53 protein-coding genes (1 of these 53 running past the window's edge) are annotated in these 56,675 nt (G+C 53.8%); 30 read left to right on the plus strand and 23 right to left on the minus strand.

Going from position 1 to position 56,675, the window contains the following annotated elements; all coding sequences use genetic code 11:
• Nucleotides 1–190: 190 nt before the first annotated feature.
• From iolB to ACPGUT_RS07000, 9 genes are all read right to left on the minus strand, one after another.
• On the minus strand, nucleotides 191–1,015 hold the full coding sequence (gene iolB / locus ACPGUT_RS06960) for a 5-deoxy-glucuronate isomerase (protein ID WP_423989756.1): 825 nt from the start codon (nucleotides 1,013–1,015) through the stop codon (nucleotides 191–193).
• A complete protein-coding gene (gene iolE, locus ACPGUT_RS06965; RefSeq protein ID WP_423989758.1) occupies nucleotides 1,012–1,911 on the minus strand; it encodes a myo-inosose-2 dehydratase in 900 nt (299 codons plus the stop codon). The genes iolB and iolE overlap by 4 nt, the downstream gene beginning before the upstream one ends.
• Nucleotides 1,911–3,725 carry a 3D-(3,5/4)-trihydroxycyclohexane-1,2-dione acylhydrolase (decyclizing) gene (gene iolD / locus ACPGUT_RS06970; RefSeq protein WP_423989760.1) on the minus strand — a complete coding sequence of 605 codons (1,815 nt, stop codon included), beginning with the start codon at nucleotides 3,723–3,725 and terminating at the stop codon, nucleotides 1,911–1,913. Before iolD ends, iolE begins: the two co-directional genes overlap by 1 nt.
• Complete coding sequence (locus tag ACPGUT_RS06975) at nucleotides 3,722–5,632, minus strand: bifunctional 5-dehydro-2-deoxygluconokinase/5-dehydro-2-deoxyphosphogluconate aldolase (protein WP_423989762.1); 1,911 nt, start codon at nucleotides 5,630–5,632, stop codon at nucleotides 3,722–3,724. The genes iolD and ACPGUT_RS06975 overlap by 4 nt, the downstream gene beginning before the upstream one ends.
• 3 nt (nucleotides 5,633–5,635) lie before the next feature.
• Nucleotides 5,636–6,415: an ATP-binding cassette domain-containing protein gene (locus ACPGUT_RS06980; RefSeq protein WP_423989764.1), complete on the minus strand. Its 780-nt coding sequence runs from the start codon at nucleotides 6,413–6,415 to the stop codon at nucleotides 5,636–5,638.
• Between the two features lies 1 nt (nucleotide 6,416).
• The gene (locus ACPGUT_RS06985) at nucleotides 6,417–7,520 is read right to left on the minus strand and encodes an ABC transporter permease (RefSeq protein ID WP_423989766.1); all 1,104 of its coding nucleotides are present in this window, start codon (nucleotides 7,518–7,520) and stop codon (nucleotides 6,417–6,419) included.
• 60 nt (nucleotides 7,521–7,580) lie between these two features.
• The gene (locus ACPGUT_RS06990; RefSeq protein WP_107496584.1) at nucleotides 7,581–8,507 is read right to left on the minus strand and encodes a sugar ABC transporter substrate-binding protein; all 927 of its coding nucleotides are present in this window, start codon (nucleotides 8,505–8,507) and stop codon (nucleotides 7,581–7,583) included.
• Nucleotides 8,508–8,555: 48 nt separating this feature from the next.
• Entirely contained in the window at nucleotides 8,556–9,356 is an 801-nt protein-coding gene (locus tag ACPGUT_RS06995) for a sugar phosphate isomerase/epimerase family protein (protein WP_423989768.1), read from the minus strand.
• Nucleotides 9,357–9,454: 98 nt separating this feature from the next.
• Nucleotides 9,455–10,294 (minus strand): MurR/RpiR family transcriptional regulator, encoded by an 840-nt coding sequence (locus tag ACPGUT_RS07000; protein WP_423989770.1) that lies wholly within the window; start codon nucleotides 10,292–10,294, stop codon nucleotides 9,455–9,457.
• Nucleotides 10,295–10,377: 83 nt separating this feature from the next.
• Here ACPGUT_RS07000 and ACPGUT_RS07005 point away from each other — a divergent pair, with 83 nt between their 5' ends.
• The 3 genes from ACPGUT_RS07005 to ACPGUT_RS07015 all read left to right on the plus strand — a co-directional run bounded on the left by ACPGUT_RS07005 (nucleotide 10,378) and on the right by ACPGUT_RS07015 (nucleotide 12,881).
• On the plus strand, nucleotides 10,378–11,496 hold the full coding sequence (locus ACPGUT_RS07005; protein WP_423989772.1) for a Gfo/Idh/MocA family protein: 1,119 nt from the start codon (nucleotides 10,378–10,380) through the stop codon (nucleotides 11,494–11,496).
• 10 nt (nucleotides 11,497–11,506) lie between these two features.
• Complete coding sequence (iolG, locus tag ACPGUT_RS07010; protein WP_423989774.1) at nucleotides 11,507–12,511, plus strand: inositol 2-dehydrogenase; 1,005 nt, start codon at nucleotides 11,507–11,509, stop codon at nucleotides 12,509–12,511.
• A 175-nt stretch (nucleotides 12,512–12,686) separates the two neighbouring features.
• Nucleotides 12,687–12,881, plus strand: a complete 195-nt coding sequence (locus ACPGUT_RS07015) for a hypothetical protein (RefSeq protein ID WP_423989776.1) — start codon at nucleotides 12,687–12,689, stop codon at nucleotides 12,879–12,881.
• Nucleotides 12,882–12,949: 68 nt separating this feature from the next.
• On the opposite strand, the gene ACPGUT_RS07020 is transcribed toward ACPGUT_RS07015, so the two are convergent.
• Entirely contained in the window at nucleotides 12,950–13,651 is a 702-nt protein-coding gene (locus tag ACPGUT_RS07020; protein ID WP_423989778.1) for a GntR family transcriptional regulator, read from the minus strand.
• A 76-nt stretch (nucleotides 13,652–13,727) separates the two neighbouring features.
• On the opposite strand from ACPGUT_RS07020, the gene ACPGUT_RS07025 reads away from it, so the two are divergent.
• Complete coding sequence (locus tag ACPGUT_RS07025) at nucleotides 13,728–14,267, plus strand: HutD family protein (RefSeq protein ID WP_423989780.1); 540 nt, start codon at nucleotides 13,728–13,730, stop codon at nucleotides 14,265–14,267.
• Here the strand turns inward: ACPGUT_RS07025 and ACPGUT_RS07030 are convergent.
• Nucleotides 14,259–15,626, minus strand: a complete 1,368-nt coding sequence (locus ACPGUT_RS07030; protein WP_423989782.1) for a formimidoylglutamate deiminase — start codon at nucleotides 15,624–15,626, stop codon at nucleotides 14,259–14,261. The genes ACPGUT_RS07025 and ACPGUT_RS07030 overlap by 9 nt on opposite strands.
• A 74-nt stretch (nucleotides 15,627–15,700) precedes the next feature.
• Between ACPGUT_RS07030 and hutI the strand changes: the two genes are divergently transcribed.
• From hutI to ACPGUT_RS07070, 8 genes are all read left to right on the plus strand, one after another.
• The gene (gene hutI, locus ACPGUT_RS07035; RefSeq protein WP_423989784.1) at nucleotides 15,701–16,915 is read left to right on the plus strand and encodes an imidazolonepropionase; all 1,215 of its coding nucleotides are present in this window, start codon (nucleotides 15,701–15,703) and stop codon (nucleotides 16,913–16,915) included.
• Nucleotides 16,912–18,435 (plus strand): histidine ammonia-lyase, encoded by a 1,524-nt coding sequence (hutH, locus tag ACPGUT_RS07040; RefSeq protein WP_423989786.1) that lies wholly within the window; start codon nucleotides 16,912–16,914, stop codon nucleotides 18,433–18,435. The genes hutI and hutH overlap by 4 nt, the downstream gene beginning before the upstream one ends.
• Entirely contained in the window at nucleotides 18,432–19,214 is a 783-nt protein-coding gene (gene hutG / locus ACPGUT_RS07045; RefSeq protein ID WP_423989788.1) for an N-formylglutamate deformylase, read from the plus strand. Before hutH ends, hutG begins: the two co-directional genes overlap by 4 nt.
• A complete protein-coding gene (locus ACPGUT_RS07050; protein ID WP_423989790.1) occupies nucleotides 19,211–19,555 on the plus strand; it encodes a hypothetical protein in 345 nt (114 codons plus the stop codon). Before hutG ends, ACPGUT_RS07050 begins: the two co-directional genes overlap by 4 nt.
• Before the next feature lie 13 nt (nucleotides 19,556–19,568).
• Nucleotides 19,569–21,248 (plus strand): urocanate hydratase, encoded by a 1,680-nt coding sequence (hutU, locus tag ACPGUT_RS07055; RefSeq protein ID WP_423989792.1) that lies wholly within the window; start codon nucleotides 19,569–19,571, stop codon nucleotides 21,246–21,248.
• Between the two features lie 151 nt (nucleotides 21,249–21,399).
• Nucleotides 21,400–21,918, plus strand: coding sequence for a YHS domain-containing (seleno)protein (locus ACPGUT_RS07060; protein WP_423989794.1), 519 nt, complete (start codon nucleotides 21,400–21,402; stop codon nucleotides 21,916–21,918).
• A 9-nt stretch (nucleotides 21,919–21,927) separates the two neighbouring features.
• The gene (locus ACPGUT_RS07065) at nucleotides 21,928–22,380 is read left to right on the plus strand and encodes a rhodanese-like domain-containing protein (RefSeq protein ID WP_423989796.1); all 453 of its coding nucleotides are present in this window, start codon (nucleotides 21,928–21,930) and stop codon (nucleotides 22,378–22,380) included.
• A gap of 4 nt (nucleotides 22,381–22,384) precedes the next feature.
• Nucleotides 22,385–23,197, plus strand: coding sequence for an alpha/beta hydrolase family esterase (locus tag ACPGUT_RS07070; RefSeq protein WP_423989798.1), 813 nt, complete (start codon nucleotides 22,385–22,387; stop codon nucleotides 23,195–23,197).
• A gap of 2 nt (nucleotides 23,198–23,199) precedes the next feature.
• Here ACPGUT_RS07070 and mdoH read toward each other — a convergent pair whose 3' ends face one another.
• The 5 genes from mdoH to ACPGUT_RS07095 form a co-directional block, all read right to left on the minus strand.
• Nucleotides 23,200–25,095, minus strand: coding sequence for a glucans biosynthesis glucosyltransferase MdoH (gene mdoH / locus ACPGUT_RS07075; RefSeq protein ID WP_423989800.1), 1,896 nt, complete (start codon nucleotides 25,093–25,095; stop codon nucleotides 23,200–23,202).
• A complete protein-coding gene (locus ACPGUT_RS07080) occupies nucleotides 25,071–26,579 on the minus strand; it encodes a glucan biosynthesis protein (RefSeq protein WP_423989802.1) in 1,509 nt (502 codons plus the stop codon). Before ACPGUT_RS07080 ends, mdoH begins: the two co-directional genes overlap by 25 nt.
• Nucleotides 26,579–27,745: an OpgC family protein gene (locus ACPGUT_RS07085; protein WP_423989804.1), complete on the minus strand. Its 1,167-nt coding sequence runs from the start codon at nucleotides 27,743–27,745 to the stop codon at nucleotides 26,579–26,581. The genes ACPGUT_RS07080 and ACPGUT_RS07085 overlap by 1 nt, the downstream gene beginning before the upstream one ends.
• 33 nt (nucleotides 27,746–27,778) lie before the next feature.
• A complete protein-coding gene (locus ACPGUT_RS07090) occupies nucleotides 27,779–29,134 on the minus strand; it encodes a tetratricopeptide repeat protein (RefSeq protein WP_423989806.1) in 1,356 nt (451 codons plus the stop codon).
• 179 nt (nucleotides 29,135–29,313) lie between these two features.
• On the minus strand, nucleotides 29,314–30,171 hold the full coding sequence (locus ACPGUT_RS07095) for an SDR family oxidoreductase (protein ID WP_423989808.1): 858 nt from the start codon (nucleotides 30,169–30,171) through the stop codon (nucleotides 29,314–29,316).
• Nucleotides 30,172–30,305: 134 nt separating this feature from the next.
• On the opposite strand from ACPGUT_RS07095, the gene ACPGUT_RS07100 reads away from it, so the two are divergent.
• The 3 genes from ACPGUT_RS07100 (at nucleotide 30,306) to ACPGUT_RS07110 (ending at nucleotide 33,548) form a co-directional block, all read left to right on the plus strand.
• Nucleotides 30,306–31,076: an ion transporter gene (locus ACPGUT_RS07100; protein ID WP_423989810.1), complete on the plus strand. Its 771-nt coding sequence runs from the start codon at nucleotides 30,306–30,308 to the stop codon at nucleotides 31,074–31,076.
• A gap of 108 nt (nucleotides 31,077–31,184) precedes the next feature.
• Nucleotides 31,185–32,672, plus strand: a complete 1,488-nt coding sequence (locus ACPGUT_RS07105) for a SulP family inorganic anion transporter (protein ID WP_423989860.1) — start codon at nucleotides 31,185–31,187, stop codon at nucleotides 32,670–32,672.
• 12 nt (nucleotides 32,673–32,684) lie between these two features.
• Complete coding sequence (locus ACPGUT_RS07110) at nucleotides 32,685–33,548, plus strand: universal stress protein (RefSeq protein WP_423989812.1); 864 nt, start codon at nucleotides 32,685–32,687, stop codon at nucleotides 33,546–33,548.
• Between the two features lie 56 nt (nucleotides 33,549–33,604).
• Here the strand turns inward: ACPGUT_RS07110 and ACPGUT_RS07115 are convergent, their stop codons facing one another.
• The 3 genes from ACPGUT_RS07115 to ACPGUT_RS07125 are packed head-to-tail and all read right to left on the minus strand — an operon-like array spanning nucleotide 33,605 to nucleotide 38,124.
• Entirely contained in the window at nucleotides 33,605–34,930 is a 1,326-nt protein-coding gene (locus ACPGUT_RS07115; protein ID WP_423989814.1) for an aspartate aminotransferase family protein, read from the minus strand.
• Nucleotide 34,931: 1 nt separating this feature from the next.
• On the minus strand, nucleotides 34,932–35,726 hold the full coding sequence (locus ACPGUT_RS07120) for a 3-keto-5-aminohexanoate cleavage protein (protein ID WP_423989816.1): 795 nt from the start codon (nucleotides 35,724–35,726) through the stop codon (nucleotides 34,932–34,934).
• A gap of 1 nt (nucleotide 35,727) precedes the next feature.
• Nucleotides 35,728–38,124: a GcvT family protein gene (locus ACPGUT_RS07125; RefSeq protein WP_423989818.1), complete on the minus strand. Its 2,397-nt coding sequence runs from the start codon at nucleotides 38,122–38,124 to the stop codon at nucleotides 35,728–35,730.
• 124 nt (nucleotides 38,125–38,248) lie between these two features.
• Here ACPGUT_RS07125 and ACPGUT_RS07130 point away from each other — a divergent pair, with 124 nt between their 5' ends.
• The 4 genes from ACPGUT_RS07130 to ACPGUT_RS07145 all read left to right on the plus strand — a co-directional run bounded on the left by ACPGUT_RS07130 (nucleotide 38,249) and on the right by ACPGUT_RS07145 (nucleotide 43,612).
• Nucleotides 38,249–39,136: a MurR/RpiR family transcriptional regulator gene (locus tag ACPGUT_RS07130; RefSeq protein ID WP_423989820.1), complete on the plus strand. Its 888-nt coding sequence runs from the start codon at nucleotides 38,249–38,251 to the stop codon at nucleotides 39,134–39,136.
• Nucleotides 39,137–39,235: 99 nt separating this feature from the next.
• Nucleotides 39,236–40,207 carry a TAXI family TRAP transporter solute-binding subunit gene (locus ACPGUT_RS07135; protein ID WP_423989822.1) on the plus strand — a complete coding sequence of 324 codons (972 nt, stop codon included), beginning with the start codon at nucleotides 39,236–39,238 and terminating at the stop codon, nucleotides 40,205–40,207.
• 157 nt (nucleotides 40,208–40,364) lie between these two features.
• Nucleotides 40,365–43,181, plus strand: a complete 2,817-nt coding sequence (locus ACPGUT_RS07140; RefSeq protein ID WP_423989824.1) for a TRAP transporter permease — start codon at nucleotides 40,365–40,367, stop codon at nucleotides 43,179–43,181.
• Entirely contained in the window at nucleotides 43,178–43,612 is a 435-nt protein-coding gene (locus ACPGUT_RS07145) for a universal stress protein (protein ID WP_423989826.1), read from the plus strand. The genes ACPGUT_RS07140 and ACPGUT_RS07145 overlap by 4 nt, the downstream gene beginning before the upstream one ends.
• Nucleotides 43,613–43,677: 65 nt before the next feature.
• On the opposite strand, the gene ACPGUT_RS07150 is transcribed toward ACPGUT_RS07145, so the two are convergent.
• Both ACPGUT_RS07150 and ACPGUT_RS07155 read right to left on the minus strand, forming a co-directional pair.
• Nucleotides 43,678–44,004, minus strand: coding sequence for a hypothetical protein (locus ACPGUT_RS07150; RefSeq protein WP_423989828.1), 327 nt, complete (start codon nucleotides 44,002–44,004; stop codon nucleotides 43,678–43,680).
• Nucleotides 43,994–44,305, minus strand: coding sequence for a rod-binding protein (locus tag ACPGUT_RS07155; protein WP_423989830.1), 312 nt, complete (start codon nucleotides 44,303–44,305; stop codon nucleotides 43,994–43,996). Before ACPGUT_RS07155 ends, ACPGUT_RS07150 begins: the two co-directional genes overlap by 11 nt.
• 176 nt (nucleotides 44,306–44,481) lie before the next feature.
• On the opposite strand from ACPGUT_RS07155, the gene ACPGUT_RS07160 reads away from it, so the two are divergent.
• Entirely contained in the window at nucleotides 44,482–46,125 is a 1,644-nt protein-coding gene (locus ACPGUT_RS07160) for a flagellar hook-length control protein FliK (protein WP_423989832.1), read from the plus strand.
• Between the two features lie 12 nt (nucleotides 46,126–46,137).
• Nucleotides 46,138–46,806: a flagellar hook capping FlgD N-terminal domain-containing protein gene (locus tag ACPGUT_RS07165; protein WP_423989834.1), complete on the plus strand. Its 669-nt coding sequence runs from the start codon at nucleotides 46,138–46,140 to the stop codon at nucleotides 46,804–46,806.
• Here the strand turns inward: ACPGUT_RS07165 and ubiB are convergent.
• Both ubiB and ubiE read right to left on the minus strand, forming a co-directional pair.
• Nucleotides 46,803–48,335 carry a 2-polyprenylphenol 6-hydroxylase gene (ubiB, locus tag ACPGUT_RS07170; RefSeq protein ID WP_423989836.1) on the minus strand — a complete coding sequence of 511 codons (1,533 nt, stop codon included), beginning with the start codon at nucleotides 48,333–48,335 and terminating at the stop codon, nucleotides 46,803–46,805. The two genes, ACPGUT_RS07165 and ubiB, sit on opposite strands and share 4 nt — an antisense overlap.
• Nucleotides 48,336–49,079: a bifunctional demethylmenaquinone methyltransferase/2-methoxy-6-polyprenyl-1,4-benzoquinol methylase UbiE gene (ubiE, locus tag ACPGUT_RS07175; protein WP_423989838.1), complete on the minus strand. Its 744-nt coding sequence runs from the start codon at nucleotides 49,077–49,079 to the stop codon at nucleotides 48,336–48,338.
• Nucleotides 49,080–49,172: 93 nt separating this feature from the next.
• Between ubiE and mutM the strand changes: the two genes are divergently transcribed.
• The 9 genes from mutM to ACPGUT_RS07220 form a co-directional block, all read left to right on the plus strand.
• Complete coding sequence (gene mutM / locus ACPGUT_RS07180) at nucleotides 49,173–50,024, plus strand: bifunctional DNA-formamidopyrimidine glycosylase/DNA-(apurinic or apyrimidinic site) lyase (protein ID WP_423989840.1); 852 nt, start codon at nucleotides 49,173–49,175, stop codon at nucleotides 50,022–50,024.
• Nucleotides 50,025–50,087: 63 nt separating this feature from the next.
• Nucleotides 50,088–50,864 carry an enoyl-CoA hydratase gene (locus tag ACPGUT_RS07185; RefSeq protein WP_423989842.1) on the plus strand — a complete coding sequence of 259 codons (777 nt, stop codon included), beginning with the start codon at nucleotides 50,088–50,090 and terminating at the stop codon, nucleotides 50,862–50,864.
• 203 nt (nucleotides 50,865–51,067) lie between these two features.
• Complete coding sequence (gene rpsT / locus ACPGUT_RS07190; RefSeq protein WP_423989844.1) at nucleotides 51,068–51,331, plus strand: 30S ribosomal protein S20; 264 nt, start codon at nucleotides 51,068–51,070, stop codon at nucleotides 51,329–51,331.
• A 227-nt stretch (nucleotides 51,332–51,558) separates the two neighbouring features.
• Complete coding sequence (locus ACPGUT_RS07195; RefSeq protein WP_423989846.1) at nucleotides 51,559–52,008, plus strand: rhodanese-like domain-containing protein; 450 nt, start codon at nucleotides 51,559–51,561, stop codon at nucleotides 52,006–52,008.
• Nucleotides 52,009–52,039: 31 nt separating this feature from the next.
• The gene (dnaA, locus tag ACPGUT_RS07200; protein WP_423989848.1) at nucleotides 52,040–53,419 is read left to right on the plus strand and encodes a chromosomal replication initiator protein DnaA; all 1,380 of its coding nucleotides are present in this window, start codon (nucleotides 52,040–52,042) and stop codon (nucleotides 53,417–53,419) included.
• 150 nt (nucleotides 53,420–53,569) lie between these two features.
• The gene (gene dnaN / locus ACPGUT_RS07205) at nucleotides 53,570–54,688 is read left to right on the plus strand and encodes a DNA polymerase III subunit beta (protein WP_423989850.1); all 1,119 of its coding nucleotides are present in this window, start codon (nucleotides 53,570–53,572) and stop codon (nucleotides 54,686–54,688) included.
• Complete coding sequence (recF, locus tag ACPGUT_RS07210) at nucleotides 54,685–55,791, plus strand: DNA replication/repair protein RecF (RefSeq protein WP_423989852.1); 1,107 nt, start codon at nucleotides 54,685–54,687, stop codon at nucleotides 55,789–55,791. The genes dnaN and recF overlap by 4 nt, the downstream gene beginning before the upstream one ends.
• The gene (locus ACPGUT_RS07215) at nucleotides 55,763–56,593 is read left to right on the plus strand and encodes a nucleotidyltransferase domain-containing protein (RefSeq protein ID WP_423989854.1); all 831 of its coding nucleotides are present in this window, start codon (nucleotides 55,763–55,765) and stop codon (nucleotides 56,591–56,593) included. Before recF ends, ACPGUT_RS07215 begins: the two co-directional genes overlap by 29 nt.
• Nucleotides 56,590–56,675, plus strand: the 5' end (the start) of a protein-coding gene (locus ACPGUT_RS07220; RefSeq protein ID WP_423989856.1) for a LysE family translocator. Its footprint extends 535 nt past the window's final position; the window shows 86 of its 621 coding nt (coding positions 1–86); its start codon is at nucleotides 56,590–56,592; the stop codon falls past the right edge of the window. The genes ACPGUT_RS07215 and ACPGUT_RS07220 overlap by 4 nt, the downstream gene beginning before the upstream one ends.

Raw genomic sequence — 56,675 nt, forward strand, 5'->3', positions numbered from 1 at the left:
GTCCGCAATTGCGCTCGCAGCTACCGTGCTGTTTTGGGTATGAGGCCTGAGCCTAATCAGCCCGTTACCAACTCTTGAGCATAACTCGCTCCCGGCTACAAAACTGTGCCTCACAGTAGTGGAAAAAAGAGGGGAGGCGTTGAACGATCAGCGCCCCCGTCAAATTTTCGTTCGACCTATTCCCACAGGTTCACGCATCGCGCTGTGCGATCCAGTCATGGTCTGGATCATTCTTAAACCGCCACTTGCGCAGCGGCCCTGCCATCACGTTCAAATAGTACATTTCGTAGCCATAGGGGGCCCCGCAGGGATGGTGCCCGCGTGGCACCAGAACCACGTCGCCATCTTTCACGGCCATGGTCTCATCCAAGGTGCCATCTTCAGTATAAACCCGCTGAATGCCAAAGCCCTGACCCGGATTAAGGCGATGGTAATATGTCTCTTCCAAATATGTCATATCCGGAAAGTTGTCCTCATCGTGTCGGTGCGAGGGGTAGCTGGACCAGTTGCCATCAGGGGTGAACACCTCGGTCACCAGCAGGCTGTCAGCAACGTCACGGCTTTCCATGGCGATATTGTTGATGTAGCGGGTGTTTTGCCCCGTGCCACGTGGGGTTAGTTCAATCCCGTCAGGGCCCAGACGTTGGGCCTTATGGCCGCCTTTGCCAGGTGCTGTGCAGACCGCCAATACGCATCTTGTGGTGGCGGCAGCTTTCCAGTCGCTGTCGTTTGGCACGTACAGACAATGCGGCGGTGTTTTCTCAAACACGTTCATCCGGTCGCCCATTTCTCCGAATTCTTCGCCAGACGCGGTGATCTCTGCTTTGCCTTCCACCAGCACCAGGATCACTTCGCGATCATTGGTGACCTCAGACACTTCATCGCCTTCTTCAAGGTGATATAGACCAAATCCAACATAGGCCCAATCCGGGCTTTGCGGGCCGCGGGCGTTTTCCGAGGTGATGTTATGCACCTTGCCAGTGGCGCCCAGCGGTTTGCGCAGAAGAGTTGTCATGACAGGCCCACTTCTTTGGCTGTGTCGCGCAGGGTTTTTAGGCCCAGAGACTGATACTTAAACGGGTTGCGCATGTCCGGGTCTTGTTCTGCTTCGATCACGATCCAGCCGTCATAGGAATGATCTTTCAGGATCTGCAGCAGCGGTTTGAAATCAACGCCGCCCTCATTATCGCCAGGCACGGTAAAGACACCGCCGCGCACGCCATCCATGAAAGACATGCCTTTTTCGCGTATATCCTTCATGACCGCAGGGCGCACATTTTTCGCGTGGAAATGGCCGACGCGATCGATGTATTTCGCAAGAATAGGTGCAGGATCCTGGCCGTTTGCACCAAAGTAACAATGGCCGGCATCAAACAGCAGCTTTGTGGCCGGGCCGGTCGCCGTCATAAAGGCGTCAATCTCTGTGGGGGTTTCCACAACGGTGCCCATGTGATGGTGATAGACCAGCGTAATGCCCTGATCGGCGCAATATTGTGCGATCTCTTCCACATCTGCGGCGAAGGCTTTCATGCCAGCATCATCAAGTACAGGCGCATCATTCACCGGCTGATCCACGCCCTGCACAGAGTTTGAGGTTTCACAAACTATGCAAACCTTACAACCGTTGTGTTTCAGCTTATCAAGATGCGGCTGAATGGCGGCTTTCTCATCTGCAACGGAATGCGCCAGAAGGTTCAGCGAATGCCAGCCAGAGATAAACTTCAGATCATAGCTGCCCAGAAGCTGTTTCAGTGCTTCTGGATCATCCTGAGGCCAGCGGTGGCCGTTTTCAATGCCATCAAAGCCAATATCACGAGCTTCCGTCAGGATCTGTTCTGTCGGGATATGTGCGCCAAGGGTCTGGTCGTCGTCATTCGCCCAAGCGATGGGATTTGTGCCATACTGGATCATCAGTTGCGTTCCTTCAGGGCCGCTTCGTAGCGGCTTCTTGCTTCGTTAACTTCATCTCGGTTTGATGCTTCGGGCACGGCCACATCCCACCAGTATCCACCGGCTTCTGTGCTTGGGTAAGGGTCTGTGTCGATCACGATGACCTTCACGCCTTTCTCGCCGCGCGAAGCCAATTCAGTCTCTAATCCAGCGATATCAGATACTTTCACAGCCTGTGCGCCCATGCTTTCCGCGTGTTTGACAAAATCAATTGCGCTGGGCACTTCGTGCTGGCTGTGGTCGAGGAGATTGTTAAACTCGGCTCCACCTGTGCCCATCTGAAGGCGATTGATGCAGCCGTAACCGCGGTTATCCGTGACAACAATTGTGAAATCCACGCCCATCATCACGGCGGCGGCCAATTCAGAATTCGCCATCATATAGGTGCCGTCGCCGGTGAAGCAGATCACGTCGCGATGGGGTTCCGCCATCTTGATGCCCATGGCACCTGCGATTTCATAGCCCATGCAGGAAAAACCGTATTCCATATGATAGGCGCCGGGGTTGTAGCTTTTCCAAAGCTTGTGCAATTCACCCGGCATGGTGCCTGCGGCAGACATCACAACCGTGTTGTCATTTGCCGCGCGCTGCACTGCGCCAATAACTTGCATATCCGTGGCAAGGGTGTTTCCCGCAGGCGCGTCAGTTACGGCGTCAACGGCCGCGTACCAATCGCTGCGCAGGGTTTGATCGGCGCCCGCGCCTTGGTAATCACCTAGATGCTCGGCCAAGGCTGCAAGACCTTCTGCGGCATCCGCAACCAGACTTTGTGCGCCATGCTTATGACTGTCCCAAGGTTGGATGTTCAGCGAGATCAGTTTTTGTGCTTTGCTGAACAAGGCCCAAGATCCAGTCGTGAAATCCTGGAAACGTGTCCCGATCCCAAGCACTAGATCTGCATCTTCACAGACCCTATTCGCTGAGTTAGAGCCTGTTACGCCGACAGGACCAAAGGCCATTTCATCATCCCAAGGCAAGGCAGATTTGCCTGCTTGGGTTTCCACAACGGGCATGTTGAACCGATGTGCAAAGGCTTTCAGTGCGTCACAGGCATCGGCGTAATGTACGCCACCACCTGCAACAATAACTGGATTGTTGGCGGATCTGATTGCTTCAATTGCGCGGGCCAACTCGCCGGCTTCCGGGGCTGGGCGACGGATGTACCAAATGCGTGGCTCAAAGAAGGTTAAAGGGTAATCATAGGCTTCGGCCTGGGTGTCTTGGCAAAAGGCCAGAACCGCTGGGCCACAATTGGCCGGATCTGTCAGGGTTTGAAACGCGCGGGGCAGGGCGGTGAGGACATGTTCCGGGCGCGAAATCCGGTCGAAATACCGACTGACGGGTTTGAACGTGTCATTCGCAGAAACCGTACCATCACCGAAATCTTCAATCTGTTGCAGCACCGGGTCCGGGCCACGATTTGCAAAGACATCACCAGGGATCATCAGAACCGGCAGTCGATTCACATGGGCAAGGGCCGCGGCGGTGACCATATTGGTGGCGCCTGGCCCGATGGAGGTCGTGACCGCCATGGCGCGCTTACGTTTTGACTGTTTCGCGTAGGCAATCGCAGCGTGGGCCATCGTCTGTTCATTATGGCCGCGATATGTGGGTAGGCGGTCTTTGGCATCATGCAAAGCCTCGCCAATCCCCGCGACATTACCGTGCCCGAAGATCGCCCAGACGCCTTCGATGATGCGCTGTCCATCCTCGTTGAACTGGTTTTCGATGTAGCGCACCATTGCCTGTGCGGCGGTCAAACGGATCGTATTCATCCCTGACGTTCCTGTGCTGTTTTGCGCGCCTGATCCCAGGTGTTGCAAAGGTTCTGATATTTCGCAGCCATTTCATCAATGGCGGCCTGTGGATCAACCTCGCCTTTCATATAGGCGCGGGCTGTATCTCCGAAAATTGTGCGACCAACGGCAAAACCTTTTACAAGGTCATAACCAGCGGCCAGTTCAAAACTTGCACGCAACTCATCCGCAGGCGCATCAAGACCGAGAACCACAATACCACGTGTATGCGCATCATTGCGATTGATTGCGTCCACAGCGTTTTGCCAGGCTTTGTCGGTTTTGAAGGGTTCAAGTTTCCACCAGTCGGGATAGACGCCGATGTCGTAGAAACGCTGGATCAGTGCGGGGGTGGTGTCGTCATTCACAGGGCCAACTTTGGACGGGATAACCTCAAGCAGGAATTCCAGACGATTGCGACGGGCGCTTTCAAACACACGCTTTACAACGTCTTCCTGCTGTAGGCGCATTGCGTCCTCATCGTCGGGATGACAAAAGACCAAACATTTCACCACATGTTCCAGCGGCCATTCATTCAGACCACCAAAATCAGACCCTATTTCAGGCTCAAGCGTTAATGGACGTGACCCTGGCCATTCCACCGGATGCCCGATCCAAAGGCCCTGACCGGCGGCTTTGTATAGCGCGTCACGCCCAAGGCGGCTGTCACACAGCAGGCCATAACCAAGCTTACCATCCGCCACGCGAGAGGCCGCATCAAGACAAAGGGTTTTAAAAGCATTGATCTTGTCGTTGGTCGCGCCTTCCATTTCTTCAAACTGCAGGCGATGGTCAAAGGCAAAAACCCGCATGTCGGGCCAATCACCACGCCGGTTGGTGGACCAGTGGATTTGCTCCAGCTCAGCGTCATTGCGCAAATCGGGCTGTTTCACACCGCGCTTAAGGAAGAATTGCAACTCTTCCCAGCTTGGGTAGGCAGGTGTGCAGCCATGACGGCTGACCGCAAAAGCACCACAGGCATTGGCATAACCAAGGGTGACCTCCCAGGTCTCGCCATCAAGCCAACCTTTGAGCAGGCCAGACATGAAACCATCACCTGCGCCCAGGACGTTATAGACTTCGATCGGGAAGCCGGGGCCAGTTTGTCCGTCATCCAGACTGTCAGGAATATCGCCTTCAAACGCAGAGGCCCCCATCGGGCCACGTTTGCAGATCAGGGTCGCGTTAGACACGTTCCGAACGGCTCTGAGTGCCGCAATAGTGTCTGTTGTGCCGCCCGCGATGTGAAATTCTTCCTCTGTTCCTACGATCAGATCGAACAGGTGCAGGGTGGATTGTAGCTTGTCCGTCACCTTTTGGCTTTCGACAAAACGGCTTTCGCCATCCCCATGCCCAGCCACGCCCCAAAGGTTCGGGCGGTAATCAATATCAAGCGCGGTTTTGGCACCGTTTTCACGGGCCAACTTCAGTGCCTTCAGGGTAGCGGCTTCCACTTGAGGGTGGCTTAAATGCGTGCCGGTGGCGCAGACACAGCGGGCGCTGTTGATGAAATCAGGATCGATATCATCTTCAGACAGGGCCATGTCTGCGCAGTTTTCACGGTAAAAAATCAGAGGAAACTGTTCCTGATCCCGGATGCCCAGCAGCACAAGCGCCGTCAGGCGTTCCGGATCAGTTTTCACACCTGTCACATCGACGCCCTCAAGCGCCAGTTGTTCTCGCACAAAGCGCCCCATATGTTCGTCGCCCACACGGGTGATCAAGGCTGATTTCAGCCCCAGACGTGCGGTGCCAGCGGCGATATTGGTGGGGGAACCACCGATATATTTGTTGAAAGACGCCATGTCTTCCAGCCGCCCGCCCGCCTGCGCGCCATAAAGATCAACCGAGGAACGGCCGATTGTGATCAGGTCCAGTTTCTTCATATTTTATACGGTCCCTCCTAGAGACCCTTCGAGCTGGGCCATTTCCTGCCCGCCTGCCATCATGTCTTGCAGCTCTTCTGGTGACACATGCCCGCGTTCCGCTGTGCCCAGGGTCTGACCCCGGTTCAGAACGGTAAACCGATCACCAACCGCCATCGCGTGACGCACGTTATGGGTAATGAAGACAACGCCGATGCCCTGTTTGCGCACGCGGTCAATCGTGGCCAGAACATTCGCTGTTTGGCGCACACCAAGGGCGGATGTCGGTTCATCCAGAATCAGAACTTTCGCCCCGAAATAAACCGCCCGTGCAATCGCCACTGTCTGACGTTCACCGCCGGACAACGTGCCCACGGCTTGATCAGCTTCGCGCAGGTTGATGCCCATTTTGCGCATCTCTTCCATGGTGGTTTTTCCGGCTGCTTCCGCGTCATACCGTTTGAACAGACCCTTCCCCTTCACGGGTTCACGGCCCATGAAGAAATTGCGGGCAACAGACATCAGAGGGATCATCGCGAGATCCTGATACACCGTTGCAATCCCAGCATTCATGGCTTCGCGGGGGCTGGCGAAAGTCACATCTTCACCATCGACAACCATGGTGCCTTTGGTGGGCTGATGCACGCCAGACATGGTTTTGATGAAGGTCGATTTCCCTGCACCATTGTCCCCTAAAAGACAGTGGCATTCTCCAGGGCGTACATCAAAGCTGACCCCGGCAAGAGCGATCACATTGCCGAAATGCTTTTGGATTTCTCTCATTTCTAGAATCGGTTGGGTCATATCAACGTTCCCCCGTCACGCGCTTGCGGATCATGTTGTTGAACAACACGGCGATCAAAAGCATCCCACCAAGGAACACCAGATACCAATCTTGATCGATTCCGGTATAGGTCAGGCCGATCAGCACCATGCCGAAGATAATGGAACCAAAGAAAGCCCCAATCGCGGATCCATAGCCACCTGTCAGAAGACAGCCACCGATTACGGCCGCGATGATCGCTTCGAATTCTTTCTGGAAACCGCGACGCGCGTCAGTAGAACCCGCATCCAGCACTTGAATGATCGCCAGAAGGGCTGCGCAGCAGGCGGTTAAAATGAACAGGGTCATCTTCACGCGGCGTACGGGGACACCCGAGTTTGACGCAGCATTGCTGTCGCCGCCAACGGCGAAAATCCAGTTGCCGAAAGGCGTGCGCAGCAGAACCCAGGTTGCGACTGCGGTAAGGGCTACAAACCACAGGATTTCCACTGGAATGCCCTGCACCTTTGGGGTGCCGTTTTTGAACGTGGCGATCATGCCCCAATCCGCCAATTTAGTGAATAGACCGGGAAACGCTTCGCCGGAAAAGAACGGTGCAAGCCAGTCGTTTTCCACAGCTTCACGAATGCCGCGCATCTGGGTTGAACCGCCGGTTGCCCATTTCAAGCCAACAAGGGACATGCCACGCAGGATAAACAGGAAGGCAAGCGTCACAATGAAGGATGGCAAGCCGGTGCGGATCACGATCTGGCCATTCATGCCACCCATCAGGCCTGCGAAAATCAGGGTTACGGGGATCGCCAGGATCAGAGGCAGACCAAACACTGTCAGGGCTGCGCCAAAGATCAGACCGGCAAAGGCCACCATGGACCCAAGGGAAAGATCAAATTCGCCACCAATCATCAGCAGCGCCGCCCCAATCGCCAGAATGCCCAATTGGGCGGCAGGGGCCATAAAGTTCATCACGCCAGCCAAGGTAAACATGGCGCTGTCGGCGGTGAACAGGAAGAAGATAGTAACAAGAATAACCCCGGCAATCGCGCCAAGCTCGGGCCGGGTCATGAGGCGGGTCATCAGAGGAACGCTTTTGATGCGCTCGTCACTCTGGGCGGTTTGGTCCGTCATCGGGGTCTCTCCGGAATCGTAAAAGCCGGGAAGGGCGGGAACCCTTCCCGGCAGAGTGTTTTAGCGAATGCCTTGAGCAGACAGTTCAACAACCTGGCCAGCTTTGTCAGCAGTGATCAGATTCGGGCCAGACGGCACGTTGCCACCAGGCATCAGGCCGTAATCAGCATGCAGCGCCAGGAAAGACACCGGCAGGTAACCCTGCAGGAACTGCTGTTGGTCAATTGCGAATGCGGCGTCGCCGGCAACAACTGATTCAAGGAAACCCGCAGACATGTCGAATGTTGCGATGTGTACTTCGCCCGCACGACCAACGGCTTTCACAGCAGCCACAGACGGTTCACCCACAAGGGATGCACCCAGACCCATGATGGTATCGATGCTTTCATCAGAATCAAGGGCCGCTTTGATCTTGGCTTCTACTTCCGCCGGATCGTTACCGGTTGGGATTACTGTGGATGTGCCACCAAAACCAGCCGCGAAACCTTCACAGCGTAGATCAAGGGCAACGTTGCCGACTTCTTGGTTCACACAGATGCCGTTGGTGCCGCCCATGGCTGCCAGACGTTCACCCGCTGCTTTACCAGCATCATATTCGTCCTGACCCACGTGCAGAAGCGCACCAAGGGATTTGGACACATCAGAACCAGAGTTCATAGAAATCACAGGGATGCCCGCAGCCACGGCTTTTTCAATTGATGGGCCAAGCGCATCGGCATCGGGGATAGACACAACAATGCCATCTGGTTCTTGGTTCACAGCCGCGTCGATCAGCTGGCTCATGGCTACCATGTCAAAGGTTTCAGGTGCACGGTAAGATACGTTCGCACCGGTGTGTTCCGCCGCCATATCAACGCCGTTCTTCACAACAGACCAAAATGGGTCGTTCGCCTGACCGTGGCTGACAACGATAATGTCAGCTGCCAGTGCAGGTGTCGCAACTGCGAATGCCGCCGCTGCGATGGTAGATTTCAGAAAGTGTTTCATTGTTTTCCTCCCAATTACACTTTTGTTATGCCGCTGAAGCGGCGGTTCTTAACCCTGGTTGAAGATGCGTCTTGAGCGCGCCAATTCTTCAACCACGATGTCGCGAAATCCTTCACCCTTGTCGGGCGTAAACGGGTTCGGGCCGGGGGCATTGACCTCGAAAATCACAGGGCCCTGATAGTTGATGTCATCCAGCGCACGGATCTGCGCGGCGAAATCTGTGTTGCCTGCGCCAATGCCCATGCGGTTTGAATCGGCTGCGTGGTACAGACCAATTGCATCACCACCTGCGCGCAGGGCACCTGCCGGATCAGCCTCTTCAATGTTCATATGATAAGCGTCGGGCAGCAGCTTTAGATTGTCTGCCCCCACCGCTTTCATCAGGGCAAGCCCTTCGGCAACGGTGTGGACCTGATGGGTTTCATAGCGGTTCAGAATTTCGAAAACGACAGTCTGCCCTTTTGCGATCTCACAGATCTGCGCAACAGAATCCTGTAACAGGGCATCTTCTTCTGCCTGGCTGGCAATGGGCGCGATCCGTCCGACTTGTCCGTGACAAGAAATCAGCGGATTTCCCAACTCGGCCGCGAAATCGGACAGCGCTTTGTAATACTCTATCGCTTTTGCACGGATGTCCGCATTGGGATGGGAAATATCGGCGTCACCTGGCGTCAGGGAAAAGATTTCCAGCCCGTGACCATTCAGGATTTTTGCAGCTTCCTTCGGGTCGATGCCTTCAGTGTCGCCAAACAGCTCCACGCCATTTAGGCCTGCTTTCGCAACCCGCGCAGCCGTGTCCGCCAGTGCGTTGTCACCAAAAATCCATGTGCAGCAACCAGTTCTACGCATTTCGTCTCCCTGAAAATCCAATATCTCCCCTTCATGGGGACTCGGCTTTCTCAAAATGAAATATTTATTCTAAAAATTAGAATAGCAAGAAAAATCTTTTAGATGTCTTGGATGTTTTTGCGTTCACCCACACAAATCGCCAGAGTTGTGGCCAGTGTCAGGGATGCAGATAGGCTGCGGAAATCACCAATATCAGCCTCTTGCACGATCAGATGCAGGTCGTCTGGGCCGGTTGTTCCATGTTCAGGAATAATATCTGTCATCATGATCACAAGTGCCCCAATTCGGCGGGCATATTCTATGATCCCCGCAGTTTTTTTGGAATAGGGCGCGAAAGTAACAGCCAGAACAATGTCACCTTCTCGAATGGCAAGCGACTGGTCAATTCCACCAACGCCGGAATGCTGCATTGTGGGAACATCCATCTTTTCCAGCATGTAAGTCAGGTAGCTGACCACTGGAAATGCGCGGCGAAATCCAACAGTGTGGATCATTTTTGCATTTGAAAGCAATGTGATCGCCTGTTCCATGTCGGCAGAGTCAACCGTGTCAAATAGCCCGGCAAGTGATGTACGGCCAGCTTCAACGAAATCGGCCAAAAGCGCGTCGGGTGACATGGGGCCAGCTTCGCGCATCTGTTCAAAACGGGTTGAATAATCCGGACGGCTTGCAGCATGTTCGTCACGATACAGGCGTTGCAGTTCTGAAAAACCGGAAAACCCGCAAAACTTACAAAACCGTATGATTGCAGAGGGCTGAAGGCCAGATTCAGCCGCGATGTCTGCAACCGTCAGGACGGCGATTCTATTGCGGTTTTCAAGGATAAAACCTGTACACTGGCGCAGACGCTTGGACATCTTCAGATCATCCTGGCGCAGGAATGCGGTCAGGTCATCCACAGTGGAAAACTTTGATTGGCTTTCAGTGACTGCGGTCAAACCTGTATTCCCTTGACATAACCTGGCGAGCTGCGCATTAAAATGGAATATACGTTCCAAAATGCTTTCTGGGAAGCCCGAAGATGAAGAAACTGCGCCTTGGCCTGATTGGCACCGGCTTTATGGGTAAGACACATGCGCTTGCATTTCGCAACGTAAAAGCTGTGATGGGGGATGTTCCTGAGGTGGAATTATCCTGTTTGTGTGAACTGCCCCTCAGTCGCGCGCAAGAGATCGCGGATCAGTTCGGCTTTGCGCAGGCAACTGATGACTGGCGTGCGATGGTGAATGATCCGGATATCGATATTGTTTCGATTACCGCGCCCAATGGATTACATCATGAGATGGCTTTGGAAGCGATTGCCGCCGGAAAGCATGTCTATTGTGAAAAACCACTGGCGATTACGCTGGAACAGGCAACTGAAATGGCCGCCGCCGCCCAGGCCGCCGGTGTGAAAACTATGGTTGGGTATAACTATATCAAGAATCCGGCTTTCACCCACGCAATTGAGTTGATTGAAAGCGGTGCTATCGGCACGCCGGTGCATTTTCGCGGTTGGGTAGATGAGGATTATCAGGCGGACCCCAATCTGCCCTGGACCTGGCGCGCGAAAAAATCCGAGGCAGGTCTAGGTACACTCGGCGATCTGGGGTGTCACCTGGTGTCTATGGCTCAGGGGGTGATGGGGACGGTGGACAGTCTGATCGCGGATACGCAGATCATCCATAAAACTCGCCCACTACCGGACGGGTCTGGTGTGGGCACTGTCGAGAATGAAGATACTGCCAGCGCGATTGTCCGGTTCGCATCCGGTGCACAGGGCACGCTTTGCACATCACGATCGGCCTGGGGGCGCAAGAATAAGCTCGACTGGGAAGTGCATGGCACGAAGGGCATGATTACCTTCTCCCAGGAGCGCCTGAACGAATTGCAGCTGTATCAGAACGACGGCGCGCAAGCGCAGCAGGGGTTCAAGACCATCCTGACCGGCCCTGCACATGAACCCTATGGGGCGTTTTGTCCGGCCCCTGGCCATCAGCTGGGGTTTAACGATCTGAAAATTATTGAAGCTGCGGCTTTCTTACGTGCGATCGACGGCGGTCCCGCCTGCCATCCCGATTTCAATGATGCCCTGGTGTTTGAGCAGGTCATCCACGCCATCGACCGCGCTGCCGAAACCGGTACGCGTATCACTCTCTGAAGGAATGATCATGACACTTCGCTTTGCACTTCTCGGCGCTGGCCGTATCGGTAAAACCCACGCCCAGGCAATTCATAACAATCCGGATGCGACCCTTGCGGTTGTCACCGATGCGATGCCCGCCGCGGCGGAAGCAATTGCTGTCCAATATGGTGCAGAGATCCGTGATATGGAAGCCATCGCAGCCGCTGATGACATTGACGCGGTGGTGATCTGCACACCAACCAACACCCACGCCGATCTGATCGAACTGTTCGCCCGTGCCGGCAAAGCGATCTTCTGTGAAAAGCCGATTGATCTAAGCCTTGATCGCGTGAAAGCTTGCCTGGCTGTAGTGGACGAAACCAACGCCACTCTGATGATCGGCTTCAATCGCCGTTTTGATCCACATTTCATGGGCGCACGTGCTGCGATTGATGACGGCCAGATTGGTGATGTGGAACAGGTTGTGATCTCTTCTCGTGATCCTGGCCTGCCACCCTATGAATATGTTACAGTGTCTGGTGGTATCTTCCGTGACATGACCATCCATGATTTTGACATGGCGCGTTTCATGCTGGGTGAAGAAATCGAAACAGTACAGGCGGCAGCGTCTGTTCTGGTTGACCCGAAGATGGGTGAGCTGGGCGATTACGACACTGTCAGTGTGATTCTGACCACGGCAACTGGCAAACAGGCGATGATTAACAACTCTCGCCGTGCGACCTATGGCTATGATCAACGGGTTGAAGTACATGGATCCAAAGGCGCTGTCACCGCGATGAACGAACATCCGGTGCAAGTCGAAGTTGCCTCTGCCGATGGTTATAATCGAGCACCTTTACATGACTTTTTCATGACCCGCTATGTCGCGGCTTATGCGGCCGAGATTGCGGCTTTTGTTGCATCTGTCAAAGATGGTCAGGCGACACACCCGGCCGGCCGCGACGGAATGATTGCACTTGCTTTGGCGGATGCTGCGAATATTTCTGTCGATGAAAGCCGTGTGGTGAACATGTCTGAAATTTTGACCTGACTTGGCATAATTCACAATCGGGGCGATTTTTTAGCCAGAATTTCGCCCTGAGGGCGTGTATTTGTAGCGTGCATGCAACGCTTTTCACGTATTCCCCTATATTTCATAGCCGTTATTGGACAAAACGCACCGATGAGGGCTAACAGCCACAACAGAAACACATGTGAGGTAAATCATGAAAAATATCGTACTTTCCGCCGCTTTCGCACTGACCGCAACTGGCGCTGTAGCTGGTGGCCTGAATCAGCCTGTTGTTGAAGCAGAAATCATGCCAATCGAAACAGTTGAAGCTGGTTCTTCTTCTTCTTCTTCCGGCATCCTGGTTCCACTGTTCGCACTGATCCTGTTCGGTGCTGCTGTTGCAAAATAAGCTTTGCTTCAAGTGAATTTAGAAAACCCCGCATACATCATGCGGGGTTTTTTGTTGCCTTCAGATGATCAGTAACGCGTGCTCATTTGATATCCAGCGTGAAATGTCATGCGAACAAATGTGACGGGTGTTCCCTGCAGCCAGGTTGTGCGTTCCATCTGAAACAATGGCGTGCCCTCTGGCGTGGCCAAAAACCCTGATAGCTTTTCATCGGCAGAGACGGCGGTGAACATGATCTCGGCGTTTGAAAACGGTATTTCTGCCAGCAGCCATTCGTTTGGTCCGATAACTGACAGGTCTGCATCCACGACCGTGGGGACGGCTTGGGTGTTGATCCAGCGTTCTTCAAATTGAAAGGGTCGGTTGTCTGCATAATGCATGCAATTCAGATGTAATATTTCCGCGGGTTCGGGCAATTCCAGTCTGGCGCGCAGCCAGGCCGGAGCACTTGTAATGTTACGATCAACCAGAGAATACCGGTAAGTCGCATTCATTTCCTCGACCGTTTGTCTGACCACTGAAATTTCAAAAGTCGCCTGCTTGCTGGGGGCAATATTGACGCGTGTTCCGCTTTTGCGCTTCCGGTCTACGATGCCCCGGTCTGCCAGTTCCCGCATTGCCCGGTTCACGGTGGCGCGGGCGCAGCCAAATTCTTCGGCCAGTTCGTGTTCTGTGGGCAAAAGGGTGCCTGGCGCCCATTCCCGTGATTGGATACGTGTGATGACAGCGTCGCGAACATCCTGAAATCCTGTTTTTTGCCCGCTGGTCACATTGCCCTCATGTCATTTATCTGCACATTATTTCTATATGTAGTTGTATATCAGCATGTGAGAAGGAAAGCTATCTATGCGCCTTGATGCCGCAAAATGTCCTCGGACGCGATGGAAAAACGGTGGAGGCTACACGCGCGAACTTGCACGGGAAGGCGTCGGAGAAACGCCTGTCTGGCGATTAAGTTTGGCTGATATTGATGAAAATGGCCCTTTTTCGGCATTTCCCGGGATGAAGCGTATCCATACAATTATCAAAGGTCGTGGACTGACATTGCAGGGAGACGGCACGACGTTAAACGCATTGCCATTCGCGCCGCTAAACTTTGATGGAAACCTTGCTTTGACGGCTAGGCTTATCGATGGTTCATGCCGGGCGTTGAATGTGATCTATGACCCGGATGTGTGTCGGATAACTGTCGATCTGCTGAGAGGGGGCACTTTCCACGTAAGGGAAGGTAAAAACGTAATTTTCGTCCTTCAAGGGGAATGCACTGTCCCGGATGGCGCAGCCCTGACCCGTGGCCAAGGGCAGGTAATTCAGGCTGACGGTTCATGCACCGGTTCGGATAACAGCATGGTCTTTTTGATGGGCATTTCTGATCTTTTAGATTGATGCAAGAAGATCTGACATTGCGGCCTTGTAAGAGGTGACGATCTGATCGCGATTGATGTGGTGACCGGATTGCACCTGATGGCGACCTGCCGACCAAAGATCTGTCACGACAGTGCCGTTGGCGGCAAAACATAATCCGTCCAGAAGCTGATCCTCGCGCAGGGCGCATAGTGCGGGTGATGTGCTGTCAATTGCCACAAGATCTGCCAGCGCGCCGGTTTCGATGCGCCCGGCATTGCGGTTTAGGGCCTTTGCGCCACCTGTGGCCGCCCCAAGGTACAGGACGTCTCCAACGGATCCTTCTCCGGGAATAATCACATTGCGCCCAAGGTCGCGCAGGCGTTGGGAATATTCAAGTGTGCGAAGCTCTTCTGACAGCGAAATACACACGTTAGAGTCTGATCCAACCCCGAACGCACCATCATTCGCCAGAAACGCCACCCCATTAAAGGGGCCATCACCAAGGTTTGCCTCTGTGATTGGACAGAGACCGGCAATAGCACCTGACCTTGCCATATTCTGTGTTTCTGCACCGGTCATATGTGTTGCGTGGATCAAGCACCACTGGTCAGAAACCGGGGTGTTGGCCAGCAGCCATTCCACCGGACGTGCACCCAGCCATGCCTGAATATCGCTGACTTCTTTCGGTTGCTCAGCGATGTGAATGTGGATGGGCTTATCCTGTGCCAGATGTAAAACCTGCGCCAGATCTTCCGGGCATGTGGCCCGCAGTGAATGGGGCGCAATGCCAACACATGTGTCGACGGGCAACGTCTGCTCGGCGCTTTTTCGGATGCTTTCCACAAGTGTTGCATAGGTTTCAACAGAATTGCCAAACCGCATCTGGCCACCATTCAGTTCGGCTTTATCAGCACCACCATAGCTATATAGAACTGGTAGATGCGTCAGGCCAATTCCGGTTTGACAGGCGGCGGCGAACACCTGCTCGCTTAGTTCGGCCTGATTGTCATAGTGCTGGCCGCCGTGTTGGTTGTGAACGTAATGGAACTCTCCGACAGAGGCGTAACCGGCTTCTTGCATTTCCATAAAGGTAAGGGCGGCGATGGCCTGATATTGCTCCGGCGAAATATGTTCCACAAAGCGATACATCAAATCGCGCCAAGTCCAGAAACTGTCTTTTCCAGCCGCACGAAATTCGGTCATCCCAGCCATCGCACGTTGAAAGCTGTGGGAATGCAGGTTGGCAAGGGAGGGCAGCAATGTATCAACCCGCGTGTCATCCGCCTGCGCTGTGCTGTCCGGCTCAATGGTGGAAATCACCCCGCCCTTGCAGGTTATTCTTACGTTTTGCTTCCAGCCATCGGGGGTGCGGGCGCGTCTGGCGAAAATAACCTGCATGGAATATCCTTTTGTATAGACATAATGGTTATAATCCCATACCTTGATTTCGGCAAGATCAATATGAGGCGAAGATGGCTGAAATATCTGAATATGTACTGACCCAGGCAATTCTGGCGACAATGCAGGTGACTGCTGATGCATATGGTTTGATTGCCGATGCTGCGATTGTGGTCCAGAACGGGTGTATTTCATGGGTGGGCGCGCAGAAACTGCTGCCCGCTGAATATGCCTGTTTGCGTCAAAAGCCTGTGAACGGGCGTCTTATAACGCCAGGCCTTATTGACTGTCATACACATATTGTTTTCGGCGGCGACCGTGCCCGTGAATTTGAAATGCGCCTGGAGGGGGCAAGTTACGAAGAGGTCGCCCGTGCTGGCGGGGGGATTGTTTCCACTGTGAAAGCCACGCGCGAAGCAGATGTGGATGCGCTTGTTGTGGATGCGCTGCCGCGCCTTGATGCATTGATTGCGGAAGGTGTTACGACGGTTGAGATCAAATCTGGCTATGGGCTTGATCACGAAACGGAACTGAACATGCTGCGCGCGGCCCGCCAATTGGGTGAATTGCGCGATATACGTGTGAAAACATCGTTTCTTGGGGCGCATGCGGTTCCTTCCGAATATGCTGGTCGGGCGAATGCATATATTGATGATGTCTGCATTCCGGCGCTGCGTGCTGCCCATGCAGAGGGTCTGGTCGATGTTGTTGATGGTTTTTGTGAGGGTATCGCATTTGACGCGGCTCAAATCCGACGCGTGTTCAAGGTCGCCCGAACGCTGGGCCTGCCTGTAAAATTACACGCAGAACAGTTGTCCAATATTGGCGGCACGAAGCTGGCCGCTGAATTTGGCGCTTTGTCGGCGGATCATGTTGAATACGCCAATGACGAAGATGCCGCCGCATTGGCGAAATCTGGAACGGTTGCAGTGATCTTGCCCGGCGCGTTTTACACATTGCGTGAAATACAAATGCCGCCGATTGACAGGTTCCGAAAACATGGTGTGCCGATGGCCTTGGCGACGGATTGCAACCCGGGATCATCGCCAATGACCTCGCTTTTATTGGCGATGAATATGGGCTGTACCCTGTTTCGCATGACGCCGGAAGAAGCTTTGGCTGGCGTGACACGCAATGCCGCCCAGGCGCTGGGCATGACAGATGCAGGTCAGATTGCACCCGGCATGCGCGCGGATTTGGCGGTGTGGGATGTGAAACATCCTGCCGAATTATCATACCGGATTGGGTTCAATCCACTGCACAAACGAATTCCAGGAGGGGCGTTATGATCACGCTTACACCCGGCACCGCAACGCTTTGCGTGCTTGAAGATATCTATCGCACTATGCCTGAGGTTCGGCTGGATGACACAGCGCGTGGGCCGGTGCAGGCCGCTGCTGATATGGTCGCCGAGGCCGCTGCTGGCACTGTTGCTGTCTATGGCATCAACACGGGCTTTGGGAAGCTTGCGAGTAAAAAAATCGCCCCGGAAGACACCGAAACATTGCAACGCAATCTGATCCTTAGTCATTGCTGCGGTGTGGGTGAACCCCTATCCGAAGACAAGACACGTTTGATGATGGTGCTTAAGCTTTTGTCGCTGGGGCGTGGTGCGTCTGGCGTGCGTTGGGACATTATCAATCAGATCGAAGACATGCTTGCGAACGGCGTTATTCCGGTGGTGCCATCGCAGGGGTCCGTGGGCGCTTCGGGCGATCTTGCGCCACTTGCGCATATGGCGGCCGCGATGATTGGTGCGGGGGAGGCAACCCACAAGGGTGTGCGGATGTCTGCGTCAGATGCGTTGAAAAACGCCGGATTAGAGCCTGTTATCCTTGGTCCGAAGGAAGGTCTTGGCCTGATCAACGGCACGCAATTCTCTACCGCTTGTGCCTTGGCTGGCTTGTTTGATGCCTGCCGCATGGCAAAAGCGTCGATGACGATTGCAGCCCTGACGACGGATGCGATCATGGGATCAACGGCCCCGCTTTTGGCGGATATTCATAGCCTGCGGGGGCATGCGGGCCAGATCGATGTTGCGACGGAAATGCGGGCGGTTATGGACGGGTCTGAGATCCGCGAAAGCCATCGTGACGATGACACCCGTGTGCAAGATCCCTATTGCATTCGTTGTCAGCCGCAGGTGGTTGGGGCGGCTTTGGATGTGATCCGTATGGCGGCGCGCACCTTGGAAATTGAAGCGAATGCGGTGACGGATAACCCGCTTGTTTTGGTCAATGAAGGCCGCATTGTTTCGGGCGGGAATTTCCATGCGGAATATGTTGGTTTTGCCGCGGATCAACTGGCTTTGGCGATTGCTGAAATTGGTGCGATTGCCCAGCGTCGTGTGGCCTTGATGGTCGATCCGACCTTGTCTTATGATTTGCCACCGTTCTTGACACCAAACCCGGGTTTGAATTCGGGTTTCATGATTGCTGAGGTGACAACTGCGGCTTTGATGAGTGAGAATAAACATCTTGCCAACCCCTGTGTGACGGATTCCACACCGACGAGCGCGAACCAGGAGGACCACGTTTCGATGGCGGCACATGGGGCATTTCGCTTGAAGCGGATGAATGACAATTTGGCGGTGATTTTGGGCGTTGAATTGCTGTGTGCAGCCCAGGGGGTTGAGGCCCGTGCGCCGCTGCAAACATCACGCAAATTGCAAGACGTCATTGCCCTGTTGCGTTCCGAGGTCGAGACACTGGGCGAGGATCGTTATCTGGCGCCCGATATCGAAGCTGCGACGCAAATGGTGCGTGACGGGATGATTTCCAAAGCGGCTGGTGTCGAGGTCACATTGTGATTGAAGTGACCCAAGGCAACAGCCCACTTGTGTTGGGCCTGCCGCATACGGGTACTGACGTGCCCGAGGGTATTTGGGCGACGTTCAATGACACGGGACAGGCGCTTGCGGATACGGATTGGCACATCCATGATCTCTATGCGGGGCTTGTCGAAGGGCTGACGACGGTGCGCACACCGGTGCACCGTTATGTGATCGATGTGAACCGTGATCCGGGTGGAATTAGTCTCTATCCCGGGGAAAACACCACAACTTTATGCCCGCTGACAGATTTTGATGGCAAGGGCATTTATAAAACCGGGATGGAACCGGATGAGGCGGATATCGCAAGCCGCCGCGAGAGGTTCCATGAACCTTATCACGCAGCCCTTGCGGCGGAACTTGAACGTGTGCGCGCTTTGCACGGTTTTGCGTTGCTTTATGATTGCCACTCTATCCGGTCTGGCATTCCGTTTTTGTTTGAGGGCACATTGCCAGATTTCAACACGGGCACCAATTTGGGCACGACCTGTGATGCGTCGATTGAAACCCTTGTTGTTATGCGTTGTAAGCGCGCCGATGGGTATACATCGGTTTTGAACGGGCGTTTCAAAGGTGGCTGGACCACGCGCCATTATGGCCGCCCAAGTGAGGGGCTGCATGCCATTCAGATGGAATTGGCGCAATCAACCTATTGTGAAGAACAGGCGCCATGGGCGTGGGATAAAGACAAAGCAGACAGGTTGCGCAACCATTTGCGCGACATCTTAACAGATCTGCAGAATTGGAAACCCGCATGAAAACTCTCGCCTTTGTATTCGCCCTTTTGACAACGCCAGCCATGGCTGAAGAGACCCGGCTGACGGGCCCTGAGATCCAGGACCTGCTGCCGACCATCGTTGTGACGGGCAATCAGACTTGGCAAAATTTCGACCTAAATGGCGACACGCGTTACGATGATGCGCGCGGACCGTCCCACGGTTGGTGGGAAGTGCGTGGCAATCAATATTGTTCAGCTTGGGGATCGAACGAGCCGTCCTACTGGAGTTGCTATCAGGTTTGGCGCGATGGCGAGACCCTGATTTGGACCAATGATTCCGGTCACCGAACCGAAAACCACATACAAAACCGACAGAATTAACAGGAGACCCCAGATGAGCGATCCACGTAAGAACACCCGCGACGTTTTCCCTGCGACGGGCACTGAAATCACCGCGAAATCTTGGATGACGGAAGCGCCGATGCGGATGTTGATGAACAACCTGCATCCTGACGTGGCCGAGAACCCACATGAGCTGGTGGTCTATGGTGGGATCGGGCGGGCTGCGCGGACTTGGAAAGACTTTGACCTGATCGTGGATACATTAAAGACGCTGGAAGAAGACCAGACTTTGATGGTGCAATCGGGCAAGCCAGTTGGCGTGTTTCAGACCCATAAAGATGCGCCGCGTGTGTTGATTGCGAACTCAAACCTTGTGCCGCATTGGGCGAATTGGGATCACTTCAACGAGCTCGATAAAAAGGGTTTGATGATGTACGGTCAGATGACCGCCGGGTCTTGGATTTACATCGGCACGCAGGGCATTGTGCAGGGCACATATGAGACATTTGCAGAAGCTGGGCGTCAACATTTTGGCGGTGATCTGACGGGCAAATGGATCTTGACCGGTGGTCTTGGTGGCATGGGCGGCGCGCAGCCTTTGGCGGCTGTTTTTGCCGGTGCTTGTTGTTTGGCGGTTGAATGTAACCCAGACAGCATCGATTTCCGCCTGCGCACGAAATATCTGGATGAAAAGGCCGAAACTCTGGATGAGGCTTTGGCGATGATTGATGCTTGGACCAAAGCGGGGGAAGCGAAATCTGTCGGTCTTTTGGGCAATGCTGCGGATGTGTTTGCGGAACTTGTCGAACGTGCAAATGCCGGTGGTATGCGCCCTGACATCGTGACCGACCAAACGTCCGCACATGATCCTGTGAATGGGTATTTGCCACAAAACTGGACCATGGCGCAGTGGAAAGGCAAGCGTGAATCAGACCCTAAAGTGGTGGATAGAGCCGCACGCGCATCCATGAAGGTGCAAGTGAAGGCGATGTGTGATTTCCATGCGATGGGCATTCCAACGGTAGATTACGGCAATAACATTCGTCAAATGGCGCTGGAAGAAGGTCTGGAAAACGCGTTTGATTTTCCAGGATTTGTGCCTGCCTATATCCGTCCGTTGTTCTGTAAAGGGATTGGTCCGTTCCGTTGGGTGGCCCTGTCTGGTGATCCAGAAGACATCCGCAAGACCGACGCGAAAATGAAAGAATTGTTCCCGGACAATCGCGATCTGCACCGTTGGTTGGACATGGCGTCTGAACGCATTGCATTCCAGGGCCTGCCTGCGCGGATTTGTTGGATTGGTCTGGGGGATCGCCATAAAGCGGGTCTCGCGTTTAATGAAATGGTGCGCAATGGCGAACTCTCTGCCCCGGTTGTCATTGGACGTGATCACCTTGATTCAGGGTCTGTCGCCAGCCCGAACCGGGAAACTGAATCCATGATGGATGGGTCTGATGCTGTTTCAGACTGGCCCCTTCTGAATGCGCTGTTGAACACCGCATCTGGCGCGACCTGGGTCAGCCTGCATCATGGGGGTGGTGTTGGCATGGGCTTTTCCCAGCATTCCGGCGTGGTGATTTGTGCCGATGGTACAGACGATGCCGAACGCCGTCTGGGGCGTGTTCTGTGGAATGATCCAGCCACTGGCGTGATGCGTCATGCGGATGCAGGTTATGACATTGCAAAAGGCCACGCGCGCGAACATGGGCTGAACCTGCCGGGGATCTTGTAACTTTTCCTCACACTCTGGCGGCCAGAAGGGGCATCCGTTTCGGGTGCCCCTTTCTATTGCACGATTGATAACATCCCTGTGAGGCGGGCTTTCATGACCTGGTAATTGCTGTAGCTGTAGAAGAAACGGCGTAATCAAAAGGATATCTGTCATGAAAAAATTGTTTCTCTCCGTCGCTGCACTGGCAGTTTCCGCAACTTTCGCCTTTGCAGGTGACCAGTATGTAGATGAAACCGGCTATGCCGTTTCCGGCTATGATGTTGTGGCGTATTTCGATCTTGAACAAAATGAGATCGGCACTGAACAGACCGCTGCAGTTCCTGGTGATGCGTCTATTACCGCCGAATACAACGGCGCGACATGGGCGTTTTCTTCAGAAGAAAACCGCACGCGTTTTCTTGAAGATCCGGCAGCGTTTGCCCCGCAATATGATGGTCACTGCGCTTATGGTGTATCCCGTGGTGGTAAAGTTCCGGGCAACCCGAACCTGTGGCGCATTGTGGACGAAAAGTTGTATGTGAACATCACGCCGGTTGTGGTTGGCTTCTTTGAGGAAGACATTCCGGGTAACATTTCTCTTGCCGAAGGCAACTGGCCTGGTATTGAAAGTGATGCGGCGTCTACATCCACTATTCCGCAGTGGAATTCTGAGGCGCCTGTCCAGAACTAAGGGAATACTATGTCTCAGCCCCTGCTTTCGCGCCGCAGTTTCGTCGTCGTAACTTTTGCTGCGGCGGGGGCAGGTGGGATTTGGTATCTTAATCGTCTGCCTTTTGATGGGCAGGCGATTTTGGTGTCACAAGCTTACGCTGCGGCCATCGCGGGGGACATCACTTTGATTGATATCCGTCGCCCCGACGAATGGCGCGCGACAGGGATCGGCGAAGGGGCGTGGGGTATTGATTTGCGGGATGACAACTTTATTGAACAGGTTGAAGCGCTGGTCGACCATCAGCGGGATGCGCCGATTGCCCTGATTTGTGCGCGGGGCGTGCGTTCTAACCGGACAGGTCAACGCCTGCTGGATGCCGGATTTACCAACATTATCGATGTCCCCGAAGGCATGCTTGGATCATCGTCCGGGCCGGGCTGGCTGTCGCAGGGGCTGCCGGTTGTAGACTATCAGGGATAAGACAATGCTGAAGTTAACCGGAATTGCCTCTGTTATGGTTTGTGCTGCGACTTTGGCCCAAGCCTGTGGTGGTGCAGATGATGCCTGCGAGACAGAAAGTGGCACCTATCATATTTCCCGGCCAGATAATGTCGATGGGCCGCTGCCTGTTGTGATGTTTCTGCATGGGTATGGGGGGCATGGAATGGCGTCCCAAAACAACCAGGTGGTTGGACAAAATATGCGTGCACGTGGATATGCGGTGATCAGTCCGAATGCGTTGATGGGACAACGCGCAACGTCGTGGAATTTCCATCCAGAGTTCAACAGCGGCCGGAACGAGGCCGCATTTTTTACTGAGGTTCTGAAAGATGCCGCCAGCCGCAATGATCTTGATATGGATCGTGTTTTGTTGGCTGGGTTCAGTCTTGGTGGTTCCATGACCAGCTATATCGCCTGTAATTCACCCGATAATTACGCAGCCTTTGCACCTGTCGCGGGCAGTTTCTGGCGACCAGAACCGGAAAGCTGTGATCAACCTATGAACCTGTTCCACACCCATGGTTGGCGTGACACGGTTGTGCCCATTGAGGGGCGCGAAGTTGGATCAGGTTTCATTCAAGGCAATGTGTTTACCGCCTTTGAAACCCTGCGCCTTGTGAACGGGTGCGCGCAACCCCATGCGACGACCATGCAGGATGACGGTGTTTTTATGCGCCGCCGCTGGGATGAATGTGCGCCAGATACTGCACTTGAACTTGCACTGTTTCCGGGGGGGCATACGGTGCCCGATGGTTGGGCGGATATGGTGATAGATTGGTTTGAAAACCTGCCGTGAGATTACTCTGCGGCTTCTGGTGCTTTGTTCAATGCTTTGCGCAATTCGGCCCGACGGTGTTTTGCAAGCGTGATGATCTGTGGTGCGGCGAATTCAATCGGCGTGCCCAGATGTGGCCAGTTGCGTGCGCTAAAGTTTAATCCTGACAGGGCTGACAGTGGCACCGCAAAACACAGGCTGATGGCAATCGGTAAGAGCCAGAACGATACAAGCCCACCAATAATCCCGGCCATCAGTGTGGCCCCGCAAACGGTTTCCAGTAGGTGGAACTTTAATAGGGTCACCAGAGGGTAAGATCCGGCTTCTCGTCGCTGGGGTGTCCATTGTTCACGCAATCCCACGAATGTGCGCAGAACCGCCACCGTCTGTTGCACCATCATGATCGGTGCATACAGTACGGAACAGATGATTTCGGCGACAAAGGAAATCGCAAACTGACGTTGCCCGCCGTAATCTGCGCGCAGCTTTGGCTGGAACCAGACCGTCAGTGCGCCCATCACTTTGGGTGCCAATAGCATTGCGTACATGAACAATAGGATCAGGATCGAATCTACCGTGCTCATATGTGGCCAGATCGGCATGGTGGGATTGGCGGCGCTGAAATATGAAATAACGTTTTTGCCTTCGCCATTGGCCAGCAAAGCCCAGATCAGCAAAAGCAGGAACCAGGCCGGTGACAACAGATAGCTGATCGCCCCGTGCAACATGTGGAAACGTGACACCGGGTGCAATCCGCGTGCGCCCAGAATGCGCAGATGCTGTAGATTACCCTGACACCAGCGCCGGTCACGCAGGGCGTAATCCACAAGCGTTGGTGGGGTTTCTTCAAAACTGCCCTTGATTGCGGGCAGAAAACGAACAGCCCAGCCTGCGCGTCGCAGAAGGCCAGCTTCGACATAATCATGTGACATGATCAGACGGTCTTTGCCCAGAAGGCCGCGCAGACGCGGAAGGCCGGCACAGCTGGCAAAAGCGCGGGTGCGGATGATCGCGTTATGGCCCCAATAATTGCTTTCGCGGTTCGACCACATAGCCAGTCCGGTTGCCAAGGGGCCGCCATAGGTGGTGCCTGAAAACTGTTGCAATCGGGCAAACAGTGTTTCCGCGCCGATCAGCTCCGGGGCAGATTGTATAAGCCCGGCAGAGGCATCACGGGACAGTTCATCCGCCAAGGCGATGATGGCTTCGCCAGACATCAGACTATCAGCGTCCAGAACCAGCATGGCGTCATATCCACCACCCCAACCTTCAACCCAGTCAGCAAGGTTCCCGGTTTTGCGATCGGAATTGGTATCACGGCGACGATAATAGATTTCACATTCCTGCGGCAGGCTTTGGCGCAGCTGTGCAAAAGCCCGCAGTTCTTCTTCGGCAATTCTGTCATCACGGGTGTCAGACAGGATAAACAAGCTGAAATCATGGGCAGCAGGCAGGCTGTTCAGTTCCGTCAGCATGGCGGCGGCATTGCCAAATACATCGCTTGGGTTTTCGTTATACACCGGCACAAGCAGGGCGACGTTTTGGGGCGTCACGGGGGCGTGGGTGACCCCGCGTTTTGCACGTAGCCACAGCCCAAGCAATCCCAAAGAGGCGGTCGATACGGAAAGTGAAATCCAGAAAAAGGTGATCCCGACCAGAGTGATCAGCAGATATTCCAGCCAGCCTAATCCGCCTGTTGCCAGCCAGTCTGTAAAGGCCGTCAACAAAAGCGCAGTCGTCAGAATGGCGGGTGGAAACGTGGCATATTTCCAAAGCCTTGCCCGTGTGCGACGCCAGCCAGGGGCGTCATTGTCACCAAAACGCACACGTAGATTTTGCACCGGCATTTGTAGCGGCGCAGGTCTGGGCATCAGGCCCGGTTTTTGAATATGCTTCACACCGTCCATCTGTAGAGCCATACTTCACTGATGGACCGCCCGTCGAGGATGATCTGCGCCCGCAATTCGGCAAATGTGGCTTCATCCGCGTGAAAGGTAAACGCCATACGTACGCCACCGGTTTGCGGGTTACGCTGGATGATCGCGGGGGTCACTTCGCCCGCACTGCTGCTGGCATGCAGGGTTAATGTGTTCAGATCTTCAGGTAGATCTGCACTGTCTTCAAAATCGATCGTGACAATGCGCCCGCCGCCAAACCGTTCCCCCATCCGGGTGTTTAATACGCGTGCGACTGGGCTTTGCAGTACGGGGTCTTCTCCCCAGCTTAGGCGATAGCTGAACGGGTGCATGCTGCCCGCTTTCAGAGCCTCACGCGGTTGCCAATAAGCCACAATATTATCGTAGATTTCGCGATCCGCTGGGATTTCAACAAGGGTTACGGCGCCGTTGCCCCAGTCTTCGCCTGGTTCAACCCATAGGCCGGGACGGGTGTGGTAATGGGCTTCCAGATCGGCGAAATCAGCCAGATCCCGGGCACGCTGCATCAGACCAAAGCCTTTTGGATCGTGATCAACAAAGCTGGAAACCTGCAAAGATTTCGGATTAGCCAATGGCCGCCAAAGGGTTTCACCAGCACCATTTCGCATTAACAGCCCATCGGTGTCGTGCACCGCGGGACGGAAATCATCAAACATCGACCGGTTGGTTTCATCAAACAGGAACATGCTGGTCAATGGACCAAGGCCAAAACGTGTCAGTTCCACTCGGGGATATATCTGCGCCCGAACATCCATAATCGTCGGGGCACCCGGCGTGATGTCAAAGCTGTAGATCCCCGTAACCGAAGGAGAATTTAACAAGGCATGGACGGTGATTTCTTGCTGTCCTGTTGCGGCGCGTTCAATCCAGAAATGGGTGAAATCGGAGAACTCTTCTCCCTGATCAGACGCAGTGCCAATCGCAAGACCCCGGGCAGATTGACCGTAATTTTGGCCCCGGGCAATGGCACGGAAATAGCTTGCGCCCTGCATGACGAAAAATTCTTCGAAATTGCCGGGGTTCTTCAGTTCAGTTGACAGCCGAAAGCCGGAATAACCCAAAGTGTCATCTAGGGGCAGGTCTGGCAAATCATCGGATGTGTCGAATAATGAGAAATCAAAAGTCAGATCACGTGCCTGCCCGTCTTCCACCAGTGCGATTTTCACGGGGCGTGGAAAATACAGACCGGGATGGAACAGTTCAACCTGAAACGGGCTATCCGTATCACGCCAGATCGCATCCGCCCCACGAAACCAGATCTTACGATATTGGTCATAGGTCAGATCTTTCCATTCCTGGGGCACTTCCGGCATAGGACGGTAAGGCATAAGCGCCAGATCACGCGCTTTTCCGTAAAGCCCATCCAGAGAAAATGGCACAGCCTCTGCCAGTGCTGGTCCGGCCGTTGATACACGGGGAAGAGCGGCAAAAGCAGCCAGAGCTGTCAGAAAACTGCGACGCTGCATTATGCTTTCCTCCGCCAGGGTTGTGATTTGAACCAACCTGCCAGATAGGCGACGCCAATGATCAAAGCAAAACCAATTGTATTGGCCAGGAACTGATCCAGTGCAGATTTATCGGTTTGATCCAGTGCAAAGCCCAGAAGACGGGCCAGCATCATCGAGAAGACAAAAACCGCAAGGGATTGTTGCCCGACCTTCAGGATGACGCCCAGCACCTTGCGCCAGACGTTTGCAAACCAGCTTTGCCCTGTGGCCATCAAGCGGTGCCCGCCTTCGCCGGCGACCCACCAGCCAAGATAGGCAAGCGCAAGGAAGTGAATGTACCGGAACAGGCCGAAATCGGTTTTCTCGCGCCAGAAAGCAATCGCGTTGGAAATCTCTCGCAGGTCCGGGTACGCATTCAACAGGCGAAAGTAGGCAAAAGGCACAGTTGCCAGAACGACCACCAGGGACAGCCCGGCCAGCCATGCATTGCGCGGTGGGGCCGGGATCCAGCCTGCCATCCACGCAAACCCCGTGAAAAAGATCAACTGCCAGCCGAAAGGGTTAAAGAACCATTCGCGGTTGCTCCAGGGTTCGGCTGGGAATTGGATTAGGTCGAAATTGGCCAACAACCAAACCCCAACAACAAATGTAATCGCCGCCGCTAAATGCAGGTTCCGCAGGGCGACCACGATCGGCATCATCAACAGAATACCGATATACATGGGCAATACGTCGAAATAATTCGGCACATAGGTCAGGGTCATCAGGGCAGGCAGCTGCACCTGTGGGTCGTTGAAAAAAGGCCAAAGGTTCAAAGAACCGATATAGCTTTTGTCAAACCAACCGCTGTTGTCCAGCACCGCCATCTGCATGGCGATGACAAAGAAAAGACAGATATGCGCCCAGTAAACCTGCCAGCAGCGGAATAACACACGTGCCGTGCCCAGAAACCACCCCCGGTTTGCAAAACTACGCCCAAAAGCAATGGCAGAGGCCATGCCCGAACAGAAAACAAAGATTTCGGTCGCATCAGAAAAACCAAAACGGGCCGGGATCCATAGGGTCCATTTATTGCCGGGGATATGGGCAATCAGGATGATAAACATTGCAAGGCCACGATAAAAATCGAGCCTAGGATCACGCTGGGTTGGCGCGTGGGCATTGGGGGTGGTTTGGGCGCTCATAAATTATACGGTCTTCTTTGTGTTTTGGTCACTTTATTCAGCTGGCTGCTTTTGTGCATCGCCGCGAGCGTCGGAAATCATCTGAAAACGGACGGATGCGAAATTATCTTCGGCCCCGCCGCGCTGCATCTGACGGTCTTTTAGGAAGGCTTCGGCCGCATCAAAGGCGCCACTGCGAATGCCGGCATCAATGGTGATACGGTCAAATACATCGCGCTGCGCGTGGCTGCCCCCGGCCAGCTGCATGGTCTTGCGGGCGGTGGACAGTTGGGCAAAGGCACCGCTGTAATCAGCTTCGGAAAACGCCTCAAGCCCGCTCATCGCAGCAAGACCGGGGTTTGCCATCACGCGGTCTGCGTCTGATCCGTTACGGGCCGCATCACGCTGCATCCGCGCCATAATCTTGCGCACGGCGTCTTTCCGGTCGCCCCCCAGCAGGGCCAGCATATAGTGCAGATCAGCAAAAATCAGACAGCCATCTTCGGTACGGGTTTCAGAAATATCGGCCATTTCTTCCCAGCGGTTGCCAACGTCATGGCCATATAGTTCCAGCCGTTGCAGCAGGGCCGTGCCATTGGAAATATCGCGGTAGTCGTCGGTTTTATCTGCGCGGATTTCACGGTCATACAGATCAAACACCTGATCCACATGCCCGGTTTCAAGCAACATCAGCGCCTTGTGCCACCAGACGTGATAGCGGAAGTTGTTACAATGCGCCCAAGAGGCTTCGCGCCCGGTCAACCAGTCCAGGCCTTTTGCCGTTTGCGCGGTCATATCATAGGCATGCGCCACAGCGTGCAGCCCCCAGGCATCATCGGGGGCCTGCAATACGCCTTCGCGCCCGATTTCTTCGGCGCGGGCGTAGTCGCCAGTTTCTTCCAGTGCAAAGGCGTAGCAACCTTTCAGATAACCGCTGGCCTTATGTGTTGGGTCATAGGCGGGCAGAATGTTTTCCAGGGACTGCCGCATCATTTTATGATCGCCCATGATGAAGGAAATCGCGTGGGAAGTCTTCATTGCCAATGCATCAGTGGGTTGGGATTTTAGGATTTTTTCAATCTCATCACGGGCCTGAAAGATATGACCCGCCAGCCAAAGTTCCAGCGCACGCACTATGTGCTTTTCACGTGCAAGGCGTGGGGCAGGCAAAGCGTTGATCGCCTGCATCGCGTCCGTCGCCACCGAGAAAAGTTCACGTTTGCCCAGCATTAGGTAAAACAATCCCTTTACCGCATGTGCCGCAGCAAAACCCGGTTCACGTTCCAGAACATTCGCCAGATGGCCGGGGGTCGCGGCGGAATGTGCCAGAAAGGCCAGCTGCATTTCATTCCAGGCGTCGCAAGCCGCGGTGGTTTCAAGAGAAACCTCTGTGCCGAAAATATCGTTCATGGATGGTGTTACCTTCAGGTGATCAAAACTGACGCCACTGTAATGATGCGCATTCCGGGCGGATACCCGATGTTGCAGCAGGTAACGTCCATTTGACCAAAGGTGTAACAGATGGGTGGATTTGGCTGATAATCAGCAGAAATCAGCCTTGGGGTATCGTGAAACTTGGCGGATTTACGTCAAATTTCATCCAACATTGCACGCAGGCAGGATCTGTAATCTGGATATTTCAGGGTCACGCCCAGTTCAGATCGGATCCGTTTGTTGCTGACTCGTTTGCTGGTTGCGTAGAAACTGCGGGCCATGGGGGACATTTCGGCGGTTTCGAAATCTTCCTCCGGAGGCAGGTCCCGATTCAAAAGGCGGGCCGCTTCGGCAAGCACGTCCTGGGGCGGGGCGGGATCGTTGTCACACACATTATATATACGTCCGGGATTAGGCTGTTGCAGTGATGCCATCAGAACCTGCGCGATATCCTTGACGTGAATCCGGGAAAACACCTGATCTTTCTTGACGATGCGGCGGGCGGTTCCGTTCAGTACCTTGGCAAGGGGGCCTCGCCCGGGGCCGTAAATGCCGGCAAGACGGAAAATGTGGACGGGCAAGCCGTTGTTGCGCGCAAGATCCAACCAGCCTTCTTCGGCTTCTTTGCGCCAGCGTCCGCGTTTTGTGTTCGGATCTGCCGGGGTGGTTTCATCAACCCACCCGCCTTGCATATCGCCATATACGCCCGTCGTGGACAGGTAGCCGATCCATTTTAGGTGATTGGCCTGTTTTAATGTGTCGGCTACATCGTTCAGAACAGGGCAACCTTCGGCGGATGGGCCGCTTGAAATCAGGATAGCATCGGCCTGAGCAATGGCATCCTGCAGATTGCCGCCCGGCCAGATCAATGGTGCCACATCCGTTTCCGCAATTTGTGCAGCCTTTTCTTCACTGCGTGTTGTGCCGGTGACTTGCCAGCCTTCTGACTGCAGAAACGGTGTAAGGGTGCGCGCCGAAAGGCCGTGCCCGATGCTAAGAAATCGTTTTGTCATAACCCTATTTTGGGGATTGCCAGTCACGGCGACAAGAGAAGATCCGCCAATTCGGGCAAAAATCATCACACAGGGGGGTTGATAGGCCCGGCGACAGACGTCAGAACTGCCACAAAATCCTTGTGAGGCCCCTTATGCAAAGTTCTATCCGCACGCTGATCGAAAGCATCAGATTTCAGAATTTCATTCTTGCGGTGATCCTGCTGAATGCTGTGCTGCTGGGGCTTGAAACCTATGACAATGTTATGGCGGCTGCGGGTGGCCTGATCCGGGCCCTTGATCTGTTGTGTCTTGTGATCTTCATCGTCGAGATTTCATTGAAACTGTTCGTTCAGCGGCTTTCCTTCTTTCGCAGCGGCTGGAACCTGTTCGATTTCACAGTTGTTGCGATGGCACTGGTGCCTGGTGGAACCGGTTTCCGGGTGTTGCGCGCAATACGTATTCTGCGTGTGTTGCGTGTGATTTCGGCAGCGCCACGTCTGCGCCGCGTTGTGGAAGGGTTTATTTCCGCCTTGCCTGGGATGGCGTCTGTGTTTTTGCTGATGGCTCTGATATTTTATATTGGTGCTGTGATCGCGACCCGCCTGTTTGGCCCTGAATTCCCGGAATGGTTCGGCACCCTTGGCCTGTCTGCCTATACGTTATTTCAGATTATGACGCTTGAAAGCTGGTCCATGGGGATTGTGCGCCCGGTGATGGAATTGCAGCCCTATGCTTGGGTGTTCTTTGTGCCGTTTATCTTGCTGACAACCTTTGCAGTGGTGAACCTTCTGGTTGGTCTGATCGTGAATTCCATGCAGGACGCCCACCATGAAGAAGACATCGAACGTACAGGCAATCACCGTGATGAAGTGATGGCCCGTCTTGAGGCGATCGAAGCCCTGCTGAAAGAACAGCGCAAATAATCTGCTTCCGTCAGGAAAACAACGTGAGAGGCTGGCTATTTGTCGCCCTCTCGCGTATGGGCGTGGCAAACGCGAACTGACCGGAGAGTACCTGTGCAAACTGATTTCATGAGCAGCCTGAAACAGGATTGGCTTGGCAATATCCGTGCCGACCTTTTGGCGGGCCTTGTTGTGGCCTTGGCCCTAATCCCCGAAGCCATTGCTTTTTCGATTATCGCGGGCGTTGATCCCAAGGTCGGTCTGTATGCCAGTTTCTCAATCGCGGTGATCACGGCGATTGTGGGTGGACGTCCGGGCATGATTTCTGCCGCCACCGCTGCGACGGCGGTTTTGATGATTACACTCGTGAAAACCCACGGGCTTGAATATCTTCTGGCAACCACGGTTCTGGCCGGTTTGTTGCAGATCCTTGCCGGGCTGTTGAAGCTTGGTAACATCATGCGCTTTGTGTCCAAATCCGTGATGACGGGCTTTGTGAACGCGCTGGCGATCCTGATTTTCATGGCGCAATTGCCGGAACTTGATCTGGGCACCGACGGCGTCAACACCATGACCTACATTATGGTCGCTGGTGGTCTTGGGATCATTTACCTGTTCCCTTACATCACATCTGCCATCCCATCCCCGCTGGTCACCATCGTTGTCTTGACCGCGCTGTCCCTGTGGTTGGGCCTTGATGTGCGCACCGTGGGTGACATGGGTGCGCTGCCGGATACATTGCCGATCTTCCTGATCCCGCAAATTCCGTTGAACTTTGAAACCTTGCAAATCATCTTCCCGGTTGCGGTCGCAATCGCGGTTGTGGGCCTGCTGGAAAGCTTGATGACCGCGAAATTGGTCGATGATCTGACCGATACGAAATCCGACAAAAACCAAGAATGCATCGGTCAGGGCATCGCCAACACGGCAACCGGTTTCATCGGTGGCATGGCGGGCTGTGCGATGATCGGGCAATCCATGATCAACGTGAAATCTGGCGGGCGTGGACGTTTGTCTTGTTTCGCTGCCGGTGTCTTCCTGCTGTTCCTGATCGTGGTTCTGGGCGCCTGGGTTGCGGTTATTCCGATGCCAGCATTGGTTGCGATCATGATCATGGTGTCCATTGGTACCTTCTCTTGGTCGTCCCTGACGGATCTGCGTGAACATCCGCGTGCGTCTTCCATCGTGATGTTGGCCACGGTTGTGGTCACGGTTTACACCCATAACCTGGCGCTTGGTGTGATGACCGGTGTGCTTCTGTCGGGCATTTTCTTTGCTTGGAAAATCGCTGCGGTCTTCCGTGTGACGTCCAAACTGTCTGACGACGGTCGTCAACGTGACTATCTGGTCGAAGGTCAGTTGTTCTTTGCAACCGCGCCTGACCTTGCCGATGCCTTTGATTTCGGCGAAGTTTTGGAACGTGTGACAATTGACGTCAGCACCGCGCATATTTGGGATATTTCATCTATCTCAGCAATTGATATGGTGGTGTTGAAATTCCGCCGTGACGGGGCCGAGGTCGAGATCATCGGCATGAATGAAGCCAGTGAAACCTTAATGGGTCGCCTGTCTGAACATGATAAACCCGGTGCGCTTGAACGCATGATGGGCCATTAAGGGAGCCGTGACATGAGCAAGATTATCGCATTGGTAGATGGATCTGCCTATTCCGAAAGCATCTGTGATTACGCCGCTTGGATTGCCAAACGTGAAGGTCACAGCGTTGAAGTTCTGCACATCATCACCCGCAAACTGGATGCGGACAGCAATCTTTCTGGCAACATCGGGTTTGGCGCACGTTCCAAACTGATGGATCAACTGGCGGATCTGGATGCGCAGCAGGCAAAGCTGGCAAATGAACGTGGTCGGGCGATCCTTGAGGATGCCGAAGCGCGCATCAAGGCCGCTGGTGTGTCCGATGTCACAACGCGTTTGCGCCACGGCGATCTGTTGGAAGAACTGCTAGAAGCCGAAAAAACCGCAAGCCTTGTTGTGGTTGGCAAACGTGGTGAAAATGCTGATTTCGCATCTGGTCATCTGGGTTCAAACCTTGAACGCGTTGTGCGCACCAGCATGATCCCAGTTCTTGTTGCCTCGCGTTCCTTCATTGAGCCAAAAAGCTTTCTGTTGGCCTTTGACGGCGGCAAAACGGCGATGAAAGCTGTGAACCACTTGGCGCAGGCGAAAACCTTTTCTGGTCTCGAAGCACGCGTCATCAGTGCGGGCAGTGACAGCACGAAACAAGCCGTAGAAGGGGCCGCTGCAGCATTGAAAAACGCAGGGTTTGAAGTCTCTTACGAGATTGCGGAAGGTGACGCGATCGAAGTGATCACCGCGCGCATTCATGTGGCGGGCCAGGACGCAAACCCGGATGGCGCAGATATGCTGGTCATGGGCGCCTACGGCCATTCCCGTATCCGTCGCCTGATCATCGGATCCACCACCACCGAAATGATCCGCACCTGCCAGGTGCCGCTTTTGTTGGTGCGCTAAGCTTTCGACATTGAATTGAAAAAGAGCCGCGATCATCTCGCGGCTCTTTTTGTATTTTAGGAAGGAATGATCTGTGCCATCGCCCGTTTCAGGGGCTCGATGATGTCAGGGATTTGTTCCTCGGTCATGATGTAGGGCGGGGCCAGCAGGATGTGGTCACCGTTTTTACCATCACGCGTGCCAGCCATTGGATAACAGGCCAGGCCCTCTGCAAAGCAAGCTTTCTTCAGCTTCCCAGCCAGGCCAAGCGCGGGATCAAAGGGTTCTTTGGTTTCGCGGTCCTTGACGATCTCGATGCCACGGAACAGACCACGTCCGCGAATGTCGCCCACATGCGGATGCTGGCCGAATTCGGCAACCAGTGCCGCTTGCAGCTTTTCACCCATGTCTTTCACACGATCCAGCAACCCGCGATCCAGAATGGCTTTCACCACCGCAAGGCCCGCCGCCGTTGCACAAGGGTGCGCAAGATAGGTGTGGCCATGCTGGAAGAAACCGGTGCCATTCGCAATCGTGCCATAGATTTCACCAGAACACAGCATCGCGCCAATTGGTTGATACCCAGCACCCAGACCTTTGGCGATGCACAGGATGTCGGGGCGCACATTGTCGGCTTCGCAAGCGTAAAGGTGACCGGTGCGACCCATGCCACACATGACCTCATCCAGGATCAAAAGCACGCCGTATTTATCGCAGATTTCGCGAATACGGGTGTAATAGCCTTCCACCGCAGGCACCGCACCAAGGGTCGCACCCACAACGGGTTCCGCCATGAAGGCCATGACAGAATCTTCACCCAGACGCAGGATTTCGTCTTCCAGTTCTTGGGCGGCGCGTTGACCGTATTCAAAGGCGCTCTCATCGTTTTGGCGCAGGGTGTATTCATAGCAAGGTGCGATATGGCTGACGTCCACCAAGATCGGGGCGAATTGCTGGCGACGCCATTCATTACCGCCAGCAGACAGCGCGCCAATGGTGTTGCCGTGATAGCTTTGCTTGCGGGCAATCAGGTGGCGGCGCTGGGGTTCGCCTTTTTCAACGAAATACTGACGTGCCAGTTTGATCGCAGATTCCGTGGCTTCGGATCCACCGGAAACGAAATAGACGCGTTCAATCCCCTCGGGCGCATGTTCCACCAGCAGATTTGCCAGATCTTCGGCGGGTTGGGATGTGAAGAAACTTGTATGCGCAAAGGCCAGTTGATCCAGCTGGGATTTCACGGCCTCTGTCACTTCTGCGTCGGAATGACCAAGGCAAGACACAGCCGCACCGCCGGACCCGTCAAAGTAGCGTTTGCCATTGGTGTCGATCACATAACACCCATCACCAGACGCTGCGACAGGGGGCTGGATTTTGCTGTGGCGTGGAAAAACATGAGACATCTTAGGCTACTTTCTTTGAATTGTCTGAAAGGGTCAGGCCAAGGGCCCGGCCTTCCTTAACGGCAAGAGATACAAGTTCTGCATTATCACGGGCAAGGGTCCCATCCGGAAGATGCAGATTATTTTCAAACCCAACACGGAGATTTCCCCCGGTTTGCAGGGCAGCACGGGCGCAGGCGAGTTCGTTCGGACCGAAGGCGCAGATGGTCCAGTCTAGATCCAATGCATGACTGGCAGTCAGGAACACATCAAGGTCAGCCGGGGTGGCATGTACGGCAGGAATATACTGGCCCAGAACAAAGATTGCTGTACCCATGTCCGAAGGTACAACGCCCTGATCCATCCAATGTGCCAGCTGCGCGATATCATCTTTATTATACAGGATATGCTGCAGTTTCGTGCCTGCTTCGTGTGCGAACCGATAAAGTCTGCGTGCTGTATCTTCGTCACGTGCCATTTCCCGAACGGATACGCTGGCCGCAGCAGGGGTTAGCTGTTGCAGGCAGTTAAATTGCGCGGTGACGTCATAGATACCGGCGGTTTCTGTGGTGATTTGAATCGCCATCCCCGGCGCGCTTTGCGCAACTGCGGCCATTGCATCCTGGTAGCGGCCCGTATCCAATGAATGCCGCCCATCATCATCGCGCACATGCAGGTGAATTTCGCCTGCACCGGCTGCAAAGCAAAGCCTTGCTGTTTCAGCAATCTCTGCCGTGGTCATAGGCAAAGCCGGGTGATCTTTTTTCGTGCGGCGCGCCCCATTTGGTGCGACGGTAACTGTGAATTCACGTGACATATTATACTCCGCGCATCCGTTTGCCTTTGGGATCAAAGGCGGGGCCAATCTTTAGGCGGCCTTTGTACATTTCGCGGGCAATATCGAGTTCAACTTCAACGCCATCCGGCTGATCGATATGCACATAGCCAAGCGCCACAGGCTTGCCGATGCGATATCCAAATGTTGCTGTGGTGGTGTGGCCAATGATTTCGCCGTTCAGATAAATCGGTTCATGTCCAAGGGGCACGGCGGTTTCATCTTCAAGCACAAGGGTGATGACACGCGCTTGCGCCCCGTCCTGACGGCGTTGATCCACAGCGGTTTTCCCGATGTAATCGATTGTCTTTTTGCACATGCCATCCATGCGTGTTTCAACGGGGGTGGTGTCGCCATCCAGCTCATGCCCCATCGCACAGAAGCCCTTTTCGACCCGCATTGAGGTTTGCGCATATAGACCAGCAGGCGTTGCGCCCGCTTTGGTCAAAGCTTCATAAATCACGCCGACGTTTTCTGTCTTGCAGGTGATCTCCCAGCCTGCTTCGCCGACATAAGACATGCGCATAGCACGGACATGTTTGCCCGCGATATGGGCGGGGCCAACTTTGAAATATCCGATGTCATTGAGTTCAGGCGCGCCAACCTCAGCTGCGATACGCGCGGCTTCCGGGCCCATCAGCCCAAGCACGGCATAATCTTCGGTGCTGTCGATCAGGGTCACATCATAACCGTCAGAATGTCGCGTGAACCAAGACAGATCACGTTTGATCGCATTGGTGCCGACGAACAGGCGGTAGTGATCGGGCGCAATGCGTTGTGCGGTGATGTCGCTTTCATAGGTGCCACGGCTGTTGAGGACAGCTGTGTATATGACAGAACCCGGCGCTTTGCCCATGTTGCCTGCGCAGACATATTGCAGGAAGGCTTCCGCATCAGGGCCATGGATTTCGATCTTGCCGAAAGGGGATGCGTCAAAGATCGCGGCTTTTTCATGGGCGGCCATGACCTCATGCTTCACGTTTTCAAACCAATCGGGTTTGCCAAAGGTCATCGTGGGGGCTTGGGTTGCTCCGAAATACTGCGGGCGTTCCCAGCCATAGGTTTGTCCCATGACAGCGCCAGCTTTGCGATATTGCGCGTCCAATGGCAGGCGTTTTAAGTCACGTGCAGTTTTCAACTGGCGACCCGGATAGGCGATCTCGTAATGTGTGCCGAGGATCTCAGGCGCGCGGGCCATGAGGTGTTCAATGCGGTTGTACACAGGTGCAAAGCGCTTGGCGTCGGTTTCACCAAGGTCATAGGCCGTGTGGCCGTGCACAATGCAATGGGCAAGGTTCATCCCCGCACCACCACCAGACGCAATTCCAACAGAATTCATGCCGCAGCCATAGAACAAGCCTTTGGTTTCGGCTGCCTCGCCCAACATGAACGTGCCATCAGGGGTGAAACTTTCGGGGCCGTTCAGCAGCATTTTGACCTCAGCCGTTTCAAGGGCGGGCAGGCGATGCAGGGCGTTCATCATCATGGGTTCAAAGTGATCCCAATCTTCCGCCAGCAGGCCGAACTCAAACGTTTCGTCCAACAGAGCTGGATCAATTGCCTTGCCCATGGGTTCAAAACAGCCGACCAGCAAGCCGCCACTGTCATCGCGAATATAGAGGTGGTTGTCGTGGTCAGACAGGGTTGGCATATTACCGGTGATGCCGTCGATGGGTTTGGTCAGAAGGTAGAAATGTTCACAGGGTTGCAATGGCGCTTCGGCCTTTGCCATGCCCGCCACTTCACGTGACCACAGGCCTGCACAGATCGCGATTGCATCACACATCACGGTGCCTTGGCTGGTTTCGACGCCGGTGATCTTGCCGTTTTTGGTCAGGATGCCGGTAACGCCTGTGTTCTCAAAGATCTTTGCGCCGCGATTTTTGGCGCCTTTCACCAAAGCCGCACAGACATCAGACGGGGACACACGCCCATCATCAGGCGACCATACGGCGCCCAAGACATCGTCGGCATTCATCAAGGGCCAGCGTTCCTTGGCCTCAGCCGCGCTGATGGATGTGGCGTCAATCCCATATGCGTGGGCCAGGGCTTCCTGACGTTTCACATGGGTCAAACGATCAGGGGTGGTTGCGATTGATAACGACCCCTTCTGGATCCAGCCAACATTTTGACCAGTTTCCTGTTCCAATTGACTATATAGATCGACCGAATATTGGATCATCCGTGTCAGGTTCTTGGAATGGCGCAAGGCGCGCACCTGGGCGGCGGAATGCCATGTTGTGCCGCTGGTCAGTTTGTTGCGTTCCAGCAGGATCGCATCAGACACACCCATTTTTGCCAGGTGGTAGAGCGTAGAGCACCCCATGATTCCACCGCCAATGACGACAACAGAAGCGTGGGAGGGGAGAAGGTTTGACATGGATCGGGCCTTAGTCGGGGGTTGTGTGATTTGCGCGCAAGACTGAGGAAATCCCAGAATTAGTCAATCGACGCCCGAAATAACAAATGTTATGGTTTTTGTGGCGAATCAAAAGGCGTTCTTGATGGATCCCACCGTTAAAATCAAAATGATTTCAAAGCTTAAGGCGGATTTTGAGGGGTTCTCCCCCCGGCTGAGAGTTGTAGCAAAATACATCGTGGACAACCCTGGGGACTTTGGACTTGATCCAATTCGCGAAACGGCGCGCAAGGCGGGGGTCAGCACGTATACGCTTGTGCGCATGGCACAGCACCTGGGATTTGAAGGCTTTGAAGATTTGCGTGCGCCGTTCCGCACGGCCCTGGTTTCCGGGTCTGAATTGGCCGATAATATGGAATGGCTTGAAGCCGTCGCGGAGCATCCTGAAACGGGACAAACACAGGTGGAAGCGACCCTAAATTCGTTGGCGATCACACAGCGTTCGCTGCATCAATTGGCCCCGGAAAAGCTACAGCGGGTTGTTGATCTGATGTTCAACGCGCGCAATGTCTATCTGACGGGCGTGCGTGCCAGTTACGGACTGGCCTACTATTTTCACTATGTTGGACGTATGGCATTGCCATCATTGCAGTTAATTCCAAGGCATATGAACAGTTCTATCGATGAACTGAACTATGCCAACGAAGAAGATATCCTGATCGTGATTACCGTCACGCCCTATTCAAAGGAAACAATTCACGCCTGCCAGTTTGCCAAATCGCGCGGCATTAAACTGATCATGATTTCGGATTCAGAGGTCATCGCATCGGAACTGAACCCGGAAGAAGTTTTGGTGGTTTCGACCATCACAACGCATTTCTTTGCCTGCTATTCGGGGGCGATGGCTGTGATTGAAAATATACTCGCGCTGCTGGTGAAACGCGGCGGTAAAGAGGCTGAAAAACGTATCGAATCCTACGAAGATCTTCGTAGTGATGTGGATGCATATTGGACAAAGCAAAAAAAACATTAGTTTTTGCATGACAATCCCGTGACTGTCGGACACCTTATGCAAAGCTCAGGGGGGCGAAGACCCTTCTTTCGGCTATTAATATGTATAGGGAGTTATCATATGACATCGATGAAATTTATGTTCGGTCTGGCGACCGCTGCGACACTGGCAACAGGTGGCGCTATGGCTCAGGACCAGCAATTCATCACAATCGGCACCGGCGGTGTTACCGGCGTTTATTACCCAACGGGTGGCGCGATCTGCCGTCTGGTAAACAAAGGCCGTCGTGACCACGGTGTACGTTGTTCCGTAGAATCCACTGGTGGTTCTGTTTACAACATCAACACCATTCGCGAAGGCGAGCTGGAATTCGGCGTTGCACAGTCTGACTGGCAGCACCACGCTTACCACGGCACTTCTAAGTTCGAAGACGCTGGTGCATTCGAAGATCTGCGTGCAGTATTCTCTGTACACCCAGAACCCTTCACAGTTGTTGCACGTGCCGATTCAGGCATCACAACTTTCGCTGACCTTGCAGGCAAGCGCGTAAACATCGGTAACCCAGGTTCCGGCGCACGTGGCACCATGGAAGTTCTGATGGAAGCGTCTGGCATGACCACTGACGATTTCGCTCTGGCAACTGAACTGAAGCCTGCTGAGCAGTCTGCAGCGCTTTGCGACAACCAAATCGATGCGATGGTCTTCACTGTTGGTCACCCTTCCGGCACCATCCAGGAAGCAACCACAGCATGTGATTCTGTGATTGTTGAAGTATCTGGCGAAGCTGTTGACGGTCTGATCAACGACAACGCTTACTACCGTACTGCAACCGTTCCAGGTGGCATGTACCGTGGTAACGATTCTGACGTAGGCACCTTTGGTGTTGGCGCGACTTTCGTGTCTTCCACAAATGTTTCCGAAGATGTTGTTTACGCTCTCGTATCTTCAATCTTCAACAACTTTGATGACTTCAAAGGTCTGCACCCAGCATTTGCAAACCTGACACCAGAAGAAATGGCGACCGCTGGTCTGTCTGCTCCTCTGCATGATGGCGCTGCAAAATTCTACCGTGAGCAGGGCTGGATCGAGTAATCGACCGGATCTGATCTGAGTATTTGGGGGCGGGAAACTGCCCCCTTTTCTACACCTGACGCATGAAATCCGCATATAAGACGGCGCACAGGTGACGTATTAAGTTTTCCAAAAATTCCGGCCGCATCTGACACCGCGGCATGTCCGGGAGGGACATATGTCACAAAACACCGAAAATTCCAGCGCCCTAAGCGAGGAAGAGCTCCAGGAACTGGTTGCATCTTCTGACGCTGGCGCGCGTAGCCCGGTCGGGGCTGTGGGCACGATGATGGCGGTTGTCGCTATCGTCTGGTCCCTGTTCCAGATCCTGCTGGCTTCCCCATGGGCACCTTATATTCTGCCTGGATCTATCATTAACAACTCGCGCTTGTTTCACCTCAGCTTTGCGCTGTTCTTGGTGTTTCTGGCCTATCCGCTGACCAAGAAAAGCCCGCGCGACTATATTCCTTTTTACGACTGGATCCTGGCAATTGCCGGAGGCCTGATCGCGCTTTACGGTTACTTCTTTTACCAAAAGATCGTGGATGCAGGCGGCTTGGCTGATGACATGGACAAATTGTTCGCGCTGGCAGGCCTGATCATCCTGTTCATGGGCGCATGGCGCGCACTTGGCCCTGCGATGGCGACCTTGGCATCTATCTTCCTGATGTATGTTTTCTTCGGCTCCGCTGACTGGGTGCCAGAAGTCATTCAGTGGAAAGGCGCATCTCTGAAGAAAGCCATGTCGCATATGTGGATCACCTCTGAGGGTGTGTTCGGCATTGCGTTGGGTGTTTCGACCAAATTCGTGTTCCTCTTCGTTTTGTTCGGCGCATTGCTGGATAAAGCGGGTGCGGGCAACTATTTCATCAAGATGGCTTTTGGCGCCCTTGGTCACCTGCGTGGTGGTCCGGCGAAAGCGGCTGTTGTGGGTTCTGCGGCGACCGGTTTGATTTCCGGCTCCTCCATCGCCAATGTTGTGACAACAGGTACGTTTACCATCCCTCTGATGAAACGTGTTGGGTTCTCGTCTGAGAAAGCCGGTGCGGTTGAAGTTGCATCATCAGTCAACGGTCAGATCATGCCACCTGTTATGGGTGCTGCGGCCTTCTTGATGGTTGAATATACTTCCACGCCATACATCCAAGTGATCACCCACGCTTTCCTGCCTGCGGCAATTTCCTACATCGCGCTTGTGTACATTGTGCACCTGGAAGCGGTTAAGAAAAATATGCCTGCGCTTGGCGAAAGTGACACAAGTTTCCTGAAGATGCTTTTGTCATTCATTTTGTCATTCGGCATCATGTGGCTTGTCAGCAAGACATGTGCTCTTGTCTTTGGGGCTGCGTTTGCTAGCGTACTTGGCATAAGTATGACCGCGTTACTCTCTTATCTCGCGATTTCGGCGATTGCGCTTTTACTGATACGTTGGTCTGTAGGGCTTGAGAAAGACAACATTGCCACTTGGTTTGCGTCAACGGGGGCATTCATCATTGGGCTGTTTGGCAGCTTGTTTGGTGCTTTGTACTCATTCATGCAGGTTCTTCGCGATATTTTCCCGGATGGTTCTGGCCTTTCGACTGCGATCATTCTCGGGTTGATTGCCACATCATATCTTGGATTACTGTATCTCGCATCGCAAAGTCCCGATCTTGAAGCCGACGACCCGCATGCTGAAGAAATTAAACTGCCAGTTGTTGGCGAGGTCTATAAGACAGGTCTGTATTTCCTTTTGCCTATCGTGGTTCTTGTTTGGTTCCTGATGGTTGAGCAGAAATCTCCTGGATTGTCAGCTTTCTGGGCTACAACGCTTTTGATTGTGATGTTGCTTACTCAGCGTCCCTTGAAGGCAATGTTCCGTAATCAGAATGACTTTGTGAATACTTTCAAAGATGGCCTGGTTGATCTGATGCAAGGAATGATCGACGGCGCACGCAACATGATCGGTATCGCGCTGGCAACAGCGACTGCTGGCGTGATCGTGGGCACCGTGACCCTGACAGGTATTGGTCAGGTGATGGCGGATCTGGTTGAGTTCCTCTCTGGCGGCAACCTCGTTGCTATGCTGGTATTGGTTGGCATCCTGTCCCTGATCCTGGGTATGGGCCTGCCGACCACTGCAAACTACATTGTTGTGAGCTCTCTCATGGCGGGTGTTGTTGTGGAACTTGGCGCGCAAAACGACCTGATCGTGCCGCTGATCGCAGTACACCTCTTTGTGTTCTACTTTGGGATCATGGCGGATGTGACGCCTCCGGTGGGGCTTGCCAGCTTTGCGGCGGCGGCGGTGTCCGGTGGTGATGCGATCAAGACTGGTTTCGTGGCGTTCTTCTATTCATTGCGCACCGTGGCACTGCCGTTCGTCTTCATCTTCAACACGGATCTTTTGTTGATTGATGTGACCTGGACGCAGGGGATAATCGTGGCCATTGTCTCGACCATCGCGATCCTTGTGTTCACAGCGGGCACAATGGGCTGGTGGCTGACCAAGTCGAAGATCTACGAAAGCCTTGCACTTGTGGCGATCGCGTTTGTGCTCTTCCGTCCTGACTATGTGATGAACCGCATTCAGCCTCCGTTTAATGTGGTTGAACCGGCCAATCTCGCGCAGGCACTTGGTGATGCAAACCCGGGTGACGAAGTTCGCATCGTTGTGCGCGGCCCTGATTTCGACACGCTCGAAAGCAAGGACGTAACATTGGTTCTGCCAGTAGGTGAGGAGCCAACCGGTGATGAACGTCTTGCAGCCTTTGGTCTTGCAACCGTTGTGGACGGTGATGCTGTGCAGCTGGAAGAACCTTTCCCGCAAACAACGTTCTCGACCAAACTGGGCGGCTTTGATTTCTACGGTGACGAAGTCGTGACTGTTGCATCTGCTAAAGTCACTGCAGAACAGTCGCCAAAAGAACTGGTGTTCATTCCAGCGCTTATCCTGCTGGGTCTCATTGGGATGCTGCAGCTTGCACGTTCCCGCAAAGAAGGAGAATTGGCATGAGTGGTTCCGTACTCTGCGCTGTAGACGTCAGCCTTCCGGCTGTGGATACAGTGGTCCTGGACAAGGCGGCAAAGCTGGCTGCTATGGAAGGCGCGACACTTGATGTGATCACTGTCATCCCTGACTTCGGCATGAGTGTCGTGGGCGCGTTCTTTGACAAGACCCACACTGACCAAGCGATGGAAGAAGCCAAAGCGGCGCTGAATACACTTTGCACGAATGTGCTGGGTGCAGACGCGAACGCGAAGGTCCGTCATCTGGTGGCCGTTGGTACAGCCTATGAAGAAATCCTGAAAACCTCTGTTGCGGCCGGAAGTGAGCTGATCGTGATCGGGGCGCATAAGCCAGATTTCAAAGATTACCTGCTTGGCCCCAACGCCGCCCGCGTTGCGCGTCATGCGACTGTATCTGTGCATATTGTACGCAGTTGATTGTCAGAGACATGAATGAACAAGGCGGCGCGGGGGAAACCTCGCGCCGTTTCTTATCTGGGGGGTCAGATTTTTTGTTCCAACCTTGTTGTTCCGCCGTGGGGGCGAAATTTTCCGGATTGATTGTATGTTTTCAGACCCCTGGCAACGTCTTCAATTTGACGGCGGCGTTCTATAGCATCCGCGAACCCTTTTCTGGCGGCTTCAAGCAAAGGCAGGTTGCGGCGGGCAAGATCTTTGATGTCCCGTAACAGGTGTTGATCCGGGCGTGACCGGGCCAAATGCCCTGCGAATATCTCTGTTTCCATTGCAAGATCAGCAAGGTCACTGAAGTCCCCCGATAAAAGAGCCGCACGAATTTTCTGCAATGACATCGTTGGATTAACTGACATTCTGTCTCTCCTTTAGAGATTCAAACAGGCTTTGGGCAAGGCCAATACCGCCGCGTTTGACCATTTCGCTGGCCTGAGCATCACGTAGAAACGAACCAAACTGATCTTCTCCGATGCCGCCACCAAAGCTTTCACGCGATTTCCCTAGCCCTGCGCCTTTTAGCATTTCAGACAGAAAACTAGCTTCAAGTGCTTGCGCGACTTCCCACAAACGCTGATCTTCCGCCCCTCGCGCAGGAACAGAAGGTTGTGTTGTCTTTGTCCCGGAAACGTTGGGTGTGACAGATGTGATCTCAGTCATCAGAAGTTCTTTCTAATTGATCCTATTTTTTGGTTTTATCCTGGTTTGGTAAAGAAATTAGTAACTGGCACCGGGTGATAAAACTGCGACGGAATCAATCCGGGTGATTTATGCAGAACGCAGTAACAACAGATACAGTATTTAAAATCGTTCCTTCCCAGACTTCTGGAGATGGGATGGCGACGCCTATGATGGGCGTAGATGGAGAAATCGAAGCAGAGGTTGAAGACGATGTGACCTTCGCCATGGTTCTGGCGGACGATGGGGGGCGCGAGACGCCAAAAAATTTAAATCATCCGGATTTACCTAGGATGATGACCTATCCGGCAGGTGTTGACGTTCGTGCACCAGATCCGAAGTCTGAGGTGGATGCGCCAGAGAACACCGAGACCCCGACACTGGAACCAGATATCCGCGCAGAAAATGTAACCAATGATGCAAAGTTGGTTCGCACTTCATCGTTTCCATTCATTCCTGCGCAGACTGTTCAAGGGGCAGATCAACCATTTCCATTGGCCAATGTAGCTGAGGCCAACATACCGGATCGCAGCGTAATAAATGAAACACCGGAACAAAACCTGGTGCAGGCCGCGACACAACGGGAAGGAATGGGCCCTAATACGCTATCTGAAGGGGCAGCGGCACCGCAAACCAGATCAATGCAGCCCTACGGTGATGGTCGCGACACTATGGTTTTTCCCACTGAAGGGCCGCAGCAGAATGGTCATGTGTCTAAAACCGTTGAAGCGGTTAATCACGTACCGGTTTCAACTGAATTACCGCGATCCAAGCCGGACATGCAGACATTCAGCCATGTGCCGCAAGAAAAGGCTATTGGTGATGTTACTGACCAGCCCATGCCAGAAGTTTCTGCAAAACTTGGCGATGTTGAAAGACAAACGTCTTTGCCCCTTGAACCAGTAAGACGTTCGGAAACAAGTAAAGCTAGGGGGTCTTCAACAGCGGGTCATGTTCTGCAAGCTGATCCTTCGGTGGTGGAAAAACCGGAACGTATCGATCAGGTGGCGCGCGTCACCGGATCTAAGAACGATGTCATGGGCACTCAGCTCGGTGTTCCGATTGATCAGGTGAAACCACCGGTACTTCCGGTCGAATCCGCCCCGCAGGCGCACAATTCGATGCGTTCTGAGGTCGTGCATATCTCGCAGGTTAGGGAAGAGATAATGCCGCCTCCTAAACAATCAGTTGATCTAAATGTGCCTAAGACCACCACAGAGGCTATTGCGCCACCGATTTCAATAACACAGGCTTTCGATGGACCAATACATTCAATTCCTGAAACGTCCCCCGACGAATTGCCGATTGCAGCTTCAGTTTCTGAGGGGCAATCGCCTTCGCGTGCGCAGCCTGCGACACCCGGATTCCCAGGGCAGACGGCTGAACTTGCAAGATTTACGCATATTTCTCGGCAATTGATGGAAGTTGCCGCGCGAAATGGCGACGGGCCTGTTGAACTGACACTTTCCCCTGAAGAACTGGGGCGTGTACGCATGAATTTCACCATGCAGGACGGGGTTCTGACCGTGTCACTTGCGGCAGAGCGCGGGGAAACACTGGCTTTGATGCGTCGCAATATTGACGCCTTGCTACAGGATTTCGGCGACATAGGTTTTTCGGAAATCAACATGGATTTTTCCGCGTTTGGTAACCCGTCGGCGTCTCCAGATGGATCTTCAGAAGGGGGCTTGGCAGAGGCCGCTACACCCGGTTCACCGATTGAAACAGAAACCAGTGCAAGGCCACCGGTCAGAATTTCACTGGATGCCCAACAGTCGACCGGGCTTGATTTACGGCTTTAGAAGGAGAGAAACATGCAAGTAACGCAGACAAACGGCGCGTCGGGTGGGCAAACCCAAGCCCCACCAGCGGAGACCAGTAGCAACGCCGCGATCAGTTCGGATTTTGATACGTTTTTAAAAATGTTGACGGCTCAGATTCAGAACCAAGATCCGTTGAACCCGATAGAATCTGAAGATTACGCGGTGCAATTGGCGACGTTTTCAAGTGTGGAACAACAGGTGCAAACCAATGATCTTTTAAAAGCGCTGGGGACGCAATTCGGCTCAATGGGGCTATCGCAGATGGCCAGTTGGATTGGTATGGAAGCCCGGGCGGCAGCGCCTGTACAGTTTGATGGATCACCGATTGAAATCTCTCCAAATCCTGCGGTTGGGGCGGATAAAGTTGAACTTGTGGTACGGGATGAGGAGGGCAATGTTGTACAGCGTGAGCAAATCCCGAAGTCTACGGAAAGCTTTGATTGGGCTGGGGTCGCAACGGATGGCACGCCTTTGCCGAATGGAATTTATTCGTTTTCGGTCGAAAGTTTCAACAATGGACAGTCCCTGATTGAAACACCCGCAGAAGTATATGCCGAAGTCGTTGAAGTACGCGGAGTTGATGGCCATTCAGTGGCCGTTTTGAAGGGGGGCGCGCAGGTCAGTACCGATGCGGTGTCAGCTCTACGCAGTCCCAACTAATTTAGCCAGATCGCCAAGGCGTATCCTAGGGATACCAAGGCGGCTGCACCTATAAGACCGGCAATCCAGCGCCAAGGGCGTGATTGTGGGGCAGGTGGCGGTGTCTGATTGTATTGCATCAGGGCTGCTTCGGCGATTTGTGGCAGGCGAGGGCCAAATCGGCCCAGAACTTTCGCCGTGCGGATCAGATCGCCAATAACCGCACGCGGGCCAATACTGTCCTTGATGTAGTTTTCAACAATGGGTTTCGCTACGTCCCAGATATTCATTTGCGGATCAAGTGAACGTGCAACGCCTTCTACGACAACCATGGTGCGCTGGAGAAGGATCAGTTCCATTCGCGTTTCCATGCCGAAACGTTCAGTTACCTCAAATAGATAGCTGAGAAGGGATCCCATCGAAATACCGCTGGCGTCCACGCCAAAGATGGGTTCGCCAACGGCACGCAATGCACGCGCGAATTCATCGACATCCTGATCCGCCGGCACATAGCCTGCTTCAAAATGCACTTCGGCCACGCGTCGATAATCGCGTTTGATGAAACCATACAGGATCTCGGCATAGACACGGCGGGTATATTCATCGATCTGGCCCATGATGCCAAAATCATAAGCCACCACATCACCATTTGCCGCGACCTTCAGGTTTCCCTGGTGCATGTCTGCATGGAAGAATCCATCGCGCAAAGCGTGGGATAGAAACAGTTGCAACACGCGTGCGGCAAGGGCGGAACGGTCATGCCCGGCGGCATCAAGGGCGTCATTGTCGCCCATGCCCGCGCCTTCAACCCAGTCAAGTGTCATCACCCGGCGGCCAGACAGGTTCCAGCGAATGCCGGGCACCTGAAAACCTTCGTCGCCTTGGGTGTTGGCCAGAAACTCTGAGGCGGAAGCACTTTCAAGACGTAGATCAAGTTCCCCCAGAACCACACCTTCGAAATGTTTGATGACTTCTTCGGGGTGCAGGCGGCGGGATGCTGGGGACAGCATTTCTACCACGGAGGCTGCGAAATAGAAGGCGTCGATATCTTTTCGGAAGGCGCGTTCCACATCGGGGCGCAGCACTTTGACCGCAACGTATTCATCGTTCTCGCGCAGCCGTGCCTTATGCACCTGGGCAATTGAGGCGGCCGCGACGGGTTCGCTGAATTCAGAAAACACGTCATCGACTGACCGGCCCAGTTCATCTTCAATACATTGGCGGGCAATGTCAGAGGAAAAGGCAGGCAATTGATCCTGCAGAACGCGCAACTGAGTCGCCAGTTCATCCCCAACAACATCCGGACGGGTGGATAGCACCTGTCCGAACTTGATGTAAGCCGGACCAAGCGCGGTAAGGGCACGGGTGACAGGCGGCATATCCGGATCACCCTTGACGCCCAGCCATTGTACGGGCCAGGCAAAGGCGCGTGCCACGATACGCAGAGGGGTAGGCGCATCCATCGCGTCCAGAACAACGGGCATGGCGCCGGTGCGTTCTAGGGTGGCACCGGTACGGATCAGACGCCAGATGTTATGGGGGCCACGCATTTAAATTTTCCAGCCAGAATGCAGGGCTGCGATGCCCAAGGACAGGTTGCGGTATTTGACCTGATCAAACCCAGCGTCTTTGATCATATCTGCAAACACATCTTGTTGAGGGAACTTTCGTATAGATTCAACAAGGTATTGATAGCTGTCGGCATCTCCGGCAATGACCTGACCCATCTTGGGGATCACGTTAAAGGAATAAAGATCATAGGCTTTTTGCATCATGTCATTTGGGATCTGGCTGAATTCCAGCACCATCAGCCGGCCCCCTGGACGCAAAACACGGTAAGCTTCGCGCAGGGCGTCCGGAATGCGGGTGACGTTCCGGATACCAAAGGAAATCGTGTAGACGTCAAAGGTGTTGCTTTCAAAAGGCAAGGCCATGGCATCACCGACAACCCAATCCAGACTGTCTGACATGGTGCCTGCTTCGGCGCGGCGGCTGCCTTCCACCAACATACTTTCCGTCATATCGCAAACGGTCGCGTGCCCATGACCCGCGCGTTTCAGAAAGCGGAAGGAAATGTCACCAGTTCCGCCTGCGACATCCAGCAGACGCTGCCCGGGACGGGGGGCAAGCCAATCCATCATCGCATCTTTCCAGACCCGGTGAATGCCCATGGACATGGCGTCGTTCATGACATCGTACTTGGAGGCCACATTGGTAAACACCCCATGCACCATCCCGGCCTTTTCGGCTTCGTTTACGGTCTGAAATCCGAAATGTGTGGTTTTATCAGTCATGGGTCTAATCCTGGGCTTGTCGTCCATCTGTTCACACCCTCATATAAGGCCTGAACCCTGCATACAATGCGCTGCTTTTACACAGGATGAAATATGCCCGAATTGCCCGAAGTTGAAACCGTGCGTCGGGGGCTGTTGCCCGCGATGGAAGGCGAAGTGATTGAACAGGCTGAGGTGCGCCGGGACGGCCTGCGCTGGAAGTTTCCTGAAAACATGGCTGGGCGGCTGTCGGGGGCGCGGGTGAATGCTCTGCGCAGGCGGTCCAAATATATTTTGGCGGATCTTGATACAGATGAGACCCTGATCATTCATCTGGGCATGTCCGGGCGGATGCAGGTGTCTGGCGTGAAGATTGGCGATTTCTTTCATGAACATCAGGAAGAACAAAAACACGACCACGTCGTTCTGCATATGTCTGGCGGGGGGCGTGTGACGTTTAATGATGCGCGGCGTTTCGGAGCGATGGATCTTGCGCCAACCGGGGACGTGGATCAACACAAGATGCTGGTGGGGCTTGGACCGGAACCGCTGGGGAATGATTTTCACGAAGATTTGCTGAAGGATCGGTTTAAGGGGCGCAAGACGCCGGTGAAATCGGCACTTCTTGATCAAAAAAATGTTGCGGGACTCGGGAATATTTATGTGTGTGAGGTTCTGAATCGCATTGGGATTTCCCCAAAACGACCGGTTGGAAAAATTAACGCAACGGAAATTGGGCAGATGGTCCCAGCAATCCGAGAGGTGCTGGCAGAGGCAATTGAGGCTGGCGGGTCTTCTCTTAAAGACTACCGCCAAGCTGATGGTGAACTGGGTTATTTTCAACACTCATTCAAGGTTTACGGGCGCGAAAACGAACCCTGCCAGACGCCCGAATGTGGTGGCAAGATAACGCGAATCACACAGTCTGGACGCTCATCTTTCTTTTGCGCGCAATGCCAAAGATAGCTTGATCCACGGCAGAGGTTTGGTAAGGCTGCGCATTGAACTGAGGTAACAGATGGTAAACCCATGGCCTATGAGACGCTGATCGTCGAAATTGAAGACCACATTAAAACCATCCGGCTGAATCGCCCGGATGCGTTGAACGCCCTGAACAGCACCTTGCTGACGGAACTGGCAGATGCTGTAAAAGCAGCGGAAGAGAATGACAAAGTGCGCTGCGTTATTCTGACAGGTTCGGAAAAAGCCTTTGCTGCGGGGGCCGACATCAAAGAGATGTCAGAAAAAACTTTCGTTGATGTATACATGAGCGATCTTTTTGGTCCTGAAACTGATCAGCTGGTGAAATCCCGCAAGCCCATTATTGCGGCTGTGTCTGGCTATGCGCTGGGTGGTGGCTGTGAATTGGCGATGATGTGCGATTTCATCATTGCCTCGGATACTGCAAAATTCGGCCAACCTGAAATCAACCTTGGTGTTGTGGCTGGTATTGGCGGCACCCAGCGGTTGTCACGTTATGTCGGAAAATCCAAATCCATGGATATGCATTTGACGGGCCGATTTATGGACGCAGAAGAGGCAGAACGTTCCGGTCTTGTTTCACGTGTTGTGCCCGCGAAAAAGCTGATGGAAGAAGCCATGAGCGCTGCGCATAAAATCGCCGAAAAATCTATGCTGACATCTATGGTTGTCAAAGAAACGGTGAACCGCGCCTGGGAAACCACCCTGTCCGAAGGTTTGCTGTTTGAACGTCGCGCTTTCCATTCGCTGTTTGCATCTGAGGATCAGAAAGAAGGCATGAGCGCCTTCCTGGATAAGCGTCAGGCGCAATTCCGCGATAAATGATCAGATTCGTGACCTGCGATTGTACGCGGGTCACGATTTAAGGCGTTTTGGGGTTTCCCTTTTGACGAAAATACCCTAAAGACCGCCGTTATACATGCGCGTGAGGCCCGCTCTGGCCAGAATCACCGGTTCAGAACCCGGTCGGACCTGCTGCGCGGAATAGAATTCAATGCCCGGACTGTCCGGCAGAAGGAACTGAAAACATGGCAAATACGCCTCAGGCTAAAAAACGCGCCCGTCAGAACGAACGTCGCTTCGCAGTAAACAAAGCACGTCGTTCACGTATCCGTACATATCTGCGTAAAGCTGAAGAAGCGATTGCTTCCGGCGACAAAGACGCATCTGTTGCAGCACTGAAAGCTGTTCAGCCAGAATTGATGCGCGGCGTGACCAAAGGCGTTCTGCATAAGAACACGGCTTCTCGCAAAATGTCCCGTCTGTCCGCACGGGTTAAAGCTCTGGGCTAAGCCTTTCAGCAGACTGAAATTCAAAAAAACGGCGTGTTCTTTCGGACACGCCGTTTTTTACTTTTGAGATGGCTATTTTAAGTCAAGCATCTGAATTTAAATGAATTTTCCAAACACCTCTGGATTCGTTTTTACAAAGTATGAGTCAAGCGTGAAGTTCTGTTGTACGCCTTGCGGGGGGCTTGCTAGGTTGTTCCTGCGATTCACGTAACCTTAGGGGACATGCAATGGGCCTCTCGGCGTTTCCGGCAATTTCAGAAGTGTCACCACAAGAAGCATGGGACATTCTGGAACGGGAACCAACCACGAGACTTATTGACGTCAGGACGCGCGCCGAATGGGGATTTGTTGGCGTTCCTGACATCGGAGAGCTGAACCAGGAGACTATTTTTGTCGAATGGGCGAGCTATCCACATATGTCTGCAAATCCGCAGTTCGGAGCGGAAGTGTTAAAAGCGCTAAATGGGGATATCCCCGATAAGTTGCTTTTTCTCTGTCGTTCCGGTGTGCGTTCGCTTCATGCCGCGCATGCGGTGGCTGATGTGTTGTCTGGCTGTGGGAGGCCGGTGCAGTGCATCAATATAGCCGAAGGGTTTGAAGGTGACTTGGATCGAAAGGGACAGAGGGGCCAGCTGAATGGCTGGAAGTTGAGAGGGCTGGCGTGGCGTCAGTCATAATGTGGATGTTGACGAAACGGGTTATAATAAAATGATCAACCAAGCCTGGGTCCAAATCAGGGAAGGTCTCGAAGCCACTGTCGGCAAGAGCAACTATGTGAACTGGATCGAGCCACTCGAGCTCTCTGATCTGGATAACGGTGTTGCTGTATTTCGCGTACCTACTAACTTTATGGGAAACTGGGTTTCCCGCAATTTTGGCGATGACATTGTTCATCTGCTGAAAAGCAGTGGTGAAACGGTCAGCCGTCTGGAGTTTTCTGTTGCTCCAGGTGGTGGACGCGCGCCTCAGGCCGCACCACGTAAAAAAACAATGGCTGCCCCTGCGTCCAAAGCGTCGGTGTCGCCTGTAAAACCTACAGATGTCGCGGTGCCTGGTGCGCCTTTGGATGCGCGTTTCACTTTTGACAGCTTTGTTGTCGGTAAGCCGAACGAATTGGCGCATGCTGCCGCACGCCGCGTGGCTGAAGGTGGCGAAGTCGCGTTTAATCCGCTGTTTTTATACGGTGGCGTTGGGCTGGGTAAAACCCACCTGATGCATGCGATCGCGAACCAATTGCGCACACAGCGCCCCGATCTGAACGTTGTTTATCTGTCTGCTGAACAGTTCATGTATAAATTCGTTCAGGCCTTGCGCGATAAAAAGATGATGGATTTCAAACAGCTGTTCCGTGCTGTTGATATCCTGATGGTGGATGACGTGCAGTTCATCGCGGGTAAAGGGTCAACACAGGAAGAATTCTTCCATACGTTCAACGCATTGGTTGACCAGAATAAGCAGATCATCATTTCTGCAGATCGCGCCCCGGGTGAGATCAAAGAACTGGAAGATCGTATTCGTTCACGGTTGCAAAGCGGCCTGGTCGTGGATCTGCATCCAACCGATTACGAACTGCGTCTGGGTATCCTGCAGCACAAGGTCGAACAGCATCTGATCAAGGATCCGTCACTGGTGATTGCAGATGGTGTGCTTGAATTCCTAGCGCATCGTATTTCGACCAACGTGCGTGTTCTGGAAGGTGCTTTGACCCGTTTGTTTGCATTTGGGTCTCTGGTCGGGCGCGAAGTAACGCTTGAACTGGCACAGGATTGTCTGGCGGATGTTTTGCGGTCTTCTGATCGCAAAATCACGGTGGATGAAATTCAGCGCAAAGTCAGCGAACACTATAATATTCGCCTGTCCGAAATGATCGGTCCGCGACGTGTGCGTACGATTGCACGCCCGCGTCAGGTCGCGATGTACCTCGCAAAACAGCTGACCACGCGTTCTCTTCCCGACATTGGGCGGCGGTTCGGTGGGCGTGACCACACCACGGTTATGCATGGCGTAAAACGCATCGAAGAGCTGCGCGTGTCAGATTCTCAACTTGAGGATGATCTAGAACTGTTGCGCCGGGCGCTCGAAGCCTGATTTATCGCGATAATCATGCTTGAAATCGGGCTGGGGCCTTGACGCCCCGGCCATTCCATTGGACATTCCGAAAAAACGATTTAACGGGCCGCACGGATGCGCTACATTTGGCGTCCCGGCGGGTTTACCCGATTAACAAGGAGCAACGGAATGAAACTCAGCATCGAGCGTGCAGCCCTTCTGAAAGCAGTGTCGCAGGCACAATCCGTTGTTGAGAGACGCAATACCATTCCGATCCTGGCGAATGTGCTGATCGAAGCGGAAGGCGAACACGCAAGTTTTCGCGCGACGGATCTTGATATCGAAGTTGTTGATAAGACCGTTGCACAGGTCGAACGTGCTGGCGCGACCACAGTTTCTGCGGTGACCCTGCATGAAATTGTACGCAAATTGCCGGATGGTGCGCTTGTGACATTGACGGAAGATGGGGCTGCTGGCCGTATCACAGTTGAAGCAGGTCGTTCGAACTTCTCTCTGGCGACTTTGCCGCGCGAAGATTTCCCTGTGATGGCAACATCCGAATACACTGCGAATTTTGCGGCAAAAGCATCTGATCTGCGCCGCCTGTTTGATAAGTCCAAATTCGCGATTTCCACGGAAGAAACCCGTTATTATCTGAACGGTGTTTATATGCATATCGCTGATGCCGAAGATGGAAAAATGCTGCGTTGTGTTGCAACAGACGGTCACCGTCTCGCGCGGATCGACAGCGCGATGCCGGAAGGTGCTGAAGGCATGCCTGGCGTGATCGTGCCCCGCAAAACCGTGGGCGAATTGCGCAAGCTTCTGGATGATGATGACATGCAGATCGCTGTGTCCGTGTCCGAAACCAAAGTGCGTTTCGCAACGCCTGATATTACGCTGACATCTAAGGTGATCGACGGCACATTCCCGGATTACACCCGTGTGATTCCACAGGGCAACACCCGCAAGCTGGAAGTGGACGCCAAAGATTTTGCCAAAGCTGTTGACCGTGTGGCAACCGTTTCTTCCGAACGTTCCCGTGCTGTAAAACTGGCGCTGGACGAAGATCGCCTGGTTCTTTCTGTGAATGCGCCTGACAGCGGTGCTGCGGAAGAAGAACTGGCGGTGGCCTATGGTGACGAACGCCTGGAAATTGGTTTTAACGCCAAATACCTGCTGGAAATTGCCAATCAGGTGGATCGCGAAAACGCGGTATTTATGTTCAATTCTGCCGGTGACCCGACCCTGATGCGCGAAGGCAATGACACCTCCGCCATCTACGTCGTGATGCCAATGCGCGTGTGACACAGCTTGCTCTGCGAAAGCTTCGGCTTTCGCATTTCCGCTCTCACAAAGCGCTGAATATTGACTGCGCCCCCGGGCCTGTGGCGATTTACGGGCCCAATGGTGCGGGAAAAACCAATATCATCGAAGCGATTTCCATGTTGTCGCCCGGGCGTGGTTTGCGCCGTGCGGCCAGCGATGACATGATCCGCAAGCCTGAAAAACTGGGCTGGAAGATCGCGGCAGAACTTCAAAGCCTTTCGCAAACGCATGAAATCGAAACCTGGCTTGAAGGCGGGCAAGGGCGCAACGTGCGCATTGACGGCAAGGCTGCCAGTCAGGTGGCCCTGGGCAAAATTGCGCGGGTTCTTTGGCTTGTGCCGTCGATGGATCGGCTCTGGTTGGAAGGGGCTGATGGGCGGCGGCGGTTCCTGGACCGCATGGTTCTTAGTTTTGATCCTGGGCATGCGCAGAATACCCTGACCTATGAAAAAGCGATGCGTGAACGCAATCGATTGCTGAAAGATCAGGTGCGTGATCCGCACTGGTATCGCGCGCTTGAGATTCAAATGGCAGAAGCTGGCGCAATGATCCAGTCTGCGCGCGCAGAAACGATCGCGGCTATTGCGCTGGCACAGGATGGGGCCGAAACTGAATTCCCCCGTTCCGATCTTAATATCATCATGCCTGATGGCATCGAAATGGCGCAGAGTAAGGATGCCCTTGCTGATGCTCTTGCCGCGTCTCGTCCCCGGGATCTTGCGGCTGGCCGCACCTTGGTTGGTCCGCATCGCGCGGATCTATCGGCGGTCTTCACGGCAAAAGCTGTGGCTGCGAAGGAATGTTCAACCGGAGAACAAAAAGCGCTGCTTATTTCGCTGATTCTGGCGAATGGCCGGGCGCTTGCCCATTCTTTTGGCGCACCGCCTATTTTGCTGCTGGATGAAGTCGCGGCCCACCTTGACGCCAGCCGCCGCGCGGCTCTTTATTCTGAAATAACCGCCCTTGGTGCGCAGGCTTTTATGACCGGCACTGGTGTCGAACTTTTTGACAGCCTTAATCAGGACGCCATGCGCCTGAGTGTTGGCGAGGAGAATGGAACAAGTTATGCCAATGTCGTCTGATGCTGTTTCCAGCGATATGAAAGCTTTGATCCAGGCGCGAATCAAAGACATTGAGGCCGAGGAAAACATTCGGGTTCTATTTGCCATCGAATCTGGTTCCCGTGCTTGGGGGTTCCATAGCCCTGACAGTGACTATGATGTGCGGTTTGTGTACGCGCGTCCGCTGGAATGGCACCTATCGTTGCAAAAGAAACGCGATGTGGTTGAACGCCCGATTGATGATGAATTGGATATTTCTGGTTGGGAACTGGCAAAGACTTTGCAACTCATCATGGGGTCAAACGCCGTGATTCCTGAATGGCTGCAGTCTCCGATTGTTTACAGCGCCATACCTGAGGCGGTGCAGGATTTGACCGAATTTTGCCGTGCTGCGCTGGATCGGCGTTCGGTGACCTGGCATTACCTGTCATTGATGCAACGCCAGCAAAGCCGCCTTTATGGTCCAGACGGTGAGATTCGTCTTAAACGCTACTTCTATATTCTACGCCCAACGCTTGCTTTGCGATGGATGCGCTTGCATGCACAAGCTGTCGCACCGATGAATATGGATGTATTGGTGGCCGGGTGCGATTTGTCGCCGGCGGTTTCTGCAGATCTTGCGGACCTGACCGAGCAGAAAAAACAGGTCAAGGAGCGTGCCTTCACTGCTCAGGTTCCTGCTACATTATCTGATCTGGTCGAAGGCGAAGAGACGTCTGCAAGGACATGGTTGCAGGCAACGGCCAGCGACAAAGAACGTGCCGCATTGTGGCGTGATGCGGATCGCTTGCATGTAAAATGGACACATGAGGCATTTAGATGACCCTGACAGCTTGGGAATTATTTCTTTACGCCTGCGCTGTGGGTGTTTTGTTTTTGACGCCGGGTCCCGTTTGGGTGGCGAT

This window comes from Halocynthiibacter sp., assembly GCF_049608145.1.
In the GTDB taxonomy this organism is placed as follows: domain Bacteria; phylum Pseudomonadota; class Alphaproteobacteria; order Rhodobacterales; family Rhodobacteraceae; genus Halocynthiibacter.

What these genes read in the sequence shown, in the direction of transcription:
- ACPGUT_RS07160 (WP_423989832.1), top strand. Translation starts at nt 44,482, where the DNA reads ATGGCGACGCCTATGATGGGCGTAGATGGAGAAATCGAAGCAGAGGTT.
- ACPGUT_RS06975 (WP_423989762.1), bottom strand. Translation starts at nt 5,632, where the DNA reads ATGAAGAAACTGGACCTGATCACAATCGGCCGTTCCTCGGTTGATCTT.
- dnaN (WP_423989850.1), top strand. Translation starts at nt 53,570, where the DNA reads ATGAAACTCAGCATCGAGCGTGCAGCCCTTCTGAAAGCAGTGTCGCAG.
- iolD (WP_423989760.1), bottom strand. Translation starts at nt 3,725, where the DNA reads ATGAATACGATCCGTTTGACCGCCGCACAGGCAATGGTGCGCTACATC.
- ACPGUT_RS07185 (WP_423989842.1), top strand. Translation starts at nt 50,088, where the DNA reads ATGGCCTATGAGACGCTGATCGTCGAAATTGAAGACCACATTAAAACC.
- ACPGUT_RS07115 (WP_423989814.1), bottom strand. Translation starts at nt 34,930, where the DNA reads ATGTCTCATGTTTTTCCACGCCACAGCAAAATCCAGCCCCCTGTCGCA.
- ACPGUT_RS07145 (WP_423989826.1), top strand. Translation starts at nt 43,178, where the DNA reads ATGAGTGGTTCCGTACTCTGCGCTGTAGACGTCAGCCTTCCGGCTGTG.
- ACPGUT_RS06995 (WP_423989768.1), bottom strand. Translation starts at nt 9,356, where the DNA reads ATGCGTAGAACTGGTTGCTGCACATGGATTTTTGGTGACAACGCACTG.
- ubiE (WP_423989838.1), bottom strand. Translation starts at nt 49,079, where the DNA reads ATGACTGATAAAACCACACATTTCGGATTTCAGACCGTAAACGAAGCC.
- iolG (WP_423989774.1), top strand. Translation starts at nt 11,507, where the DNA reads ATGACACTTCGCTTTGCACTTCTCGGCGCTGGCCGTATCGGTAAAACC.
- ACPGUT_RS07030 (WP_423989782.1), bottom strand. Translation starts at nt 15,626, where the DNA reads ATGCAGGTTATTTTCGCCAGACGCGCCCGCACCCCCGATGGCTGGAAG.
- mutM (WP_423989840.1), top strand. Translation starts at nt 49,173, where the DNA reads ATGCCCGAATTGCCCGAAGTTGAAACCGTGCGTCGGGGGCTGTTGCCC.
- ACPGUT_RS07215 (WP_423989854.1), top strand. Translation starts at nt 55,763, where the DNA reads ATGGAACAAGTTATGCCAATGTCGTCTGATGCTGTTTCCAGCGATATG.
- ACPGUT_RS07105 (WP_423989860.1), top strand. Translation starts at nt 31,185, where the DNA reads ATGAGCAGCCTGAAACAGGATTGGCTTGGCAATATCCGTGCCGACCTT.
- ACPGUT_RS07085 (WP_423989804.1), bottom strand. Translation starts at nt 27,745, where the DNA reads ATGAGCGCCCAAACCACCCCCAATGCCCACGCGCCAACCCAGCGTGAT.
- dnaA (WP_423989848.1), top strand. Translation starts at nt 52,040, where the DNA reads ATGATCAACCAAGCCTGGGTCCAAATCAGGGAAGGTCTCGAAGCCACT.
- ACPGUT_RS07195 (WP_423989846.1), top strand. Translation starts at nt 51,559, where the DNA reads ATGGGCCTCTCGGCGTTTCCGGCAATTTCAGAAGTGTCACCACAAGAA.
- ACPGUT_RS07110 (WP_423989812.1), top strand. Translation starts at nt 32,685, where the DNA reads ATGAGCAAGATTATCGCATTGGTAGATGGATCTGCCTATTCCGAAAGC.
- ACPGUT_RS07100 (WP_423989810.1), top strand. Translation starts at nt 30,306, where the DNA reads ATGCAAAGTTCTATCCGCACGCTGATCGAAAGCATCAGATTTCAGAAT.
- mdoH (WP_423989800.1), bottom strand. Translation starts at nt 25,095, where the DNA reads ATGGCTCTACAGATGGACGGTGTGAAGCATATTCAAAAACCGGGCCTG.
- ACPGUT_RS07015 (WP_423989776.1), top strand. Translation starts at nt 12,687, where the DNA reads ATGAAAAATATCGTACTTTCCGCCGCTTTCGCACTGACCGCAACTGGC.
- ACPGUT_RS06985 (WP_423989766.1), bottom strand. Translation starts at nt 7,520, where the DNA reads ATGACGGACCAAACCGCCCAGAGTGACGAGCGCATCAAAAGCGTTCCT.
- ACPGUT_RS07130 (WP_423989820.1), top strand. Translation starts at nt 38,249, where the DNA reads ATGGATCCCACCGTTAAAATCAAAATGATTTCAAAGCTTAAGGCGGAT.
- ubiB (WP_423989836.1), bottom strand. Translation starts at nt 48,335, where the DNA reads ATGCGTGGCCCCCATAACATCTGGCGTCTGATCCGTACCGGTGCCACC.
- ACPGUT_RS07125 (WP_423989818.1), bottom strand. Translation starts at nt 38,124, where the DNA reads ATGTCAAACCTTCTCCCCTCCCACGCTTCTGTTGTCGTCATTGGCGGT.
- iolE (WP_423989758.1), bottom strand. Translation starts at nt 1,911, where the DNA reads ATGATCCAGTATGGCACAAATCCCATCGCTTGGGCGAATGACGACGAC.
- iolB (WP_423989756.1), bottom strand. Translation starts at nt 1,015, where the DNA reads ATGACAACTCTTCTGCGCAAACCGCTGGGCGCCACTGGCAAGGTGCAT.
- ACPGUT_RS07165 (WP_423989834.1), top strand. Translation starts at nt 46,138, where the DNA reads ATGCAAGTAACGCAGACAAACGGCGCGTCGGGTGGGCAAACCCAAGCC.
- ACPGUT_RS07025 (WP_423989780.1), top strand. Translation starts at nt 13,728, where the DNA reads ATGCGCCTTGATGCCGCAAAATGTCCTCGGACGCGATGGAAAAACGGT.
- ACPGUT_RS06990 (WP_107496584.1), bottom strand. Translation starts at nt 8,507, where the DNA reads ATGAAACACTTTCTGAAATCTACCATCGCAGCGGCGGCATTCGCAGTT.
- ACPGUT_RS06980 (WP_423989764.1), bottom strand. Translation starts at nt 6,415, where the DNA reads ATGACCCAACCGATTCTAGAAATGAGAGAAATCCAAAAGCATTTCGGC.
- ACPGUT_RS07080 (WP_423989802.1), bottom strand. Translation starts at nt 26,579, where the DNA reads ATGCAGCGTCGCAGTTTTCTGACAGCTCTGGCTGCTTTTGCCGCTCTT.
- hutH (WP_423989786.1), top strand. Translation starts at nt 16,912, where the DNA reads ATGATCACGCTTACACCCGGCACCGCAACGCTTTGCGTGCTTGAAGAT.
- ACPGUT_RS07070 (WP_423989798.1), top strand. Translation starts at nt 22,385, where the DNA reads ATGCTGAAGTTAACCGGAATTGCCTCTGTTATGGTTTGTGCTGCGACT.
- ACPGUT_RS07135 (WP_423989822.1), top strand. Translation starts at nt 39,236, where the DNA reads ATGACATCGATGAAATTTATGTTCGGTCTGGCGACCGCTGCGACACTG.
- ACPGUT_RS07140 (WP_423989824.1), top strand. Translation starts at nt 40,365, where the DNA reads ATGTCACAAAACACCGAAAATTCCAGCGCCCTAAGCGAGGAAGAGCTC.
- ACPGUT_RS07060 (WP_423989794.1), top strand. Translation starts at nt 21,400, where the DNA reads ATGAAAAAATTGTTTCTCTCCGTCGCTGCACTGGCAGTTTCCGCAACT.
- ACPGUT_RS07120 (WP_423989816.1), bottom strand. Translation starts at nt 35,726, where the DNA reads ATGTCACGTGAATTCACAGTTACCGTCGCACCAAATGGGGCGCGCCGC.
- rpsT (WP_423989844.1), top strand. Translation starts at nt 51,068, where the DNA reads ATGGCAAATACGCCTCAGGCTAAAAAACGCGCCCGTCAGAACGAACGT.
- ACPGUT_RS07095 (WP_423989808.1), bottom strand. Translation starts at nt 30,171, where the DNA reads ATGACAAAACGATTTCTTAGCATCGGGCACGGCCTTTCGGCGCGCACC.
- hutU (WP_423989792.1), top strand. Translation starts at nt 19,569, where the DNA reads ATGAGCGATCCACGTAAGAACACCCGCGACGTTTTCCCTGCGACGGGC.
- ACPGUT_RS07155 (WP_423989830.1), bottom strand. Translation starts at nt 44,305, where the DNA reads ATGACTGAGATCACATCTGTCACACCCAACGTTTCCGGGACAAAGACA.
- ACPGUT_RS07065 (WP_423989796.1), top strand. Translation starts at nt 21,928, where the DNA reads ATGTCTCAGCCCCTGCTTTCGCGCCGCAGTTTCGTCGTCGTAACTTTT.
- ACPGUT_RS07090 (WP_423989806.1), bottom strand. Translation starts at nt 29,134, where the DNA reads ATGAACGATATTTTCGGCACAGAGGTTTCTCTTGAAACCACCGCGGCT.
- ACPGUT_RS07050 (WP_423989790.1), top strand. Translation starts at nt 19,211, where the DNA reads ATGAAAACTCTCGCCTTTGTATTCGCCCTTTTGACAACGCCAGCCATG.
- hutI (WP_423989784.1), top strand. Translation starts at nt 15,701, where the DNA reads ATGGCTGAAATATCTGAATATGTACTGACCCAGGCAATTCTGGCGACA.
- ACPGUT_RS07150 (WP_423989828.1), bottom strand. Translation starts at nt 44,004, where the DNA reads ATGTCAGTTAATCCAACGATGTCATTGCAGAAAATTCGTGCGGCTCTT.
- ACPGUT_RS07005 (WP_423989772.1), top strand. Translation starts at nt 10,378, where the DNA reads ATGAAGAAACTGCGCCTTGGCCTGATTGGCACCGGCTTTATGGGTAAG.